Here is a 57671-nt window from a genome sequence, read left to right on the forward strand (position 1 = left end):
GCGAGCTTCATCTATTATGGCAGCAAGGGGTTCGGCGGGTTCGCCGACTATTATGGCGGGGATGCCAAGGCCGCGTTTGCAAGCGTGCAAGACCCTTCGCTGCAGACCGAATTCGCCACCGCCGCCGCCGCCGCATCGAACGCGATGCGCGAGCTCGCCAAATGGATCGACGCCAACGCCGCCACCGCGACGCAGGATTATGCGTTGGGTGCGGAGCGGTTCGCGCAGATGGTGCGCGATACCGAGGGCGTCGATGTGCCGCTCGACGAGCTGGAGCGGGTGGGTCAGGCCGATCTGAAGCGCAATCGCGACATGCTGGTCGCCGAATGCGCCAAGTATCTGCCCGGCGGCACGGTGCCCGACTGCATGGCGAAGATGAACGCCGACAAGGGCGCGGGCGGGCCGGTGGCGACGGCGACGCGGCAGATCCCCGAACTGCGCGACTTCGTCGTCAAGCACGACCTTGTCACCATTCCCGACGCCGAACAGGCGCTGGTGCGCGAGAGCCCGCCCTACAACCGGCAGAACAGCGCCTACATCGATCCGCCCGGACCGTTCGAGAAGGGCATTCCGTCGATCTACTATATCTCTCCGCCCGACCCGACATGGTCGCCGGCGGTGCAGGCGGCGTTCGTGCCGGGCGATCCGGACCTGCTGTTCACCACGGTACACGAGGTGATGCCGGGGCATTTCCTGCAATTCCGCCACGCCAACAGAGTGAAGTCGCTCGTCGGGCGGCTGTACGTCGGATACGCCTTCGCCGAGGGCTGGGCGCATTATGCGGAGGAGATGATGTGGGAAGCGGGCCTGCGCGGCACGCCTGAGACGCATATCGGCCAGCTGTCGAATGCGCTGTTGCGCGACTGCCGCTATCTCTCCGCGATCGGCCTGCACGCGCGCGGCATGACGCAGGCGCAGAGCCAGGCGATGTTCCAGGAGCAGTGCTTCCAGGACGAGGGGACGGCGAAGCAGCAGGCGGCGCGCGGCACCTACGACCCGGCGTATCTCAACTACACGATGGGCAAGCTGATGATCCGCAAGCTGCGCGCCGACTGGACCGCGCGCAACGGCGGTCGGGAGGCTTGGAAGGGATTCCACGACATGTTCCTGAGCTATGGCGGGCCGCCTATCCCGCTGCTGCGGGGAGCGATGATGGGGACGGAAACGCAGGCGGTGTTCTGAACGCCGCTGTGCGAAAGCGGAACGGAAGCGTTTCCGCTTTCGTTATTGCTGCACCGCACCATCAGGTTTAAGACGATCCGCGATGTCCGCTACCCAGACGACCGAGAAGACCGCCGCGCCCGCACTGGCGCTCCCGACGCTGTTCGAGGCGATCGTCAAGCAGCTGTGCGTGAAGGCGACGTACAATCGCGACTGGGTCGTGCTTGCGCCGCACGTGCTCTACACGCGGCACGGCGAGGTTTATGTCGACGCGATCACCGTCGCGCGCAACGGGATGCTGCCGCGCGAGGACAAGCTCGGGACGTTCAAGGTGTCCGGGTTGGGCGATCCGACGCTGACCGGGCGGGCGTTCGTACCGAATGCGATCTTCGAGCCCGACGCCGAGAAGTACGACGGCGTGGCGCTGCTGAAGGTGGAGCCGGCGGCGGTCGATTGACCGGTTCCTGAGCCCGTCGGGGTCTCGACGAGCTCAGGACGGACGGTGTCCGGTATTAGCGGCAGCGGATTTCCGACTGGCGCTGCTCGACCGAGCGGCCGACCACGGCGCCGAGCGCACCGCCCAGCAACGTGCCGACCGTACGCGAACGGCCACCGTCGATGACGTTGCCCAGCACGCCGCCCGCCGCGCCGCCGACGATCAGGCCGGTGGTGCCGTCACTGCGGCGGCAATAATAGCGGCCGTCGTTACCCGAATAGACGCGGTCGTCGGACGCCAGCACGCGCTCGCGATACTGGTTGCCCGAACGATAATAGCGCGCAGGGTCATAGCCGTTCTCGTCGCGCCAATCCTCGTAACTGGCATAGCCGTCGCCGCGATAGTCGGGCGCGGGGCGGTAATTGTTGTCGTTGTAGCCCGTCCGCGCACTGCTGTCGCGGAAGCGCGCGACCTCGTCGCGGTAAGTCTGGTATTCGCGGTCGAAGCGCTGCTGCGCGGCGTCGAAGCGCTGGCGGTCGGCTGCGCTCTGCGCGGAGGCGGGGACGGCGAGCGCCGCGCAGGCGCTGGCGGCGAGGACGGCGAGGGTCGTGAAGCGCGTCATGGCTCTGGTATCCTGTCAGGTCGGCCACCGTTCCGGGCCGCTGCCGTCGGATACGGGCAGCGGCCGTTATGGTTCCTGAACGCGGGAGTCAGGCGGCGGACAGGGTCTGCTTGCGGCGGGCGGGCAGGCGGCCGAACTCGCGGAGCAACATGGCCCCGGCGAGGACGAGGGCGATCAGATCGAGCGCGATCGGGCCCGCCGTCGCCGGCCGCAGGACGATCAGGTGGAGCAGCGCAGTGGCGACGACGCTGACCCAGGTCGCACGTCGCAGGCTCCGTTCGGCAATGACACGCGGCCAGACCGCCGCGACGAGCAGGCCGGCGGCGAGCGCGCCCCAGAAGGCGAGCGCCAGTGGCGCCTGCGGCCCGGCCAGCGCGCGCAGCCACAGGGCGGCGACGAGCAGCAGCGGCGTTCCCCACACGACAACCGCCCAGCAGGCGGAGAGCCGGTCGCTCGGCAACCCGCGGCGGCGGCGCTTCTGCAGCCACAGGGTCGTGCCGGTCGCGGTGACGACGCACAGCGCCAGGCCCATCAGCATATAGGCGATCTCGACCGGCAGGCCGGCATAGTTGCCGAAATGGAGATTGTAGGTCGACGCCGCGAACTGCTTGCCGAGCGCACCGTCGGCCAGGCCGTTGGCACCGTGCCAGCTGCCGTCGGCGCCGAACGCATAGCTCTCGCCGTAGATCAGGCGGCGGGGGTGTTCGGCGAGGATCTGGATATGGCTGCCGCGCGTGCCGGGATCGTGGACGATGACATAGGTCGGTACAGCGTCCGGCACCCGCGCGGCCAGCGTCCGCATGGCGGCGGCGGCATTGGGCAGCGGGGCGGCGGCGGGGTTGCCGGCGGGCTCTTCGCCGAAGACGGGGGCATAGGCCTTCTCAAGGTCGCCGCCGGTATAGGCCTTGGCGAGCACGGTGAAGCCGACACTGCCCAGCCCGATGAACGCGCCGGTGAGCGACAGTGCCAGCACGAACGGCAGTGTCCACACGCCCAGCCGGTTGTGCCAGTCGGCGCGCGCGACCTGTGAGTCATGACGGCTGCGCAGCGTGAAGGCGTCGCGCAGGATGCGCGGATGGGCGATGACGCCGGTCACCGCCAGCGCGGCGAGCATGACGCCCAGCGCGCCGACGACGATCAGCCCCCAGATCTGCGGCAGGTGGAGATATTCGTGCAGGCCGATCAGGAATTCGGTCCAGGCATGTTCCTCGCGCGCGACGGTCTTGCCGGCATCGTCGACATACCAGGCGCCATGATCGGTGGTGACGACCGCGCGGGGCATGTCGTCGGTCGGCATGCGGATGTAGAGATGGGTGGTCGCCGGCTTGCCGGGCGTGGCGGCGATCGCCGAGGCCATCGCGACCTGCGCCGCGGCAGGGGACAGCGCGCCGGTTTCCGCGACGTTCGGTTGTTCCCAGCGCTGCCACCGGTCGTGGATGACGATCAGCGTGCCGGTCAGCGCGATGATGTAAAGCAGGGCGCTCGCCAGCAGCCCGATGGCGGCGTGACCGCCGAGCGCGCGCTGAACCAGCGTGGCGGGCGGGCGAGGTCGGGTGGTCATGCGGCACTCCAGAGCAAGGTGCCGACCAGCGCGGCGACGGCGGGCGGCGCGATCATCCGGGCGGCGTTCGCGCGGGTCAACTGTGCGACGACGATGGCGCCCCACAGCACAGGCTGGAGCGCGAGTGTGAGCACGGTCGCATCGCTCTCTCCGACACCCGCATGCCGCGCGAAGGCCTGCGCGCCGAACACCAGCCACTGCGCCGCGGCGAAGGCGACGGGCACGGCCAGCACGAACACCGCCAGCCGCCGGAGGATGTCGGGCAGGCGATAGGGTATGGTGATCGCGGGCGCCTCCCGCGACGGACGGCGGACCTTCGCGGGCGATATCCAGGCGGCGTAGAGGACGAGGGCGAGCGCGGTGACGCTGCCCGCGACGATGCCGATCGCCAGTCCCCATGCGCCGTCGCGCCACATCAGCGCCAGCAGCGCGGCGGCCGCCACCGCCCAGCCGGTATGGGCCAACCGCACGCGCCCGGCCCAGCCGGCCCTGACGATCAGGACCGCAGCGCAACAGGCGATGAGGGCGAGCGCGACCATCGCCTCAGTATCGCACGCTGATCGTGCCGAGGATGCTGCGCGGTGCGCCGTAATAGCTCTGGTCGTAATTGAGCGCGGTCAGATATTTGGCGTTGGTCACGTTGCGCAGGTTGGCGCTGACCGCGACGCGCTCGGTCAACTCGTAGCGGGCGAGCAGATCGACCAACGCATAGCCGCCCTGCGTGATGCGGACCTGCTGACCGGTGGTCGTTGAGCGAACGTCGGTGGGCTCGAAATAGAAGCGGCTCTGATACTGGATCGAGGTGCCGAGCTTCAGTGCGGGCAGCGTCGGCGGGCGATAGGTGACATTCAGCCGCCCGGTGTTGCGGGGCACGAAGGTGCGGGCCGGATCGCCCTGCTGATCCTCCACGCGCATCAGCGTATAGCCGCCGGTCGCGTGCAGGCCGGGAAGCAGCTCGCCGCCGAAATCGAGCTCGACGCCCTGCGACTTCGCATCGGTGGGCGTGAAGACGGTGCGGCCGAGCGCCGGGTTGAACTGGCCGAACGCGGTGTTGTTCTGGCGCGCCTGGAACACCGCGATGCTGGCATTGAGGCGTCCGCCGTTCCATTCGCCCTTCAGCCCCGCCTCCAGATTGTCGCCCTCGATCGGCGGCAGGATGGCGTTGCTGGCGCTGAGTTCGGTCTGCGGATTGAAGATCGTCGCGAAGCTCGCATAGGCACTGACGTTCGCCGACAGGTCATAGGTCGCGCCGACGAAGGGCAGGAAGCGCGAGACGCGGAAATTCTGCGGCGTGCCATAGGACACGCCCTCGCTGGTCGAGCGGGTGTAGTTGCCGCCAACCATGACCTTCAGCGGATCGGCCAGGTTCAGGCGGACGAGGCCGTAAGCGGTCTCGCGACGCGAGTGGGTATCGAGGCTGTAATCATAGGGCGTCGGGAAGGTCGGGCGCGGGAAGCTGCCGTCGAACACCGTCGCCAGCGGCAGCGACACGCCGATCTGGGCGGTGTCGTAGCTGGAATACTGGTCGTACTGCTGTGCGCCGCGGTTGATACCGAACATCACGTCGTGGCTGCGGCCAAACGCCTGCACCTTGCCCTCGAGATAGGCGTCGATGGTCAGGTTCTTCGTTTCGCCGCGGAAGGCGCCGGGATAGCTGAAGATGCCCAGACCCGTCGCGCGATCGGGGTTGCCGTAAACGTAGAACAGTTCGTCGTCCTCGCTGACCACGCGGCGCAGCAGCGACACCTTCGCGGTCCAGCCGTCACCGAGACTGTGGGTGATGTCGCCGAAGATCTGGCGGTCGGTGACGTTCCAGCCCGACCATTCGGGGCCGGTGTTGGTCGAGCGATCGAGGTCGATCCGCGTGCCGTCGGTGTAGTAGATCGGCAGCGCCCCCCACATCGCGCCGCGGCTGCGATGGTCCTGATGGCCGTAGCCCGCGCTGACCACGGTGTTCGGGCCCAGATCGGCCTCGACGATGCCGTAGCCGGTCCAGCGGCGCAGCGAATAGCGGTCGAGATAGCTGTCGGTGTCGAGCAGCGCGCCGACGGCGCGCGCCCGCACGCTGCCGTCGCTGGTCAGCGGCACGCTGACGTCGCCGTCCAGGCGGATGTTGTCGAACGAGCCATATTGCGCGCTGGCCGAGATCTGAAACTCGCGGGTCGGCCGCTTGCGGATGAAGTTGATGACGGCCGAGGGATTGCCGGTCGACGACAGCAGGCCCGGCGCGCCACGCACCACTTCGACCCGGTCGTAGATCGCGGTGTCGATCGATCCCGTCTGGATACCGAAGGCGAAGGGCAGGCCGATGCCGTCGATCTGGAACGTCTGGATGTCGAAGCCGCGCGCCGAGTAATAGATGCGGTCGGTTTCCTGCGCCTGCACCGTCACGCCCGGCACCGTCGTCAGCAGCGAATTGACGTCGTTGAGCTGGAAATCCTGGATCTGCGCGCGGGTGACGACGCTGAGCGACTGCGGCGTCTCGCGCTGGCTGACGGCCAGGCGGGTCGCACTGGTCTGGGCCTTCACGGCATAGTCGTCGGTGCCCTCGGTCGCCTGGCCGACAACGACAATGTCCTCGGCGCGCTGCTGCAGCGGGTCGTTCGCCACGGGGGGATCGTTGGCGGGCGGCACGTCGCTCGGGACGGGGGCGGTGGCGGCGGCGATCAGGGCGAGAAGGGCAGTCATGACGAAACGGATCCTGCGGTCGGAAAACTCGCAGGCTCCTTAGCGCGCACTTCTGCTATTGCAAGTCATTCCTAATTGCGGATCGCTCAACCCGTCGTGACGAAACTGTCCATGACGCGCTTCCGGCCGGCCTGTTCGAACTCGACCTCCAGCTTGTTGCCCTCGATTTCGGCGATCGTGCCGTAGCCGAACTTCTGGTGGAACACGCGCTGGCCAAGCGAGAGGTCGTCGCGGCCCTTGTTGCCGATGCTGACGGCGATCCGGGTCGATTCCTTCACGCGGGCAGGCTCCCGGTTGAAGGTGCGGCTGGCGAAACCGCCGCCGGGGTTCTTCACGTCGACGGTCGCGCCGACCCCCGCCGCGCGTTGCCAGCCGGGTCCGCGCCCGGTGCCGCGCGCGACGTCGGCGAAGGGGTCGGCACGCTCGCTCCAGTTGGCGCGCCAGAGCGATTCGCCGCCGGCCATCGTCGTTTCCTCGTCGATGTGCTCCTTGGGGAGTTCGCCGACGAAGCGGCTGGGGATCGACGAATTCCATTGGCCGTAGATGCGGCGGTTGGCGGCGTGGATGATGACCGCGCGGCGGCGCGCGCGGGTGATGGCGACATAGGCGAGGCGGCGTTCCTCCTCGAGGCTCGCGACGCCGCCTTCGTCGAGCGAACGTTGCGAGGGGAACAGCCCTTCCTCCCAACCGACGAGGAAGACCGTGTCGTATTCCAGTCCCTTGGCGGCGTGGATGGTCATGATCGTGACCTTGGCGCCGGTGTCGCGCCCCTCGTTGTCCATCACGAGGCTGACGTGTTCGAGGAACGCGCCGAGGTCGTCATATTCCTCCATCGCGCGGACGAGTTCGGACAGGTTCTCCAGCCGACCCGCGGCCTCCGCCGAGCGATCGGCCTGCAGCATCGCGGTATAGCCGCTCTCGTCGAGTAACTGGCGGGCGAGTTCGGCGTGGGGCAGGTCGGCCGCCTTCTGCCGCCAGCTCGCGAAGTCGGCGACGAGGCGGCCGAGCGACTTCTTCGCCGCGCCCGACAGTTCGTCGGTGTCGAGGATGCGCGCGGCGGCCTCGCTCAGCGGTATCCGCATCGACCGCGACAGCTGGTGGATGCGCGCAACCGCCTTGTCGCCGAGGCCGCGCTTGGGCACGTTGACGATGCGTTCGAAGGCGAGGTCGTCCGCCGGCTGCGCGACGACGCGCAGATAGGCGAGCGCGTCGCGGATCTCGGCGCGTTCGTAGAAGCGGAAACCCCCGACGATCCGGTAGGGCAGGCCGGTCGCGATGAAGCGATCCTCGAACTCACGGGTCTGATGCTGCGCGCGGACGAGGATGGCGACGTCGTCGAGGCTCTTGCCCGCCTGCCGGCAGCCCTCGATCTCCTGCGCGACGCGGCGGGCCTCTTCGGGGCCGTCCCACACGCCGATCACCTTGACCTTTTCGCCGACATCGATTTCGGTCCACAGCGTCTTGCCGAGACGCCCGCCGTTGTTGGCGATGACGCCCGATGCCGCGCCGAGGATGTGCGGGGTCGAACGGTAATTCTGTTCGAGGCGAATGACGGCGGCGCCGGGGAAGTCGCGCTCGAACTTCAGGATGTTCTCCACCTGTGCGCCGCGCCACGAATAGATCGACTGGTCGTCGTCGCCGACGCAGGCGATGTTGCGCCGTTCCTGCGCCAGCAGCCGCAGCCAGAGGTACTGGACGCTGTTCGTATCCTGATACTCGTCCACCATGATGTAGCGGAAGCGGTTCTGATATTGCGACAAAATCTCCCGGTCCGTGCGCAGGATCGTCAGCATGTGGAGCAGCAGGTCGCCGAAGTCGCACGCGTTCAGCGCGCGCAACCGGTCCTGATAGGCGGCGTAGAGTTCCTGCCCGCGGCCGTTGGCGTAGAGTTCACTCTCGCCGGCATCGATGTCCTTGGGCGTCAGCCCCTTGTTCTTCCACCCGTCGATGATCGCGGCGAGGCTGCGCGCCGGGAAGCGCTTCTCGTCGATGCCGGCGTCCGAAATGAGCGTCTTCATCAGGCGCAGCTGGTCGTCGGTGTCGAGGATCGAGAAGTTCGATTTGAGCCCGACGACCTCGGCATGGCGGCGCAGCATCTTCGCGCCGATCGCGTGGAAGGTGCCGAGCCACGGCATCCCCTCCACCATGTCGCCGACCAGCCGGCCGACGCGCTCGCGCATTTCCTTCGCCGCCTTGTTGGTGAAGGTGACGCTCAGGATCTCCGAGGGATAGGCCTTGCGGGTGTAAAGCAGGTGCGCCAGCCGCGCGGTCAGCGCCGCGGTCTTGCCCGTGCCCGCACCCGCCAGCACCAGCACCGGACCATCGGTCGTCAGCACCGCCTCGCGCTGCGGCGCGTTGAGGCCGCGCAGATAGGGCGGATCCTGGTCGGACGGGGGCGGCAAGGTCATTCGCGAACAGTTAGGGAACGGGGCTTGGAAGGGCAACCGGGGGTGATAGGGTAGCTGCGCATGATTCTCGCCCGCCGATCGCTGCTCGCCGGCGCCGCCACCCTGGCCGCGCTTCCGCATCACGCCGTGGCGGGAGATGCGAGGGTGCTGCGCAACTCGATCGCGCTGGACGAGAACCGGGTGTGGATATCTGCCAAGATCGGCGACCACGGGCCCTATTATTTCATCGTCGATACCGGTGCGACGCTCAGCCTGCTGAAGGACGATCTCGCCCGGCAACTGAAGCTGCCAATCATCCGGCGGCGCAGCGTGATCGCCGGGGTGGGCGGCATCTCCGATCTGCCGCTCTACGACGGCGGGGTGGTGACCTTCGCCAGCGGGCTGAAGATTCCCGGCATGCCATTCAACGGCACGGCGACGATGGGGCTGGGCCGCGATGCGGTCGGCAGTTTCGGCGCGGGGCTCTTCACCACCTTCGACAGCGATCTGGATTTCGTGAAGGGCGAATGGCGCGGTTATCCGGACGGCCGACCCGATTTCGCCGGATTGCGCCAGCTGAAGTCGCGCTTCCTGGGTGACGTGGTGCGTGGCGACCGCATCTTTGCCGATGCGACCGTGGGAGGCTTCACGGGCAATTTCCTGATCGATACCGGCGCCCCGGGCGTCATCCGACTGGACGGTCGCGCCAGCAAGGCGAGCGGGCTGTGGGACGACAGCCGGCCCTATGCCCCGGCGCAGAGCCGCGGCATCGGGCGCGCGACGGTGCCGACGCGCGTGGTGCGCACCGATACACTGAAGCTCGGGCCGATGACGCTCCACCGCCCGCTGGTATCGCTGGCCGAGCCGGGTAGCCTCAGCCACGAGGGCGACGGGGTGATCGGCATCCGCGTGCTCGAACGGCTGCACCTGACGACACAGGTGAAGACCCGCACACTCTGGATCGCACCCAACGGGCGCCCCGCGCGGCCCGATGGCTATGCGATGTCGGGCCTGCGCGTCGAGCGGACCGGGGACGTCATGGCGATCGCCGATGTCGGCACGGGCAGTCCGGCGGCGGTGGCGGGTCTCAAGATCGGCGACCAGATTACGGGGATCGCGTGGGATGCCTTGCAGGTCGGCGTCTACGGCGCGCCCGGCAGCGTATTGCGCTTCATCGCCGAGCGGGCGGGGACGAAGCGCGACGTGACGCTGACACTCGCCGACTATCTCTGACACCGTCAACCGCGTCTCAACACTACACGGTTAGTTGAAGCGGCCCGGCGCAGGTCGTACAGGCGCCGCACATACGTCGAAAAGGATCCTCCGCTTGCGCATCACCATCATCGGATCGGGCTATGTCGGCCTGGTATCGGGCACCTGCTTCGCCGATTTCGGGCATGAAGTGGTGTGCGTCGACAAGGATGCGTCGAAGATCGAGCGTCTGCTGGCCGGGATCATGCCGATCTACGAGCCGGGCCTCGACGATCTGGTCGCGCGCAACGTGCGCGGCGGGCGGCTGAGCTTCACCACCGACCTGCCCGAGGCCGTGAGCGATGCCGACGCGGTGTTCATCGCGGTCGGCACCCCGGCGCGGCGTGGCGACGGTCATGCCGACCTGAGCTACGTCCATGGCGCGGCCGCGGAGATCGCGCGCGCGATGACGCGCTTCACGGTGGTGGTGAACAAGTCGACCGTGCCGGTGGGGACGGGCGACGAGGTCGAGCGGATCATCCGCAACGCCAATCCGGATGCCGACTTCGCGGTCGTCTCCAACCCCGAATTCCTGCGCGAGGGCGCGGCGATCGACGATTTCAAGCGGCCCGACCGCATCGTCATCGGCAGCGACGACCCGCGCGGTCTGGCCGTCATGCGGCAGGTCTACCGCCCGCTGTACCTCAACAAGTCGCCGATCGTGGAGATGAGCCGCCGCGCCGCGGAGCTGACGAAATACGCCGGCAACGCGTTCCTGGCGACCAAGATCACTTTCATCAACGAGATCGCCGACCTTTGCGAGCGCGTCGGCGCGAACGTGCAGGACGTGGCGCGCGGCATCGGCTTGGACGGCCGCATCGGCGACAAGTTCCTGCATGCCGGTCCCGGCTATGGCGGGTCGTGCTTCCCGAAGGACACGCTCGCGCTGCTGAAGACCGCGCAGGATCATGAGGCGCCGCAGCGCATCGTGGAGGCGGTGGTCGCGGTGAACGACAACCGCAAGCGCGCAATGGGCCGCAAGGTGATCGCGGCGATGGGCGGCGACGTGCGCGGCAAGACGGTCGCGGTGCTGGGCCTGACGTTCAAGCCGAACACCGACGACATGCGCGATTCGCCGGCGATCGCCGTCATCCAGACGCTGCAGGACGGCGGCGCCACCGTGCGCGCGTTCGATCCCGAGGGGCATGAGCAGGCGAAGAAGGTGCTGGACGACGTCGTCTATTGCACCGGGCCGTACGATGCGATGCAGGGTGCCGACGCGCTGGTGCTGCTGACGGAATGGGATGCGTTCCGCTCGCTCGATTTCCGGCGGGTGAAGTCGCTGCTGACGCAGCCGATCTTCGTCGACCTGCGCAATGTCTATCCGCGCGATCTCGTCGAGGCGGAAGGCTTCGAATACACCGCCGTCGGGCGGTGAGGAACGGCCCCGCGCTCCCCTTGGGCGCGCGGGCGGCTTCAGGCGACCGGTGCGTAGCGCGGCTGAAGCTCGCGCTCCGCCATCTCGCGCTCCCGGCGCTGCCGCCAGGCCCCCAGCGGCTTTTCGACGAAGCGCCACATCAACATCGCATAGCCGACCGCGAGCAGCACCGCCGCCGCCGTCGCGAGGCTTGGGCGCGCATCCAGGCTGCCCGTCATCGCGACGATCAGCCCGCGGTGGACGAGATACAACGTGTACGACCAGCGCGCGATCAGCCGGGTCGCGATATTGTCGAGCAGCCGCGCTATCATCCCCCGATCGCGGATCGCGGTGTTGAACAACACCAACAGGCCGATGCCCTGCAGCGTCTAGCGCAGGGTCTGGCGGAAGACCTCGTCCCGGATCGCGAAGCTGGGCAGCAGCAACAGGGCGGCAAGCACATAGCCCCGGGTGCCGATCGGCAAGATATTCTCGCGGTCCGACACCGGGTTGTTCCACAGCGCCAGGATCGCGCCGAACAGGATCGAATCGACGCGCGTGTGCGTCCACACCGCGATCTCGCGCAGGTTCGCGGCATCCTGCGCCTGCCAGACGCGCACCACCAGCACGACGCCGCACAGGCCGAGGCACACCGCGGCGCATCGGCGGAAGCTCATGCGCCGCGCCAGTGCCGCCAGCAGCAGCGGGAAGGCGAGGTAGAAATGCTCCTCGACCGCCAGCGACCACAGGCCGATCGGCATGCCGCTGCGCGAGACATGGTTGCTGAGGAACGCGATATCGAAGGGCAGGCCGGCGAGGCGGATCGGCCACAGCAGCCCGAGCGCCGACAGCGCGAGGAAGAACAGGATCGTCAGATACATCGGCGGCAGGATGCGTACCGTGCGGCGCAGGTAGAAGCGGCGCAGGCTGACACGGCCGGTGCGGTCGATCTCGCGCCGCAGCAGCGTAGTGATGAGATAGCCGCTCAGGAAGAAGAACAGCGTCACCCCGAACTGGCCCGGCACGACGTGCTTCAGGCCGACGTGCGAACACAGGACGACGATGATCGCGATCGTGCGAAAGCCGTCCAGCGCGGGAATGGTGACGTGCGGGTGATTACCCGTCGGCGAAGCAGCGGTCATGACGTCCGATGGCTACCCGAACAAGGTTAACGTCCTGTCGCCACCGTAACGAACGGCGGCGACAGGCGTCGATGACAGACTTACTTGGCAGCCGGCGCGCCCTTGGGCGCGGCAGGCGGTGCGTAGCCCGGCTGATACTCGATCTTCGCTTCGGCGCGCGCGGTCTTCAGGCGCTGCTGCAGCTGCTCGCCGAGCATCGTGTTGCGCGTGGCGTTGGCGGCGGCCTGGTTCGCCTGCTCGCCCGAGAAGGGGGCGGGCTTCGAACCGGTGATGAGGCTGACCGTGACGAGGTTGCCGAGCGGAATGACGAACGGCTCGCCCGCGGGCACCTTGCGGATCTGGTCCAGCGTCGGCTTCGGGATCTGCGCGGTGTCGATGTCGGTCGAACCGCGGGCATACTTCACGCCCAGCTTGTCCAGCGCGGCGACGACTTCGGTCATCGTCTTGGCCGCACCCAGCTCCTTCAGATACGCGTCGCCCTTGGGCGTCGGGAAACGGATCTGGTCGACAGTCAGGATGGCGCGCTCGGCGAACATGCCGGGGTTCGACGCTTCGAACTTGGCGATGTCGGCCGCGGCGGGCGTCTTCATCGAGCGGGCCAGCTTCTGCGACATCATTTGGACGAGCAGATTGTCCTCGAGCTGGTCGCGGCGCACGATGAAGTCCGGCGTCTGGTCGATGCCGTCCTTGCGCGCGACGTCGGCGAGCAGCTTGCGCTCGACCACCTGTTCGAGCGCCTGGCGCTGGAGCAGCTTCTTGTCGGCGTTCTCGGGCACGTTCGCCTGCGAAAGCACGGCGTTGAGCTCGGTCAGCGTGACCTCCTCGCCATTGACCTTGGCGACGACCTGGCCGGTCGGCTCTGAATTACAGCCGGCCAGCAGGAGCGCGCCGCCGGCGACGGCGAGAAGCAGACCGGCGCGACGTGCGCGGGTCGGATCGGAAGAACGAAGCATGTGCGAGTGTCCCTTCATTCGCGGAAGATAGATGGATGGGCGGGGGTCAGGCCAGCGGTCCGAACAGGACGCGGCGCAGCAGCGGCGGCGAAACCGCACGCAACTGGGAAATGAACGCGATCATCTGCGGGCGGCTGGCGGCCATATCGTCGTTGGCCATCGACACGCGCGCGAGCATGCCGTCCGGATTGATCTGCTTGAGGTTCGAGCGGAGCACCGCCAGGCGCTGCTCGGCCCACGACACCGGGAAGCGATCGCCGATTCGGGTCCAGTAGAGCACTTGTTCGCTGCGCGCGTTGCTGGTCGCGGAAAAGGCGCTGGCGGGAATCGATTCGTTCGGGCCGATCTGCAGCGTCGTCGGCAGCGTCGGCGACAGGGCGTAGCCGCCCGCGGGATAGCAGATTTCCGGGCGATGGATCTGGAGAACGCCGTTCTGGAAGTTCTTGTAAGCGACCAGGAACATCATCACCTGGCCCGCCGGATTGGTGTACACGCGCGTGCCGAGATTGTCGTATAGACGATCCGACAGCGCATCCTCCGGCGGGAGGACAAGGCCGCTGGACTGCTGGAACGTCCATTCGCCCACGCGGTTCGGCAGCAGATTGGCGAACTTGTCCTTGGGGATCGGCGGCGCGACCGGCTGCGGCAGGCGCAACACGGCGGCACCGGCCGCCGCGGCGAACACGCCGCCGACGACGAAGGCGCGCCGGTCGAGCACCGGACCCGAGCGGGCGTCGTCGGACGGGAGCGGAAGAGCGTCGGTGGTCATCAGGCGGCCCCCCCGGCCGTACGCTTCGCATCCGCACGGCGGCTGCGCCAGCGGTCGATGATCGGACCCACCGCGGAGTCGATCGCGAACAGGATGAACAGCGCGGCGGCGAACATCGTCATGCCTGCGAAATTGTGCAGGAAGCCCTGCGCGGTCGCTTCGCCGGCATGATAGGTCAGCAGGATCAGGATCAGCACGCGAACGAAGTTCGCGGCCATCGCCACCGGCACGATGAACAGCGCCAGCGTCAGCATCCGCAGCCGGTCGCCGGCATGGCGGATGTAGATGTAGAAGGTCGCCAGCACCGACAGCGAGATGATCGAGTTGAGGCCCGAACAGGCGGCGGCGACAAGCAGCTGATATTGCGCGACCTGGATCCACACGCCGCTGTAGCCGATCGGATAGCCGACGAGCGCGAGCAGGCCGACCGCCGCCTTGGTGATGACGATCTTCATCGGCAGCGTGAGCGCGTAGACGACCGTTTCGGGCGGCGGGAACACGAAGATCAGATAGCCGAGCGGGAAGGCGAGGCGGCGCAGCACGCCGCTGCCGACCACCGCATAGGCGCCGGCGAGCAGCACGCCGTACATCACGAAGCCCTCGATCTCGATGATCTGCGAGATGCGGGCCAGGACGAACAGCGCGACCATCGGCAGCAGGATCGCGACGGCGCGCCACACCGGCGGCGGCGCGACGGGGCCGGCATCCTTCCACGCGCGGCTGAGCAGCCAGATGCCGGTCAGCAGGACGAGGGGCCCGTGGGCGCCCTGTTCGGTCGACCAGCTTTCGCGCGCGACCATCATCATCGTCGGGACGGCGACGCACGCCGCACCAATCACGAAGATCGCCAGCGCCAGCCACGAGAGGCGCATGTGCGGCCTCACGCCCGGCTTCGCGCGCGCAGGCTCCTGCGTCGCGACGCGCGGTGCCGGCGGCGCGGCCGGGGCGGACTCCAGCGGCACCGGCTCGTCATGATCGGGCGTGCGGTCGCCGGGATGGGTGACGATGTCGGTCATCGCTTCAACCGGACATGCTGCGGCAGAAATATCATGCGTAGGTCTTCATGCCGTAGGTGTCGCCATAGCCATAGCCATAGGGATCGGCGAAGCCGCCCTTGTAGCGGTTTAGCACGGTGCCGATGCAGGGCACGGGATCGAGCAGGCGAACCGCCTCTTCGACCTGGCTCGCGGTCGAGATGCCGTGGTCGACGACCAGCAGATAGGCGTCGAGATACTGCATGCACAGCATCGTGTCGTCGCTGGCGAAGACGGGCGGCAGATCGCAGACGATGCGCGTGTCGGGCGCCATCGCGCGCATACCTGCCATCAGCGAACCGAAGCGCGGCGACGCGATCAGCTCGCTCGACGACTTGCCGCTGGCGATGGTCGGGATGACCACCAACTGGGTGTCGTTGACGCGCAGCGCGGTGTCGAGCGGATCGTCGATCCGCTCCTCGAGATAGTCGGTCAGACCGGGCTCAGGCACGATGTGCATCATCTCGGCAATCGACCCGCGTCGCAGGTCGAGGTCGCAGAGCACGACCGTCGACTGCGCCGTCGGCGCGATCGCTGCGGCCAAATTGACCGAGGTGAAGGTCTTGCCCGCCGCCGGCGTCGCACTGGTCACGCCGATCATCCGCCAGTTGTTGCGCGCCATGATCTTGGCGATCTGCGTGCGCAGCAGGTGATAGGGGCGGGACCGCGCGTCGCGGCTGTGAAAGCCGACGATGCGCCGCTCGTCCAGCTCGCGCTTCGACATCTCCAGGCTGCGCACTGCCGTCGACGGCGTGATGAGAGGCGGGGCGGATTGGGCCATGGAAAGGTTACCGTTCGAGGCTGGCGACGCGGGGGCGGTCTGGCGAAGGGCGGCGTGGCGATCGGTCATGCGACGGCCGCCTTGCGACGACGGAACGGGTTGCGGAAGATCCGGCGCAGCAACGACGGCTTGGCACCCGCCAGCGGCTCGATGAAGGGCACCAGCGCGAGCGTCGGCGCACCCGTGATCTGCGCTACGCGGCCCGGCGTGCGGATCGGCCGCAGGAACATCTCTACCGCCAGCGCGAGCAGGAGGCCGAGGCCGAGGCCGCCGGCGATGCCTGCGCCCATGATGAGCAGGCGATCGGGGGACGCGGGCTTGTCGGGCACGACCGGCGGATCGACGACGACCAGACGTTCGCCGAGCTGTTCGTTGGCGGCGCGCGCACCGGCCTGCGCGGTCATCAGCCGCTGCGATACGGCGTCATACTGCTTGTAGAGGCCCTCGAGCTTCTGCTGGAGTTGGCCCGCTTCCTGCTGCACGACGGGCGCCCGCGATTGCGACGCGATGGCCGCGGCCGCCTGCGACTGGTCGCGGTTCTTGGCGGCGCGCAGTTCGGCGATCTGGCGATTGTTGAACGCGATCTGCTCGGCGATGTTGTCGACGGGCACCTTGCGCACGTTCTGCGCGGCGAGCTGCTTGGCCTCGGCCAGCCGCTGGCGGGCGAGCTTCACGTCGGGGTGCGATTCCGAATAGGTCGCACGCGCCGCGGCCAGCGCGGTTTCGGCATTGACGACGACCGGATCGCGCTCGTCGGCGGTGGTCAGGTTCTGGCGCTGCATCTGCAGCATCTGGTTCGACCGCGTTAGATCGGCGATCTGCACGTCGTAACCGCCGCCGCCCGACACGATCGGTGCGCCCGAGCGCGACAGGATGCCGCCGTAGCGCGCGTTCAGACCCGACACCTGGCCCTCGAGATCGTTGATGTCGCTCTTCAGCGTGTTGCCCTGTTCGGTCAGGAACTGGACGGTCTGGCTGGCCGATGCGACGTCCGACGACGAATTCAGATCGACGATCTGTTCCATCAGCGTCTGCGCGATGGCCTGCGCCTTCACCGGCTCGCCGTAGCGGAAGTTCAGCTTGAACGCGATCGTGCGATCTTCGGGCTTCGACGTGTTCAGGTCGGCATCGATCGACGTCAGCGCGATATTGTCGCGCATCGTCTCGATAATCTGCGACAGCGGCTTGTTCGCGCGCTCCTTCGCATAGAGCTGGTTGGTCTCGATCAGCGCGAGCAGCTTGGGCCGGCTGATGACCTGCTGGCGCAGCGCCTCGATGCGACGGTTGATGACGTCGCTGTCGCTGGCCGTGCCGATCACGTCGTTGGGCAGCGTGGGCGACTGGACGAGCAGGGTGGCGGTCGAGTCGTACTGGCGCGGCAGCAGGACGACCGCGACGGCGGCGGCGATCACCCCCAGGATGGCGGGGATGATGAGGAACCATTTGCGCTGCCAGATGATCGACGGCAGCTGGGCGATGAACCCGCCGCCGCTGGCCTGCGGCTGGGCCTGATCGTCGTAATAATCGTTCACTTCAATGCTCCAAGGCCCAGCTGGATGCCGACGGCGATGCCGGCGTTCGCGCGTCGCGGCTGAGTCGAACCGAAGATTTTGGAATAGTTGGCGGAGGTGAAGAAAGTCATATTCTCGGTCAGCCGCCGGTCGTAGCGCGCGAACGCGCCGGCGAAGTCGAGTGGCGGCTGAAGGTTGGCGGCGACCACGCGACCGCGCCCGGTGCGGGCATAGTTACCGCCGACGCTGATCTGGCTGCCGGGCGACAGGCGATAGGAATAATCGGCGCCGATGGTGTCCGAAATACGCACGTCGCCGTTGGCTGCCGGCTGCGGGCTGCGCTGTGCGTTCAGGCAGAAGCGCGAGAACTCGCCCTGCGAGCAGGCCTGGATATTGGTCGTCAGCGACGAGAAGCTGATATCGGGCTGGCCCACGCCCTGCTGAAGGCTGGTGCGCGCGATGCCGGCCGATGCCGAGATGGTCCAGCGGGCGGCGACGCGCGTGTCGAGCGCCAGCAGCGCGGAAACCGTTTCCGAATCGCCGATGCGGGTGCGCAGGAAGTCGCTCTTCGCGAAGCTGCCGATGACGCCGACCGAGGTACGCTCATCCAGCACGCGGTTGACGCGCGCCTGCGTGCTCAGCGAATTGAAGTCGCTGAGGAACGGCCCGCCGAAGCGCATCGTGCGGGCGCCCGCATCGATCGACACCTGCGTGCGCTGCGACAGGCGATAGTCGATCCCGGTGTTCGCGTCGAACGAGGACACGCGGGTGCGCTGGCCCAGGATCGTCACGTCGGTCGGGATGAAGGGCACGTCGGGCAGCACGAAGTCGGGCGTGTTGACCAGCGGATCGCCCGCCGACAGCGTCGGTCGGCCGAAGCCGCCGAACCCGCCCTGGTTGTAACCGTAGCCGGCGCGTGCGCGCAGCGTGGCATTCTCCGAGATGCGCGAGATGATGTCCGACGTCGCGCCGTAATTGTCCTCCAGCCCGTAGCGGCGGAGGAACTGGCGGAACTGCGCGGAGCCGGCCAGATCGATCGTCGTGCTCTCAGTCCGATAGCGCAGCCGGGGGCGAAGCTCCGCCGTCGCCGCGACCGACACGCCGGACGTGCCCGCCTCGTTGTACGGATTCGTCTCCGCGGTCACGCCGCCGGAGACCGTCATGCCCGTCTGGACGGTTTGTGCCGTCAGGATGCCGGGGGCGGCGAAGGCGAAGACGGCGCCCGCACAGCATTCGGCAAGCCGAACCATTCGACCGCGCATATTATACTCCCCCACGGCGCAGTGCTGCGCCAAAACCTATGGTACGATGACGATGTCGCCGGGCATCAGCGTGACGATGTTCGCGCGACCGATGTCGTTGCTCGACACGCCGCCGCGGAACAGCGACCCGAGCCGCGCCTGCAAGGTCACCAGCTTGTCGCCTTGGCGACGGATGATCGAGACGTTGTCGAGATTGGCGAACTCGGCGGGTCCGCCGGCCAGGCTGATCGCGTCGAGCACGTTGATGTATCGCCCGGGCGTGAACGTGCTGGGCGCGCGCACCTTGCCCATCACCGAGAACTGCAGGCCCGACGGGCTGCGCACCGAGACGGTGACGTTGGGCACGTCGCCGCGATACTGCGCCTTCAGTCGCTCGCTGATCTGGCGCTCGACCGCCTGGGGCAGCAGGCCCTGGACACGCAGCTGGCCGACCAGCGGGAAGGCGATGGTGCCGTCGGGCAGGACGCGCAGCGTGCGCTGCAACCGCTCTTCGCCCCAGACGTAGATGTCGAGTTCGTCACCGGCGTTGATGACATAGGTCGCCTGCGCCGCGGTCGCCGGGGCGCTGGCGGCGGGCGAACTGATCGTCGGAGCGTTGGTGGCGGGGGCGGGCGCGGTCTGCGCCACGGCGACCCCGCTCGTGCCGAGCGCGAGCGTGGCGAGGATCATACGACCGAAGCGTCCATTGACGGGACGACGAAACGTCAAGCATGCGTACAAAATAATGACTCCGTAGTGCTCGACTGATTTACCAGTCGCGCTATTAGCATTCCAATGCTGTATTTCCAGTTAAAACTCTGCACCATCTCTCGTCGGCTGGGCCGCGGTGCCATCGTCGCCGCCGTGATCGCCACCACGCTGACGGGATGTTCGGACAAGACTCAGAAGGCGCTGGCCGAAGCACAGACCGCGCAGAACCTGCTCGACGCCGGCAACCTGCCCGCCGCGCGCAATGCGGTGGCGCGCGCACTGGCGCTGCGCGACGACCAGCTCGACATCATCCTGCTCGACGGCCGGATTAAATATCAGATGGGCGACGCCGGCGCCGCCTTCGACGCCTACAACCTGGCGCTCGCGATCGATCCGAACAACGCGGAGGCGTTGCAGGCGGTGTCGCAGATCGGCGCCTCGATCGGCAACGAGGCGGATTCGCGCATGGCGACCGACCGCATCCTCGCGGGCAATCCCGGCAACATTCCCGCCCTGCTGGTCCGGGGCGTGCAGGCGCTGAACCGCCGCGATTTCGCCGCCGCGGAAAAGGCGGCGGACCGCATGCGCGAGTCCGATCCGAAGAGCGAGCCCGGCTTGGTGCTGAAGGCGCGGACAATGTCGCAGACCGGCCGCGCGGCCGAGGCGCTGGCCCTTTTGCGCGAGGCGGCGAAGGAGAATGGCGCGACCCGCATGATTGCCACTGCGCTGCTGGAGAATGCGCGCGATGCCGGCGACCTGACGCTGATGCGCGAGCAATATGCCCGGTTGGCCGAACTCGTGCCGAACAACATCGACCTGACGCTGGACGAGGCCAACATCGCCTACAAGACCGGCGACCGCGATGGCGCGCGCGGGCTCGGCTGGTCGCTGCTGACCAAGAACGGCACCAGCGACGAGGCGGTCACGCGGCTGATCGACCTGTGGGAGGAATATGACCCGCGCCCGCTGGACGACACGCAGGTCACCACGCTGGTGAACGACGGCCCGCCGGCGGCGCGGCTGGCGGTCGCGCGCTATTATCTGACTGCGGGCGATGCGAGAACGGCGTCTACGCTGACCGCCGACCTTCCGGGCGAGGAAGCGAACGGCCTGCGCGCGCGGATCGCGGATGCGGGTGGCGATGCCGGGGCGTTGCCCGCCGCCGAGGCCGTGCTGGCGCGCGACCAGACCAATTGCGACGCGCTGGCCGTCCGCGCCAACGGTGCGTTGCGCCGCAACCGGCCGACCGAAGCGGTCGTCGCCGCGCAACGGATGGCGAGCGAGTGCCTGGGCGGCGACGGCTATGAACTGCTCGCGCGGTCCTATGCCGCCCGCAACGACGACATCGCGGTGCGCCGCGCGTTCCTGGAGGGCATTCGCGTGCAGCCGCTGTCGACGCCGATCGTCGCGCGCTACGCCAGCTGGCTGGCCGCGAACGGCGCGGTGGGGGAGGCGGCCGACGTCGCGCGCCGCCTGACCCAGCGCGCGCCGGCCAAGGTCAGCGGCTGGCGCCTGCTGCAGGTCGCTTGCGCCCGCGCTAGTCGCGCGTCCTGCGTCGCCGAGGCCAAGGCGGGCGAGGCGACCGCGCGTCGAACCTATGCGATCGACCTGCCGCCGGGTCAGCGCCGGGCCAACCCGCTGCTCGGCAACAGCTGGCGGTGAGCGTGTCCATAGGGGAGATCGACTTCCTCGACGTCCATTTCGCCGACGTCGGGTTGGTTGAGACGCTGGCGTGGGTGCGCCGGGCGATGGCGGGGAACCGGTTCGCCTATCTCGTCACGCCCAACGTCGATCACCTCGTCCGCTTGCACGGCGAAGGAATGCGCGGCGCCTTCGCCGATGCGGTGGCGGACGCCGACCTGCGCGTGAACGACAGCCGCATCCTCGCGAAACTGGCGTCGCTGTCGGGGCTGACCCTGCCGGTGGTGCCGGGCAGCGACCTGACCCGCCTGTTGATCGAGGGCGGGCTGCCGGCGGGGACGCGCGTGCTGCTCGTCGGGGGCAGTGCTGTTGATGCGGCCTGGCTCGCGGAGCAGTTGGCGGGTGCGGAGGTGACGCATCATCAACCGCCGATGGGCGTGGCGCGCGATCCCGCCAAGCAGCGCGCGATCGTCGAACAGGTCGAAGCGAGCGACGCCGCGCTGGTCCTGTTTGCGATCGGCGCACCGCAGAGCGAGATCGTCGCGCACCAGCTGCAACGCCGCGGGCGTGCGCGCGGCGTCGGCTTGTGCATCGGCGCGTCGATCGAATTCCTGACCGGCGCCAAGCGCCGCGCGCCGATCGCGCTACAGCGGATCGGAATGGAATGGGCGTATCGCCTGGCCAGCGAACCCCGGCGGTTGTGGCGGCGCTATCTGGTCGAGGGACCGCGTATCTTCGCGATCTGGCATCGCTGGCGGAACCGCTGAGAAACACTTTGTAAGTGTTTGTCCCGTAACGAGACTGGCAGTAACGAAACGTTAACCATTTGCCCTCATGCCCCATATGGCCAAGCAACAAGACGCCAACAGGGACAAGGGGTACGACATGAAGACCTTCGCCATCGCCGCCGCGCTGAGCATGACCGTCGCCGCCATGCCGGCCACCGCCGCCGAACTCGTCACCAACGGCGGGTTCGAAACGGGCAACTTCAACGGCTGGACCCAATTCGGCAACTTCGGCGGCACCGGTGTAACCGGCACGATCAGCGGGACGGTGCCGCATGCCGGTCAGTCGCAGGCCGCCTTTGGACCGGTCACGACGACGGGCGGGATCTTCCAGACGCTCAACACCGTCGTCGGCCAGACCTACCAGATCAGCATCTGGCTGGCGAACATCGGCGGTGGCAACGGTTCCACCCTGCCGAACCAAGCGAGCATCAGCTTCGGCGGCGAGGAACTGGCCGCGCTGTATGATTTTGAGGCGTTCCCCTACACCAACATCCTCTTCGATCTGACCGCGAAGAGCGCGCAGAGCGAGCTGCGCTTCACCTTCCGCAACGATCCGGGTTATTTCCTGCTCGACGACGTGTCGGTCCGCGACACCGCGGTTGCCGGCGTGCCCGAGCCGTCGAGCTGGGCGATGCTGACGATCGGCTTCGGTGCCCTGGGCGGTGCGCTGCGCCGCCGCCGCAAGGTGTCTGTCAGCTTCGGCTGATCCCAAGCACTAGGTATCGGGAAGGGGCCGTCGTCCGACATCGGACGGCGGCCCCTTCGCACGTCAGCTGCCCGCCGCCTTGAATATGATCGCGCCGCGCGGGTGCGATCCGAAGGCGAAGTCGAACGTCGCCGCACCGCTATCGGTCCGCGTGCCGAGGCAGATGCCCTGCGCCTCGCCCTGGAAGATGCCGCGGGCCTCGTCGATGAAGGTCGTGCCGGATCGGACCGAGGCGGGCGCGACCGACGCGCCGCCATATTCGCCGAAGACCGCGACCGCGATGCCGCGGGCGGGCACGACCAGCGCGCCGGTCGCGTGCGGCGCCGACTGGTGCAGCGGTGCCGAGGCGTCGATCTGGGTCGGCACCGCGTCGGCATCGCGGACCACGCCCCAGGACAAGGTCGTCTGCGCCCGATAGCCCTCGTGGCGTACCTCGACATCGTGGATGCCGGCCGCGCTCAGCTCCGTCGTCCAGAGGTCGAGATAACCATCGGTCGATAGCGTGAACCGCCGCGTGGCCGCGACGCCGCCGATGGTGACGCTGTTGGGCGGATTGCCGCTGCCTTTGACCGCGAGCACCGCCGTCCCCGCACCGGCGAAGGCCAGAGCCGGGAACAGATGGTCGGCGGCCGCGGGCTGGACGTTGGCGATGCCGCCATGCGCGTAGCTGGCCGGCGTCACCGACGCGACGGTGCGCAGCGTGATGTGCCGCGTCTCCGATCCGATGCGCAGGTCGTAAGAAGTCAAATCGCCCGCCCCCGTTGCGGCGGTCACGCGGACGTCGACCGTATCACCATTGTAGACATGGCCGAGCGTCGTCGCCCAGGCGCCGCCATTCAGCCGCGCCTGTGCGCCGCCGCCGGTCACCGCCACGCCGCTCGCGACGCCGGCGTCGCCCAGACCCGACAGCGTCAGCCGGCGCAGGACGGAGCTGCCCGCGGCCAGATTCGTCTCGTCCTGCGGCCAGACGTCGGAATAGGGCGCGGTCGCGGTACGGCGCGCCGGATCGATCAGCGACCGCATTGCTGCGGCGAACACCGCATACAGCAGCGCCTTGCCGGTGCCGCCCGCCGACACCGGGCCGTTCGGATGGACGGTATCGCTGTAGCGCGTCGGATCAGCGAAATCGGGGTGCTCGCCCATCGGGATATAGGCGTCGGCAAACCGGCCCCAGCCCACGGGATCGCGCAGCGCGGCGATATAGGCCGCCCGCCGTTCGGTATAGATCGCGTAATTGGGGTGGCGCGGCGCTGCGTCGCGATAGGGCGTCGGCGGCGAGATCGCGATGCGGATGCCCGCCGCCCGGATCGGCGCCGCCCACGCCTCCAGCTTGGCCAGCGTGTCCTCGGCGGTGAAGGTGCCGAGGTCGTTCGCGCCGATCATCACCGTCAGCAGTTGCGCACCCGTCGCCATGTCGGCAGCGCGCGCGTCGAGCAGCGTGTTGCCGGTTGGCGAGCCGGGATCGCCGGCGCCACCGACCGTGCGGCTCGCCTGCCCGGCGACCGATACGGTGAGGGTGGCATGCGCCGCGTTCCACACATAGCCGTAGAAGTCGACGTGGTTGTCCGCCTGATTCGGCGTGGTCGACGTGATGCTGTCGCCCTCGATCACGATCCGCTCGATCGCCACCGGTGCCGCCACGCCGACCGGACCCACCGCCGCAGCCGTCGCCGGCGCGACCCCGCCCGGACCGCCGGCCGTCACGACGACGTCGATCATCGCGTCCTGATCCGCGGACACGACGACATAGGTCGCGGCGGACGCACCGGCGATGGCCACCCCGTCGCGCCGCCATGCCCGCGCCTTCACCGCGCCGTTGGCGATCGTACCGTCACCAACCGTCAGTGTCGCGCCGACCGATGGTGTCCCCGTAATGACGGGCGGGACGGACCAGCTCGGCGGTGGCGGGGGCGGGGTGGGCGGTGCGCCGGTCTGGCCGGTCACCCGCATCAGCACGGGCGAGGCCGCGTGCAGCTTCAGGCCCAGCATCAGCCCAGCGCCACGATCGTCGTCGCGGTCGTGCCACTGGCGCGGACGTGGCTGGCGCGAATCGGCAGGATCTGGCCCGCCGTCACCGGCACGGCGATATCGTTGGGGCTGTCCACCGCACGCAGGACGATCGTCCCGCTGCCGCCGATCAGCAATGCTTTGGGCAGTGAGGGCAGCGCCGCCGAATCATGCGGCACGACCGCGAACGCGCGGCGGACCGGATCGGCGGGGCCGTCGGCAAAGGTCTGGAAAATATCGAGCATCAGCTGGTCTCCCGTCACGACGTCGGGAGTCCGCATGCCTGTCGCCTGCCTCCCGAACCGGGGCGGCATGAACCAGATCAAATCATGTAGGACAGCGAAATATAACCGTTAAGGTTAGACGATCGCGGCAATGGCCCCGGCGAGCGCGGCCCATAGCATGACGCTCGACCCGATGATGATCGTCAGGCGGACCGGCATCGACCACTTGTCCATAGCGACCGACGTCTGCGCGACATATTCGCCCTGCGGAGTCGTCGGGCGTTCGAAGTGGCGAACCAGGTCGTGGTGCAGCCGGCGGGCGGGCGATGCGGCGATGGCATCGTCCCACGGTGCGAAGTCGATCTCGGTCGGGCGCGGCGTGGCGGGTGCCGCCGTCGGCTCGACCGTGACGCTCTCGTACTTGCGCTGTGCCTGCATCGTCGCATCCTCCCGCGCGGCGCGAGTGCCGGCGAAGGCTTGCCATAGCGCGGCAAGCGTTAAGGCTTGGCCATATGCATGTGGTTAACACCGCCCGGCCGCGGCGGTGCGGCCACGAGGCGCGGATCGGCGACCAGCGCATAGCCGCGCGGACGCCGCATGATCGTGCCGTCGCCCAGCGCACCGGCCGAACAGCTGAGGATGCGATCGATGCAGTTCGCCGTCCACGTCTTCAGCGTCCGATCATCCCACGCCCCATACCAGTCGGCATGGAAGGTGCTGCACGGCGGCATCTCCGGCATCCCGGCCATGCGGTCGCTGGCGAGGTACCAGTCCTGGATCCGCTCTCCCGGCATCACCGTATAGATGGCGCCGATCGTGAATTGGGGTAGCAGGATGCGGTGGGTGAACGGGCAATAGGTGCCGCCCGTAGCCTGGCTGCGCTGCTGGTGGATGATGTGGCTGCGGTGACTGTTGCTGTCCAGATGCTTGCCGTCCCAGCATTCGGGGGAACTGAGCGTCACCATCAGGCTGTTGCCCGCCGGACAATTTAGCCGGTCGAAGCGCAACTCCTGTCCGCCGCGCTCGGTGTTCTGCGGCGTGATGCACTTCCAGTGGAAGATCAGATTCTCGGGCTGCCGTTCGCCCATGCGCTGCATGTCGTACCCAAAGATATAGCGCAGGCCGCGCGGCAGTTCCGCACACAGGTCGCCGATGGGCCCGCATTCCTTCGCCGTCTTCGGTACGCGCTTGTAGTAGATCGATATCCAGTCCGGTCGCACGACCTGCCCGCGACCGTTCATCATCGCCGGCATCCAGTAGGCGGACCGGTTGAGCGGACCCATGCAGGTGCTTTCGCCGCTGGTGCGCAGGGATCGGTAGGTCGACTCCCCGTTGCCGAGCGTGTTGCCGAACCACTGATGCAGATGCGGACTGCCGCCGGTCTGGCCGGGATAGGCGATCGGATCGTCCCAGTTCAGGTGACTAGGCTGCAGATGAAGCGAAAGGCACCGATGACCTTGTCCACTGCCGGATAGGTGGGGCTCGTATCCCGTTCGATCTGCGACGTTCGCGGAAAATTGGTCGGGATATCGGCCAGGCCATCCGGCGTCGGCGCGTCCACCGGATCGCGACCGGGGTAGGGCGATACCACCTGCGCCGCGGCGGGCGTCGCCAGCATCAGTACCATCGCGAGTCTGGCGAGCAGCCCGATCATTCGCCGGCCCGCTTCGTCCGCTGCCAGACGGTCTCCGGTCCTTTCAGGAAGCGAAGGTAGATCGGCAGCTTCCACAACACATAGAGCGGCGCCCGCAACAGCGCGCCACCGCTCAGCCAGCGCCGCCCGCCGTGCAGCCAGGCGACGAAGGTCACGATCAGCGCGGCGAGCAGCATCGCGCCCAGCAGCAGCGACGGCGCACCGTCGGCACCGATCGCGAACAGCAGTGCGGTGACGCCGAGCCCCGCACCCGCCATCACCAGCAGGAGCGCCAGCGGCGGCACCAGCAGATGCAGTGCCAGCAGCACTTCGGCGCGTTTCCCGCGTCGCAGACCGGCAGCGAGCAGCGGCAGCGCCTGGCCGCGCACGGTGTCGAGAAAACCATGCTCCCACCGCGTCTTCTGCACAAGCGCCACCTCGGGCGGGGCAGGCGCGCTCGACACGGCGGCCCCCTCAATGAGACGAGGCGGATGGCCGGCGCGTGTCAATTCGATGCCGAGGCCGAGATCCTCCGCCAGCGCGCCCGATGCCAGTGCGGCGCGCTCGAACAACGCCCACGGAAAAGCCATGCCGGTGCCGGTCAGCAACGCCGCACCGCCCATCCGCTGCATGCCGCGCGAGCGGTAGAGGTTCTTCACCACCATCGCGAACCCGCCGATCTGCGTCATCGGTGGCGCGTCGAGCGCGGGGGCGATCAGGTTGACCGCCTGCGCCGGTCGTGGTGGCTGCGCCAGGCAGGCGGTGCGCAACGCGGCGATGCTGCCGGGCGCCAGACGGCAATCGGCGTCGAGCACGACGACGACGGCGGGTGGCGTCGCGGACTGCGCGAGGTGATCGCGTCCGAAAGCGAGCGCGAAGCCCTTGCCGCGGTCCACCGTGTCCTGCCGCTCGATCACATCGGCGCCGCAGGCGCGGGCGATGGTGGCGGTCGCGTCGCTGCAATTGTCGGCGACGACCAGGGTCGACACGCTGGGCCCGGCGACCGCCTGCAACGCCGCCAGCGTCTCGGCGATGCCGCCCGCCTCGTCATGCGCGGGGATCAGCACGGCGACATTGCCGCTGGTGTCCGCCGCATCGCGCCTGGCGGAGGTCTTCAGCCCCACCGCGATCTCGGTCGTGAACACCGCCAGCGGCAGCGCGAGCGCCAAAGCGACAATCCAGGCGAGGACGGTCAGCATCATGCGGCCTTACGCTTCGACAGAAGCTTGTCGATGAACGTCCGATACTTCGCCGCGATCGACGGCCAGCCGAAGTCGGCCGCGCAGCGGTCGGCGGCACCGCGCCCGGTCGCCAGCGCGCGGGCGATGGCATCGCTCGTCGCGGCGCGATCCTCGGTATCGCATAGCGTATCGCGATCGCCGACGATCCAGCGCAGGCGCGGCGTGTCATGGCCGACGATCGGCAGGCCGCTCGCCATCGCCTCGACGTAGACGTTGCCGAAGGATTCGAGCAGCGACATGTGCAAAAACGCATCCGCCGACGCATAGAGCGCGGGCATGTCCGGCGCCTTCAGCGTCAGCCGCGTGAACCGTCCGGGCAACGTCGCCGCCGCCAGCGCATCGACCTCGGCGCGCAACGGGCCATCGCCCGCTACCACCAGATGCGCGCCCGGCACGCCCGCCACCGCTTCGATCCCCGCGGCCACGCGTTTCGTCTCGATAAAGGCGCTGACCATCAGCACGATCGGAACCCCGTCGGGCAGGCCGAGCCGCGCGCGATCCGGCGCCACAGTCTCGTACCGGGCGGGGTCGATACCGTTGGGGATCAGCGCGGTCGGCCAGCGACCCGCATTCGCCGCCTCGTAATCGGGATTGGTGCAGACCAGTCCGTCGCAGCGAAACAGTCGGAACTCGCTCTTGTCGCTGCGCGCCGGCCAGTCGCCGTTCTGGGTCACGAAGATCTGCAGCGGCGATCGCCCCGCCGTCACCCGCCGCAACGCGAAATGGGTGAAGGGAAAGCTGCAGGTCACCACCGCATCGTAATCGCCCGGCCGGTAATGCGTCAGCAGCGCGGCGGAGAAGGTGGCATCCTCCCACGCCGTCTCCGACCGGAACAGCGGCAGCTTCGGAAAGCGTTCGAACCGCCGCCGGTCGACCAGCGATACCTGCTCGTAGCGATAGGGCTCGTCCGGTCGCGCCGGACCGCCGCCCATCACCGTCACGTCGTCGCCCCCGCGCGCCAGTTCGCGCGCGACGGCCAGCAGCGCGACCTCCGCGCCGCGGTCTTCGGCATGAAATCCTGGGAGTGCGAACAGCAAGCGCATGGTCGTGACGTAATCCGAGTGACGGGCCGGTGCGGGTCGGCAAAGCTCTTGGCATCGAAATCGTGACCCAAGCAATAACGCTAGGGGAAAGCGTGTCGTTTTGTAACGGCGCGATCACCCAGATTGACTTTGGCGGATGCTGCGCTAGCGGGTTGGGCGGGGCGCGTTGACGGGGGGTCGATGCCGCGATCATCGATTTATAGCCTCTGAAGGAGGGCGCACCGCGATGGAAACGATTTGGGATTGGATCACCGTCATCTGCTTCGGCGGGCTGGTCGTCCTGATGCTGCAGCGCTCGGTCGAGGAGGAAACCCGCGACAATCTGATGGAATATCTCTTCCCCGCGCTCGGCTGCGGAATCGCGAACTACATCGGCAATCATTATTCGGACGCGGGCGCGGCGGTGACGCTGCTCGTGGTCGGCGCCTATGTGTTCAAGGTGCTGAAGTTCCCCGCGATCGGTCCAAACCGGATCGACCGCGACGACCAGCGCTGATATTTCCGCGCGCCGGGTGATCGGCCGGCACGCAGCGCGATAATCCTCACGGTCGGTTTACCATTTGCCCGTATCGGTCGCCGCGATGACGTGGTCGGCCAATCTTGTTTCCGGTACTTCGCCGGCGGCGGCTGGACAGCCGGACGGGGCGGCGATAGCGCCGGCCTCCGCAACCGGGGGGATTCGGGCGTCGGCGGATCGGTCGCCGCGCTCGGATAGGGGAGGGGCATGCTTTTCAATTCGCTGACGTACGCCGTCTTCCTGCCCATCGTGTACATTCTCTACCGGGTGCTGTCCTTCCGCGGACAGAACCTGATGCTGCTTGCCGCCAGCTATCTGTTCTACGGATGGTGGGACTGGCGCTTCCTGTTCCTGATGATCGTGTCGACCGTCCTCGATTTCTGGACGGGCCTGATCCTCGATCGCGCGAAGCTGACGAAGACGCAGATCTGGGCGCCGATCAGCTTCCTCGCCATCGGCGGCATTCTGCTCGTCGGCTGCGACTTCGGTGCGCTGGTCCATGCCGCGGTCGGCGACGACGTCGGGCGCTCGATCGTCACCGCCAACATGCCCTGGGTGCTGGCGCTGGTGCCGGGCGGGCTCGTCGTCGTCGCGGCGATCTTCCGCTGGCTCGTCAGCCTGCCCGAAGACAAGCGCCGCAGATATTCGATGATCCTCAGCATGATCGTGAACCTCGCGATCCTGGGTTTCTTCAAATATTTTAACTTCTTCATCGATAGCGCCGTCGAGGCGTTTCAGAGCATCGGCATCGACGCGGCGCCGCGCCATTTCTCGATCGTGCTGCCGGTCGGCATCTCCTTCTACACCTTCCAGTCGATGAGCTACGCGATCGACATCTATCGGCGCGAGTTGAAGCCGGTGGAGCGTTTCCTCGACTTCGGCCTGTTCGTCGCCTTCTTCCCGCAGCTGGTGGCGGGGCCGATCGAGCGTGCGCATCACCTGCTGCCGCAGATCATCAACCCGCGCATCATCCGTCCGTCGGAAACGACGCGCGGCCTGTTCCTGATCGTGTTCGGCCTTTTCAAGAAGATCGCGATCGCCGACGGCGCGGGCCAGACGGTCGACCAGATCTTCAACAGTTCGGGCAGCGCCAGCTGGGCGGAAGTGGCGATCGGATCGCTGCTGTTCGCGGTGCAGATCTACGCCGATTTCTCGGGCTATTCGGATGTCGCGCGCGGCACGGCGAAGCTGTTCGGCGTCGATATCATGGTCAATTTCCGCCTGCCCTATTTCGCGCGCAGCCCGCGCGATTTTTGGGACCGGTGGCATATCAGCCTGTCGACCTGGCTGCGCGACTATCTCTACATTCCGCTGGGCGGCAGCCGGGGGAGCATGCTCTTCACCTGCCGCAACCTGATGCTGACGATGCTGCTCGGCGGCCTGTGGCACGGTGCGGCGTGGAACTACGTGCTGTGGGGAGTCTATCACGGCTCGGCGCTCAGCATCCACCGCGTGATGACGGGTGGGACCGGCCGTCCCCGCGTGCCCGACAACGTCGTGAAGGCGGTGCTGAAGACGGGCGGGTTCTTCCTCTTCACCCTCTACGGCTGGATGCTCTTCCGCGCGCATAGCTTCGCGCAGATCGCCGATTTCACCCACGTGCTGGCGACCGGCGCGGGCGGCCTGCGCTTTGCCGCCAGCGTGCCCCCGCTCTCGACCGTGATCGGCGTCGCCTTCATGATCGTGTGGGAGGTCAGCCAGTACCGCGCCGCCGGCGGCGGACGCTTCTACCAGCGGTTGCCGGCCGCCGTCCTCGGCTTCGCCATCGCGCTGATGGTCTTCCTCATCGTCATGGGTACCAGCAATGCACCCGCACAGTTCATCTACTTCCAGTTCTGACGCCGCTGGCAACGACGGTCTGCCCGGCGCTCGCAAGCGCTGGCGGCCGCTCGCCTGGGCGGTGCTGTGGCTGATCGTCCTGGACGTGGCGGTAAACCTGGTCTTCGCCTTCCCCAGCGATCCGAAGAACGTCAATCCGGGGCGGCTGCAGCTGTTCTTCGACTATGGCCGTTCGATGGAGGGTCGCCTGCGTCGGATGACGCGCACCGACCCCGCGCAGACCGCGCCGATCACGCTGGCCGGCTGGTATCGCCCGCTCGTCTCCACGCAGCGTCCCGCGAAGCCCGGTGGCGGCGTCGTCACCGTCTACGGCATGTCGCACGCGATGCGGCTGGGTGAGGCGTTGCAGCGCGTCTCCCCGACCTGGACCGTCCGCACGGTCGGCGCGCCCGGCGCCACCACCAACTGGTCGTTCGGCGCCTACCGCCGCGATTCCGGCAAATCGGGCAGCAAGGTCGCGGTGCTGGCGATCATGTCGTCGACGCTGCCCAACATCACCTCGCTGTCGCCGATGACGTGGAACGAGAGCTTCCCGCTGCCCTATACGCAGGACCGCTACGTCCTGCAGGGCGGCAAGCTGGGCGTCGTCACGCCGCCGTACGAGAGCTTCAAGGACTTCGTCGCGACGTTGAACGATCCGGCGAAGTGGCGTGCGGCGATGGCGGTGTTCGCCGCGAACGATCCGTTCTACGACGCGCGCCTGCTGCGGGCCTCGGTCCTCGATCATTCGACGCTGGTGCGCATGGCGCGCCGGGCGATCGGCAACTACCGCGACCGCGATGCCGAAGGCGATGTGCTGACCGCGCGGCGCTTCAATCCGGATAGCGAAGCGGTGCGCGTCGCCAACGCGATCATCGCCGAATTCGCGCGGATGGCGCGCAGCAACGGACAGCTGCCGGTGATCTACGTCGTCAACAACTACGGCTATGCCGACCAGCTGCGCCGCGCGTTGCAGGACACGCTGGACCGCGATCACATCCCCTATCTCAGTTCGGACAGCGTGGTCGATCCGAGCAATCCAGCCAACTATCTGCCCGATACGCACTTCACCGACGCGAACGACGAAAAGCTCGCGGCCGCGCTGGACGAGGTCATCGCCGCCAATCTGGGCACGCCCGCTACCGCCGCCGCAGCCCGCTGACCGATCCCATGTCCCCCGTATCCGGTGTGTCGAAGCCGCGAGCGTCCTGGCGACGTTCGCTGGCGGTGGCGCTCTCCATCCTGCTGGTCGTCGTGATCGCGGCGGTGCTGGGCGGCGATCGCTACCGGATCGGCGGCCCGGTCGAACGCCCCAAGCCGGTCGCCGTCACTCGCGGACCCGCCCCGACGACGGCGCCGACACCGACCGCCGAGGAAGTTGCCGTCCTGCTCGACACGACGGCGAAGGCGATCCCGCCGCAGGACGCGGTTGCGATCAACGCCGCCCGTCCGCTCGACCGACGCAGCCTGATCCCCGCGCGGCTGTTCGCGCTGCCCCAGCTGCCGGAGACGGCGACGGGCAACGCGGCGGCGCTCGATTGCATGACCAAGGCGGTCTATTACGAGGCGGCAAGCGAGAGCGATCGCGGCGAGCGCGCGGTGGCGCAGGTCGTGCTGAACCGCATGCGCAGCCCGATCTTTCCCCACACCGTCTGCGGCGTCGTTTTCCAGGGATCGGAGCGCGTCACCGGCTGCCAGTTCAGCTTCACTTGCGACGGCAGCCTGCGCCGCCGCCCGAGCGAAGCCGGCTGGCTGCGCGCACGGCGCATCGCGGCGGCGGCGCTGGCGGGCTGGGTCGAGCCGTCGGTCGGGCTGGCGACGCACTATCACGCCAATTACGTCGTGCCCTATTGGGCGGACTCGCTCGACAAGGCCGCGACCATCGGCGCGCATATCTTCTACGTGATGCGCGGGGGGCTGGGCCGTCCGGCGGGGTTCCGCGAACCCTATGCGGCGATGCTGGAGGGCGGCGTCACCACCGGGCTCGGAGACGCGGCGCTCGAGACGCTGACCGGTGACGAGGTGCTCGCCACCGCCGCGGAGACGACGGAGCCGAAAGAGCGCACCGTGGTCCGCGAGGATAATCTCGGCGCACCGACGCATGCGCCCGTGCTGGTCGATAAGCCGGCACCACGCCTGCGGGCGGACGAGGGGGCTAGTGGTTTGGTCATCGATGGAAGCAAGGGCGTTCTGCGGCCCGACAAATAGCGGCGCTGCCTGCGCTCAAGTGAAATCTCGGACGAAGTCCACGATCAGATCGGTCCAGCGCGACCGGTCATAGCGGTCTTCTGCTACGCGTCGAACCGCGTCGCTATCGACAGCGCGGTTCATGTAACGCGCGACGGCCGTACGGACGGCCTGGGCCAGGGCGGATGGATCCGATGGCTCCACGGTGATGGTGTCGGGCACCCCCGCGAGATACTCGATCGTGGCGTCGGACCGCGTGGTCACCAAGGGCAGCCCGAGCAATTGCGCGCTCGCGATCGTGATGTGGCCGCAGCATGTCTGGTCGGACACGAGCGGAACCACGACGGCGGCCGCCCGTGCAGCGATGCCCCAAGTCAGCGGCGCGGGCAGGTTGAAATGCACCGTCATGTTGGCTGGAACCGCGTCGAAGACAGAATTCGGCCGGGCGACGACGATCCATCGCACGGCAGGATCGGTGCGCGCCGCGGCGATCATGCTCGCATAATCACGCCCTTCGCCACCGATCGCCACGACATATGGCGCATCGGGAGCGGCCATCGAAAGATCGATCGACGGTGCCGACTGGCCCCACATGACGTGTCGAAAACGATCCGGCGGCAAATCGAAAAGACGCGGATACAGCTCCGTCTCATATTTGGAGTAGACGCAGAAACGTTCCACTCCGGCGAGCGCTTTGGTCATCCGCGCCAACGTTCGCCCTTCCGGCAGGTCGGTGAAGTTGAACGAGAACGCCAGATGTGGAAGGCGGTGGCCGCGCAGTCGGGCGAACTGCTCGACCGCCGTCGTCATGCGCGGCAGATGCGAAATCAGGATGTCGGCGCGGCCATACTCGCCCGCCGCCTGCCAAGCCGCACGGTATCGCGAGAGCCGTGGTCTGCGGACGCGCCGCTCGATCACATTCTGCGGTAGGCCCGAATGCGCGAGCCACTCGACATCGCGTCCTTCGATGGGAGGCAGGTCCACGAAAGCATCGCCCGGAGAGACGTCGGGCACGTTCGCGATTCGGATCGGGAGCAGCAGCGCCACGATGCTTACGTCCGATCCGGGAGGTCGCGCGTCGATGATTTGATCGCCGCGACACCCTCCGCCAGCGAAACGCGCGGCGTCCAGTTCAGCGCGGCGCGGGCGTGCGCATTCGGATAGCGAAGCGGACGCCACCGCACGCGCTGCCGCGGCGGATCGAGCAGCTCGGGCAGGCGCGCGCGCGCGCGGAAGAACAGGCGGCTGGCGATCTTCGCGGCCAGACCGAGCGCGCCGACCGCCAGATAGGGAATGGGCAGGGCGGGGCGGGGCGCGATACCCGCGCGGCGCGCCAGCGCGTGATAGCGCCAGTGCGACGGCTGCTCGCCATCGATCAGATTGACGGTCAGCGGCGCGTCGAGCGGGACCGTCAGCGCAGCGACGATCGCGTCCGCGCAATTGTCGACATGCACCAGTCGCATCCGCGCGCTGGGCGCGAAGACCAGGTCGAACCGCCCGGCGCCGATCGCGCGCCCGAACTCCCAGTCCTTGCCGGGACCGTAGATCGCGCCCGGCCGCACGACGACCAGATCGCAGCCGGTCCGCGCCGCATGTTCGCGCACCAGTCGCTCCTGCAGCAGTTTGGTCTGGGTATAGGCGTCGCGGCGCAGCGGCTCGCGTTCCAGCGGAGTGTTCTCGTCGAGCGTGCCCGAGAACCGCGGGGCATCAAAGTCGTACACCGACAGGCTGCTGACATGCACGATCCGCGCGGTCGCGGGGATGGCGCCGAGCAGATTTTCGGTGGCGAGCACCGTGCCGGCCAGCTGCGACGCGAGGTCACCGAAAGCCGCAGCGCAGTGGACGACCGCATCGACATCCGTGACGGCATCGCGCCACGCGCCGCGCTGCCGCAGATCGCCCGCGACTTGGCGGATGCCGCCAACAGCGCCATCGTCGCGCCCTGCCGACGCGGGCCGGACCATGGCAATCACGTCGTGCCCAGCCCGTGCCGCAGCCGCGGCGACCGCGCGGCCGAGAAAGCCGCCGGCGCCCGTCACCAACACCTTCATCGTCCATCCCCCAGCGCGACGATCCGGTCGCACAGCCGCGCGGTCGCGATCATGTCCGCGCGGGCGAACGGCTGTGGCGTTCCATCGATGACCGAGCGGTACGCGGCCTCCAGCATGCGGGGCAGGCCGTGCATCGTGCCATGCTGCATGATCTTGTTGCGCAGGTTGGCGAAGCCCGCGCCGATCATGCGCCGGCCGTTCTTCACCTGACCGAACGGCGACTTCTTGCCGACGTTGGGCGGCGCGTCGAATCGGATGTACGGATTATAGAGGTCGGTCTCCACCGCGGCCCCGGTGCCGCGCACGATTACGCGGAAGGCTTCCGGGTAGGCGTCGGTGGCGACGCGCAGGCGGCCGCGGACGGCGCCGGTGTCGACCAGCGCGTCGAGGAAGTCGTAGCCGGCGCGCGGATTAGCGCTGCGGTTCTGCAGGAAGCCGCGCACGTCCACCGCATCCGCATCGCTGCCCAGTACCTGAAAGAGATAGACGAGGTGCGGCAGGAAATCGTGCACCGCCCCGCCGGGCAGGTCGACGCCCGGCCCCGACAGGTTGCGATCCCCGAACGGCCCGCCGAGGAAATCGAGCGACAGCATGACGTCGCATTCGACAACACGGCCCAACGCGCCATCGGCGATCATCCGCTGCAACGTCAGCACCGAATCGTTGAACAGCAGGTTGCGGCTCTCGATCAGCACGCGGCCAGCCGCCGACGCGGCATCGAGCAGGGCGGTCGTCTCGCTCTCGGTCCCCGTCATCGGCTTCTCGCAGATCACGTGGACGCCCGCCGCCAGCGCTTGGCGGACGATCACGTCGTGCGTCTGCGGCGGGGTGAGAACGTGGACGATATCGGGCCGCGCGCTGTCGAACATCGCGGCGCTGTCGGTGTGGATGCTCTCGGCACCGAAGCGCTCGCCCGCCGCCGTCGCCAGAGCCGCCGACGTGTCGCAGACCGCCACCAGATGCGCGAGCGGTGATTCTTGCGTGAACGGCAAATGCTCGTACGCGATGGCGCCGCAGCCGACGACGGCGGTGCGCAGGGGCGCCCTCATGCTGCCAGCTTTCGCAGCAGATCGGCCATCGAGCGACCGTTGATATCCTGCGAATGGTTCGCCTCGACGCGCGCACGGGCGGCGAGCGCCAGCGTGGCGGCGCGGTCGGGCGACTCCACCAGAGCGCGCAACGCATCGGCAAGCGCGTCGGCGCGGGCCGGCGGCACGGTCATTGCGGTCACGCCGTTTTCGGCGAGTTCGGGGATCCCGGCGATCCAGGTCGATACGGTAGGCACGCCCGCGGCCATCGCCTCCATGATCGACACTGGCAAGCCCTCGCTGAACGACGGCAAGCAGAAGACGTCCGCAGCCTTGAGCGCGGCACGCACGCCCTCTGGCGGCAATTCGCCCGCCAGCGTCACCCGGTTGCCCAGCGACAGCCGCGCGATCGCCGCCTCGATCGTCGCGCGCTCCGGCCCGTCGCCGACGAGGGTCAGCCGTGCCTCGACGCCGACATCGCGCAGCAGTCCGATCGCCTCGATCAGGATCGTGAAGCCTTTCTCGGCGGACAGCCGCCCGATCGCAACGATGCCCGGCACGCCGTCGCGCACCGGCGGCGTGAACTGCCAGCGCGCCAGATCGATGCCGCAGCGGATGACATGCGCTTGGGGCCAGACGGCGGGGTTCGTGTTCAGGAACAGCTGCGACCGGGTGAAGTCGCTGACGCAGACGACCGCATCGGCCCGTGGCGCCTTGACGTCGAGCCGGGTTTCGGCCGGATCGGCGAAGTCGTGGAAGCCGTGGATGGTGAAGCTGAACCCTACGCGCGCACCGCCCAGCGACATCAGCGCACTGCCCAGCCACGCGATCGTCGCCGGCGCCAGACCGAAGTGGGCGTGCAGATGGTGCAGCCCAGCCTCGCGCCCGATCCGCGCGACCCGTGCCGCCTGCGCCAGATGCGCGAGCCGGCGGGCGATCCGGCGCGGGCTGCCCCCGGCGCTGCGGATCGCGTCGCGCGCGATCTTTATGGTGCCAAGCGGGTGCCGCAGTGCGAACCGCATTAGGTCGGCAACCGCGCCGAGCGGGCCGTCCTTCAGATAGCGGGTACGCGCGGCACGCTCCGTGGCACCGGCGATCGCCAGTTCGGCGGCGTCCGGGCGGTTCATCGCGAACGGCAGCACGGTGACGCCGTTACGTTCGACCGCGTCGATCTCGCCCGCGATGAACGTCTGCGCGTTGCGCGGGTAGTGCGTCATAACGTACCCGACGGGGAGGGGGGCAGGCTCGCTCATTTGTACACCAACGTCCCGCCGGTGCGCCCGCGCGACAGGCGCCAAGCATAGCGTGTCGCGCCGATCAGCACGGCATAATGCGCAATCGCCGCCAGGCCGCCATGACGCCAGCCGACGCTGCGGTTCAACCGCCACAGCTGCACCGCGATCAGGCCCGGCCAGACGAGGAGGAAGATCGGATGGATCAGCAGGGCGGCGGCGATGCTGAGCAGCGGCATGACGATCGCCCAGACGATCATGCGGGTCAGGTCGCTGGCATAAAGCGCGCCATCCGTCGCCCGCCATGCCTGCGCATAGCCGAAGCCGCCGCGCACCGCGCGCTTCCACCATTGGCCGAAATGCAGGATCGCGGCGTCGTGGATCGTCATCGGCGCATCGAGCCGCATGATCCGCCAGCCCGCCGCACGCAGGCGGCTGCACAGCTCGGGCTCCTCGCCGGCGATCATCTTCGGGTCGAACCCGCCGACCGCATCATAGGCGTCGAGCCGCATCATCGCGTCGCCACCGCACGACGCCGCTTCACCGGCGGGCGTATCCCATTCCCAGTCGGCGACGTGGTTGTAGAAGGACGCCTCCGGAAACCGTTCGCGACGGCGTCCGCAGACGGCGGCCATCGCGGGGTTTGCGGCGAGATAGGCGGTCGCGGTATCGAGCCAGCCGGCCTCCAGCTCGCAGTCGCCATCGACGAACATTACATGGCGGGTCGCCGGAAAACGCTGTTGCAGCAGGGCGACGCCTTCGGCTCGCGCCCGGGCGGCGGTAAAGGGGCGCGCAAGATCGAGCGGCAGGACGATCGCGCCCGCGGCGGTGGCTGCCGCGACGCTGCCGTCGGTCGAATCGCTGTCGACGTAGACGACCGGGATGCCGGCCGGAATCGAAGCCAGGCAGCGCTTCAGCCGCCCGCCCTCGTTGCGGCCGATCGCGACGATGCCGAGCGGATCAGCCATGCACCGCGGCCCCCAGCGCCCACCAGCCCGTCAGGGTCGGCACCAACCCGATCGCGCCCAGCACGGTCTTTAGCCCGACCGCGAAGACCCCGGTCGCCACCGTCATCGCCACATCGTCGCCGACCGACGTCAGCCGCTCGCGCAGCAACGCGATCGACAGTGCGACCCAGCGACCGAACTCGGCCGCCAGCAGGGTCAACAGGCCGGCGAGGATGCCGTAGGTCGGCACCAGCAGCGGCAGGCCGACGATCAGGATCGCGAACTTGGCGGCGTTGCCGTATGCGCTGGCCCGCGGCCGATCGAGTCCGAACAGAGTCGCCTCCCCGAACGCCGCCAGCACCGAGAACCAGACGCCGGCCAGCAGGATCGGCAGCATGAACGCGGCGGCGTGATAGCGCTGGTCGTAGAGGACGAGGATCAGCCGGTCCGAGACGGCGAGCGACACCGCCATCGCGACCGCAATCGCGATCAGCGCCAGCCGCCGCTTGCGCCGGAAACCCGCGCCGCTGTCGCCGTCGCGCTGGCGCAGCTCGACCACTTTGGGAAAGACGAGGAACGACCCGAAGCGCTGCGCGAGCGATCCCAGCATATCGGAAAACGTACGCGCGACGCCGTAGATGCCGACGACCGCGAGCGGCAGCACCGCGCTGAAGTAAATCTTGTCCGTGCTGATCGACGCGAAATAGATCGCGGTCGACAAGAACACCCATTTGCCGAAGTGGAAGATTTCGGACACGAACCGCTTTTCCCACACCAGCCGCGGCATGCGGAATGGCGTGAAGGCATAGGTCATCGCCGTCGAGAAGACCGTGCCGATCACCAGGCTCCACACCAGCGCCCAGACGTCGCGCCATAACAGCGCGAGGCCGATCGCGAAGACCATGTGGCCGATGCCGCAGGCGAGGTCGTAGATACCGCGCTGCGCCACGAGCATGTTCCGCTGCATCACGAACAGGTCGGGCGATTGCAGCCCGACCAGCAGGAACGCGGGGCTAACGACGAAGATGATCGTCGCCAGCTGCGGATCGCCATAGGCGTGTGTGAGCGGCATGGCCGACGCAAAGCCTAGCAGCATCAGCACCAGGCCGCGGATGAACTGGATGGTGAAGGCGGTGTCGAGGAAACGCCGGTCACCGGCATTGGCGCTGCGCACGATGCTCTGGCCGATGCCGACGTCGGACAACAGTTCGGTGCCGGTACGCAGCGTGTTGATCAGCACCATGATGCCGAACATTTCGGGCGCGAGCAGGCGGGCAAGCACGATACTCGTCGCCAGCCGCATGACCTGTTGTCCACCGAATGGCACGGTCAGCCACAAGGCCTGACTCGCGAGCTGACCCTGCCACAGGGCGCGCGCCTTTTGCGCGATACTGGTCGGAAACGCCGCCACCGCCGTCATATGATACCCGTTCTGCAAGAGAGGAAGCCGGTCCGATCCGTCGAACCGGCGCCCGAACCTCATTTATACGCCTTGATATAGGCGTAGGTGCTGAACACGGTCCAGTTCTTGCGCGCGGCGAGATCCGAGAAGCGCTTGTGCAGGTCGCGAAGGACGGGGATTTTCTCGTAATAGAAATGGCCGTAGAAGTTGCGAATCTCGACCCGGCTGTAGCCGATGTTCTTCAACAGACGCGTCATCTTTTCCGGATTGCCATAGCACGCCGAATAATGTGCCGGGAACTTCGGATTGATCGCGCGGCGCGGCGACAGCACTTTCAGCACATAGCTCGTAAGTCGCTCGGGCATGTACTTGTTGATGATGAACGGCACCGCATAGAGCGTCGGGATGAGGTGGAACGAGATCCCGCCGTCGCGCAGCACCTGGTGGACGTTGCGGTGCATGGCCTCGCCGTCCGGGACATGTTCGGCCAGGAAGCGCGAGAAGACGATGTCGTAGTTGTCGCGGAAGTTGCTGGCGTCGCCGCTGACGTTGAAGCACGCCTTGTCATAGCCTTCGGGCAGCAGCGCGAGCTCTTCCTCGCTGATGTCATTTACCGTGTAGGACTGGACCGTCGCCGGCATCTCCTCCAGCGTGAAGGACGGCCGGCGACCGGCGCCGAGCTCTAGGATATCGGCCTTGGGACAGCCGGCGACGATCGCCTTCAGCTCGTCCCCGTAGCGGAGCATGCCCGTTTCCCAGCTCTGTTCGACCTTCATAATGTCTATTTCCGTCCTCAATCGATTTGTCGCAGATAGCGATCAAATCCGAACAAATTATCAAACGCCTAGGCGCCGGCCATACCGCTTAAATCACCGGTCAATATGCGTTTTCATGACTGATGACCTTCACCGTGGCGAAGAGGATCGTCAGATCGCGCCAGAAACTCCAGTGCTGCACATACTCCAGGTCGCTGCGCAGGCGCGCTTCCAGGTCTTCGGGTTTTTCGGTATTGCCGCGGTAGCCGCGGACCTGCGCCAGGCCGGTGATGCCGGGCTTCGATGCATGCCGCATCCAGTAGCGTTGGGAGACTTCCCAGAACAGCTGGTCGCCCGCCGTCGATCCGCGCGCATGGGGGCGGGGGCCGACCAGGCTCATGTTGCCGATCAGGACGTTGAAGAGCTGCGGTAGTTCGTCGATGCTCGACGTGCGGATGAAGCGGCCGACGCGGGTTACGCGCTGGTCGTCGCGCTGGGCGGAGACGACGCCGTGGGCATCGGCCTGCGCGACCTTCATTGACCGAAACTTGTAGATGCGGAACGGTTTGTTGCCGCGGCCGATGCGGGACTGGGCGAACAGCACCGGCCCGCGCGAATCGATCTTAATCGCCAGCGCGACCGCGATCAGCAGCGGCGCGATCAGCACCAGCATCGGGATCGTGAGCGCCAGGTCGAAGATGCGCTTCTTGATCTGGCTCGACAGGCTGAGCGGCCCGCGCGAAAGGATCAGCGTATCCTCCTGCCCGAACCGACCTAGCCCGACCGCGCCGTGAATGTCGTCGATCGGGATGATCAGCTCTAGGCTGGTGCCGGTCGCCTTCAGCGCGGTGATCCACGCCTCGCGCCGGTCGTCCTGCGCGCTCAGGTAGATTTTGTCATAAGGCGTGACCAGCGCGCTGATCCGCGCGACGCCGTCCGGATCGGACAGGTCGGGCCGCAGCCCCAGCCGGTCCATGTGGAATATATCGCAGTCGCTCGGCGCGTCGACCGGTGCACCGTCGACGATCAGCACGCATTTGACGACCACGCCGCCGAATGCCCAGCGCACGATCGCGGCGACGCCGATGCGCCCGGCGAGGATCAGTGCGCCCGAGATCAGGATCGCATAGGCGAAGGCCAGGCGTGACAGGACCGACCCAACCTGTGCAAAGAAGGCGGCCGCGACGATGATGAACGACATCGCCCCCAGCGCCGCCATTGCGCGCCTGGTGGATTCGGAGAATTGCTGCAGGCACTCGACCGTATAGGCTTCGCACATAATGGCGAGGGCAATGAACAGCGGCACCGCACCGATGACGAGCGGAAAGCCCTCCACCGCCAGACCGCGCGCATCGCGCAGTGTACCGGCGAGCAGGAAGCCGATGATGATCGAGGCGCAGTCGAGCACCAGGCAACACCAGTAGAGGACCAGCCTCCACTGTTCCATCGACCAGCGACGGCTGGCGATCGCCGTATCGGATGTGGCCATGTCCAAAGGGTTAGCGCCTCGCTGGCATGATTGCCTGTTCCGGGCGGCGACATGCCGCAAATCTCTACACCGCGCAAACGCAATACCGGCGCGTTCACCACCCTATGCGGCGGATTCGCTAAACTTGCGTGAACGCGATCGGTGCTTGTGGACCGTGTTGCGCCGTCGCTAGCGGAAGATCGACCTCCTTAGCGTCGCATCGATGGCGGTGGTCACCGCAGCGAAGCGCGGGTCGTCGATGCTGCCGTATCGGCGCACGAAGACATCGGCCGGCAGACCTTCGTCCAGCGCCATCAGGTTACGCGGCAGCAGGTCGGACGCCGGAATGGTGGCAAGCCGCATCGCCGTCGACGCGGCCGTCGTCTCGTCCAGCGCCGCGGTCGCGATAAGGAACCCCGAACGGTCCGCCGACAGGTCGATGAAGGAGAAGCCACTCGGGTCGCCGACCGCGAACTCGGATAGCTTCGAAACGCTGTCGGCCAGTTCCTTCCACTCGCCCATCGCCTTGCTGAGCTGCGTGCCGGTGCCGACGGCAAGCGCGGCGGACAGCGCCCAGTGCATGGGCAGGTCGGCGCGACCGTTCAGATGCGCGCGGACCGCGGGGATGCGGCAGCGGGAGATGTCGGCAGACTTCACCCCCGCCAGCTCCCCCACCTTCGAATCGACCACCAGCATCGCGAGCGCCATGAAAGCCGCCCGGTTCGCACCCACTGAGCCCGCACCCTCGCGCTGCGGTTCGAAGGCGCGGTGGATATGGTCGATCAGCTTGTCGCTGGGCTTCGCTTTCTGCCGCCGCGCCAGCTCGCAGTAGGCGGCCAGCGTGGCGGGGGCGTCATTGGTCGACCGGCCGCTCAGCTGCTCCAGCACATTGCTGTCTCGCGGCACGCGCAGGCGCGCGGAGAGCGACCCGTTCGCAACCTGCGTGCTGACGAAGATATGGTCGAGCGGAGGGATGCGCGCGCCGCGCAGGTTGGCGACGAAGCGTACCACGGCAAAAGCCGCGTGGCTGAGCGCCGGGGGCAGGGTGACCCCGCCGACAGTCAGGTACGTGGGCGGGAAGCCGGTGCTGCGCCCCGTCGTCACCGCACCGGCGTTCAGCCAGCGGCCGAGCGGCAGGCGGTGACTGCCGCTGATCTCGATCCGGTCGCCGCGCGCCTCGATCAACAGGCGGTCGGGGCGAAAGCCGTTGCTGGCGAGCGCACCGATCGCGTCGAACTGCGCGCCCGAAAAGCGGATCGTGCTGACGCCCGCCGGGTCGCGCTGTCCGGCGCGCAGCTGCACAACCGCGGCACGGGCGGCGGCGACCTGCTGCGCATCGGGCGGGGGCGGGGCGTCGACCAGCGGCCGGGGATCGGTCAGCAGCAGGAACAGCGCCACGACCAGCACGACGCCGATGCTCAGCGCGACCGCCAGGCGGCGAAGCCAACGGCGGCGCGGTTTCGGCCCGCTGCGATCCGTAGAGGCGATGTTAGTGTTCGTCACGGTATGGCGGCCCTATTCGGGCGCGGCGGCATGTTCAACCGTGCCCGGCCAGGGCGCTTGCGTGGGGTCGGTCTCATGCTACACCGCGCCCCGACATTGGGGGATTACATGACAGGCAGCTTCGAACGACGCGTCCTCGTGACGGGTGGGGCAGGCTTCATCGGTTCGCACCTGTGCGATCGGCTGATCGAGCAGGGCGCGGAGGTGCTGTGCGTCGACAATTTCTACACCGGCCGGCTGCGCAACATCGCGCACCTGCAATCGCACCCGAATTTCGAGGTGCTGCGGCACGACGTCACCTTTCCGCTGTCGGTGGAGGTGGACGAGATTTACAATCTCGCCTGTCCGGCGTCACCCGTGCACTATCAGTTTGATCCGGTGCAGACGACGAAGACCAGCGTGATGGGCGCGATCAACGTGCTCGGCCTCGCCAAGCGGTTGAAGGTCCGCGTGCTCCAGGCGTCGACCAGCGAGGTCTACGGCGATCCGGCGATGCATCCGCAGCGCGAGGAATATTGGGGCAACGTTAATCCGATCGGCCCGCGCTCCTGCTACGACGAGGGCAAGCGCTGCGCGGAGACGCTGTTCTTCGACTACCACCGCCAGCACGGGACCGAGATCAAGGTCGCGCGCATCTTCAACACCTATGGTCCGCGCATGCACCCGAACGACGGGCGCGTCGTGTCGAACTTCATCGTCCAGGCGCTGAGCGGCAAGCCGATCACGTTGTACGGCGACGGCAACCAGACGCGCTCCTTCTGCTATGTCGACGACCTCGTCGCCGGGCTGATGGCGCTGATGGGGACGGGGAAGGACGTCACCGGCCCGATCAACATCGGCAACCCGGTCGAATTCACGATGCGCGAGCTGGCCGAGTTGGTGCGCGAACTGGTCGGCAACGACGTGACCTTCGAACACCGCCCCCTGCCCCAGGACGACCCCCGCCAGCGGCAGCCGAACATCAGCCTGGCGAAAGCGAGTCTGGGCTGGCAGCCGACCGTCCCGTTGCGCGACGGGCTCGGTAGAACGATCACATATTTCGACGAACTGCTGAGGGGCAAAAGTGCGACAAATGAATAGTGATTGCTTTGTCTAGGTGGACTGCAATCTGGTGCAGCGGCGTCGATGATACACATGACGTCACCGTTCCCGTCACGCGAGGCCGATATTTGTTAAGATTGACCTCTGCGCTCGGATCCCAACCCAAGGCGACCGTATCAGCGACTTGTCTAATTACGGACGAGTAGAGTGCTCAGCAGGTCGCCACCATAGGTCGATGGCCGCCGCCGCGCGACGCCCGCCGCTCTACCTGCGAGTTTTGGACCGGTTGAGACGCGGCACGGCGGCTCAGCACCGGCCGTCGCCAATCTTAGTCTGCTTCGTACGATTGCTAACTGCAGAGCGGATCGATTGTCCGTAACTGTACCAACGGGCATTTGCCAGCACCCGTCCGACAATTAGCGACAATAGACAAAAAGCTACCCTGTATAGGGGAGGCGCCGAGGGTGCCGCGACGTCTTGAACCCGTGTGCGAAGTCTGGTCAACCGTAGTTAGCCTCTAGAAAATTACGTCTCGATATGAGACGGATAAGGTTAAGCCGAATTCGCTTAGTGACATGAACGAGAAATTAACATAGGGCTCGAATCAGCCCACTCGCGGGGCTCCGAGCATCAACGAGCCCATTCCGGCCAACTCATTTTAGGGGGTTATTTTCATGAAGAAGCTAGTACTCGGCATTCTGGCAGCAGGCACGGCGCTTGCCGCTGCTGCTCCGGCGAATGCGGCAATTTTCATTGGCGTCTCGGTCAACGGCGGCGCGATCACGCAGGTTGCCTCCAGCACCTCCGGCTCGGCAAACTACAACACGACCGATGCCAATGGCATCTTCTACAACGTGAGCGCGACCGGCGCGCCGCTGCTGCCCGTTGGCACGCTGTTGACCCAGTCGGTCAACATCGCAGGAACGAACGGCACGGTTGATTTGTACATCACCCAGACCGACGTCGCTGGCATTACGGGCATCGCGAGCTCGTTCACGTCGAACACCCTCCAGGGTGTGAATGCTGTCATTCGCTCGTATTACGATGCGAACAACGGCGTGTTCACTGGTACGCTGCTGCAGTCGGCAACGTTCAGCGGCCCGGGCACCTTCATGGGCGGGAATGTGATTTCCTCGCGCATCGGTTCGGAAACGGTCCGTTACACGCTGAACTTCACCGGCGGCGCCGGCTCGAACTTCAACGGCACGGCCAACCTGACTGCGGTTCCGGAGCCGGCCACTTGGGGCTTGATGATGCTCGGCTTCGGCGCGATGGGCTTCGCCCTGCGTCGTCGTCGCAACGTCGAGACCCGTATCCGCTTCGCCTGATCTTATCAGTCGAATAGGTAGATCGAGCCGTCGGCCGAAGGGCCGGCGGCTTTTTCGTGTCGGCTAAAGCCGACCGGCCTGAGATACGAGATCTCGATACTTGCCGCTAAATCTCGCGCCTGTAACGGGCGTCGCGCACGTCACGGCAGCGCCCTCCAGCATGTGGAGCCTTTGGCGATTTCGAGTGCACCGTCGGACAATTTCGAGTAGCCGACTTCGTGGCTTCTTGGTCCGGAAGGTCATTCGTTTACACCCCGCGCGCTAGGGCGGCGCGCTACCGAACCTAGGGACCTGAAGCGAGTATACATGCGCTACCTTGCTATAGCCGCCGTATTCCTAGCGATCCCGGTGCTCAACAGTGTGTTGGGTCAGTCGAACGCGTATCGTCGGTGGGGATTTGCTGCGCTTGGCCTGCTGCTTTTTTTCGGAGATATCCTACGCATCGGCGGCGCACTGATTAGCTGGCCGATGTGGACTGGGATTTCGAAGGGCGTCGAAATCTCGATGACTGATGCCCTTGCGATCGCCTTGCTTTTGTCCCGGCCGCGTCGTGCTACCGGAACGCCCTTTTGGGGCTTTATCGCTTTCTACATGGTCGTTTTGGCGTTTTCGCTGATCACGTCAGCGGTTCCGATGGCGACGTTTTTCGTAATCTGGCAGTTTGGTCGAGCGCTGTTGATTTTCGCGGTCGTTGCTGGCGAATGTCATCAGACCGATAAACGCGACAGCCTTATGACGGGCCTTGCACTGGGATTGATACTACAACTCGGGTACGTGGTTCAGCAGAAGGCGGTCGGCGTCGTGCAGGCGACGGGAACCATGTACCATCAAAATGCCCTGGGTATGATGGTCGAGCTGGCCCTAATTGTGCTCGTGGCGGCGCTTCTGGCCGGTGACAGGCGCAAGATATCGTGGGCGGGCGTGGTTGCGGGCTTGGTGGTCGTCGCGGGCGGGGGATCGCGGGGCACGCTGGCGTTCGCCAGCGCAGGTGTAGCGATCGTGATCCTGATATCCTTGGTACGCGGTATCACTCCCGCGAAAAGCAAGGTTCTGGGCTTCGCCGTGCTGGGCGCATTAATAGCCGCGCCGATCTCCGTCGCAACGTTGAAAAGCCGGTTCGGCAAAAATTCGATGACCACGCAGGACGACCAACGTCCTGCGTTTGAGCGGGCGGCTCGGGCGATGTCGGCCGATCATCCGTTCGGTATCGGCGCAAACCTTTACGTGACGACCGCTAATACGCAAGGATATGCGGACCGCGCTGGCGTGGCTTGGAACTTCGCAAACCGATCGGCGCCTGTACATAATGCCTATCTTCTCGCGCGGGCGGAAACCGGTTGGCTGGGTGAGATTGCGCTTATCCTGCTGCTCGTGTTCCCCGTGCTGTCAGCGTTGAAGCTCGCCTTCAAAAAGCGAAAGACGGCCAGCGGCGAATTCGCTCTTGGCGCAGCGGTCGGGCTGTCGGTGAACATCGTGCATAATAATTATGAATATGCGTTCTTCATCTATCACGTCCTCTCGATCGTTTTCTTGAACATCGGAATAATTGCGGCACAGGTTTCTCTGGAAAGGATGCCCGGAAAGTCCAGGCGCGTACGGGCCGCCGTCGCGATCCGTGAGGCTATCACCGCTTAGATCATCCTCAATGATCGACGAGGCCGATCTGCGGGACGATGCGCGTTGGATGCCGACAATAGTGTCGACGCGCAACTAACGAATAGCACGCAGTCGAAAAGTCTACAATTTGTGACGGTCGGCCCTAGCCAAGTGACTTGTCAACAGCAGGAAACATGGCGTCGGTTGAGGCGAGTTTGAAGCGTAACCAGTGCATCGCAAAAGTCAGGCCCTCCGCTCCGTTTTGGAGCGAAGGGCCTGGACGAAGCGCCTTTGCCGGTGTCACGATATTCTGGCCAGCGGCCTCAAGCTTTCAGGAACCCGAGATTGATGGAAGAGGCGTCGTAGTTGCCGAGGTTCGGCAACACTGTCGTCAGTTCGCCGCCAGACAGGCCGAACCAAGACGCTAAGGTCGCTGCGTACTGGTCCACCGAAGTCGTCGGCAGCAGTCGGCCCTGACCGACATCGCTCGGCGTGTCCGTTCCGATTTCGGGCGGTGTGCCATAATGACGGCCGCCGTTCACGGCGCCGCCGAGCACGAAATGCATCGATCCCCATCCGTGATCGGATCCGTCCTCGTTCGCGGTAAGCGTGCGGCCAAAGTCCGATGCGGTGAAGGTGGTGACCTTGTCCGCCACGCCCATATCGATGGTCGTGTCGTAAAACTCCCGCATGGCGGTCGCCAACATTCCCACCAATGCCGGATGGACGCCGGGAAGGCTGTCGTGGTGGTCGAACCCGCCCATCCCAACCATGAAGACCTGGCGCTTCAGTCCAAGCTCGCGGGAGGATGCGATCATACGTGCGACCATCCGTAACTGTTCGGAAAAGCCGTTCCGCGTGAACTTCGGGAAAGATTCAGCCGGCGACTGCGCCAGAGCACCTGAAAGCTGCGAATAAGTATCGAGCGCGCGTTTGCTGATCCGCGCATGCTCGTCAGCGAAGACGTGCTGGTTCGACGAGGTTAGGAGCGCCCGGAGTGCGGAAGCGCTTTGCGACGACCCGAAAACGGCCGGGCTGTTACCGATAAGCGGCACTGGACCGTTCGACCCGATCGAATATTGCACGGCTTGGCGACCAGAAAGGAACACCGCGTTGCCGGCTAGATTGATGCACGTGAGGGCAGCACTTCCATTTCCGGACTGAACAAGATCGGCAATGCGTCCACCCCAGCCAGCTGGCGCACCTTCTGGGCTCGACGCCTGGAAGAAGCTCTGCTGATCATTATGGCTGAACAGCTTCGGCGGCAGGCGGACGGAACCGCGCTCATATTGTGCCTTCGTCGTCGGCTCGACCAGTGTGCCGACGTTCAGGATCGGTGCCAGCTTGCCGCCGTGGAACAGTGGAACCAGCGGCGCCATCGTCGGGGCCAGGGCGTATTGCCTGCCGCCGTCCAGCCCGACCGAAGCATTCAGCACCGTGGCGGCCAACGCATCGCGACGATGCGCGATTGTCGTGCGGGCGGCCTGGTACTTCGTATAGCTTGGCAGGTCGTACGGCGTCAGCGTGTTCGCGTAGTCGTTGCCGCCGTACATAAAGATGCAGACGAGCGCCTTGTAGTCGCTGGCGGTTGCCGCGGCGGCCTCACCGATAGCGGCAAGCGATCCGACCATCGGCGCCGCTGCGCCGGCCATCCCGATCATTGCGGACCGGCTGAGGAAAGCGCGGCGCGACTGGAAGTTCAAGCTGTCCATTGCAGTTACCTTGTGACCAAGAATTCGGGAGCGGCGAGCGTCAGCAGTACCGCGGTCCAGATGCGGTTGTCAGTGCCGCTGGCGCTGTCGACAGCCGACCGGATCGTCGACACGGTGGTCGCCGTCAGCTGGCCCGCACAAAGAACGAGGTTGAGTTCATCGACCAGGGCCTGAGAGTTACCGACTTTCGAGCTCAGCGAGCTGTAATCGGCCTTCACATCACCCACGCCGGTCGACACCAGACGGTGCATGAAGTTCACGTAGCTGATGATCGACTGCTCGTTGGCGATCTGAAACTCCGGCGCGACCAGACCAAGCGTGGCGATGGCGCTTCCCGGCGGCGTGTAGCCCGGCCGGAAGAAGTTGAAGACGCTGGGGGCATGGCCGATCGAATGCCCGATCCCATTCGCCGCGCTCGACGTATCGCCAATCGCCCAGGCGTTCGACGGCGAGTTGGCCTTGAAGGCTCGTGCCCAGGCGGTCAGCCGCTGGGCGGGAACCCGCAAACGCCCGAACGTGGTCGACGTCAAAGCCGTGTCGCTGCGTGCTTCCTTGTCGAGCAGGATCGCGCGTACCACGGCCCTCAGGTCACCGCGAACGCCCTTCCCGTTGTCCGCGAATACGGTCGCCACGCGTTCGACATAGCCTGGCGTGGGGTTCGACGTGACGAGGCGCTGTATCAGCTGCTTGGAAATGAACGGCGCGACGTTTGAATGGGCGAAAATATGATCGAGCGCGGCGTTTACTGCGGCCATGCCACCGCCGCTGATGGTCTTGCCGAGGAATGTGGACGATCCAGTCTCGTTCATGGATGGCTCCATGATGAGCGGGGTGCGCGCGATCGGGTATTTCCGCCAGTCCCAGTCCTTATACGCCAGCCCCGTGAAGATGCGGGCGAGCTGAGACACGTCCTTCTGGGTGTAGGTCTCCAGCTCGACGCCGCCCGACGTCTTGACGGTGCCGTCCATGTTCAACTGGTGCAGGCCGATCGAGAAGAGCTGCATGACCTCGCGGGCATAATTCTCGTCCGGCGCAGCGCCCGTGACGGGATTGGCCTTCTTGTTATGGATAGACGACAGGTAAACGGCCATTGCCGGGTTCAGCGTGACCTGCTCAAGGATCGTCCGGTAGTTCCCGAACGCGTTGTCCATCAGGATATCGAGGAAGCCCGCGCAAGAGAACTGGATCCAGTTGCTGGTAAGGCCGCCCATGCCCACGACCAGGAAGTCGAGCAGGGCGGTGCCGACCCGCTGGCGAAGCTGATCGGGGTCCTGAATCAGCGCGCGCCACACCGACGCGTCGTACCCGTCGATGCTGTTGACCTTGTCGGCCGCGCTTTCGCCGCGATTGATCACGGCGTCCCACAGTGAGCCGGTTCGGGACATAGCGAATTGCGTGTCTAGCCAGCGCTCGAAGCCCATCGTCACGACATCGGTGATGCTGTCGCGGGTCGCGCCCATGGTTGCCTGGGTGAGAAACCGGCTGGCCTGGGCTTCGGTCGGCTTCGCTCCGGTGTCGGTCGGAGCGGCTGGGGTCGGAGTACTCACGGTGACGACACCCGCTGTCGAAGTCTTGCTACCCTTGCACGCTGCAAGGGCCGCCGTCGACAACAAACCGAGGTTGCTCTTAGAGGCCCAGCGCCGCCACGCCGGTGCCGGCAGAGGCGTCGTCTGGTCCACCGGCGCATGGCTGACAGCCGGCGCTATAGCGTCGTTAACCGCGATCTCGTGCATATTAACCCCAATCGCCGTCCGCTTGCTGGGTGCGGATCGTTACGTCGGGGTGCATCGTACGGTCACGGACATTAACAGTTCGTAATCGCAGCAACGCTTAGAGACTTAAGTCGAACGGAACGCGCACGAGCCGTGCTCAGAAGTCGATGAGTTGCTTAACCATACGAAACGTCGATTTGTCCCGGGGCGGGCCGCAGGGGGCCCCTTGACAGGCAAGCCTCACCGCGATGTAGCTGCGGCCGGGCGGGGCGGCGGTCCTAACGCCGCAAACGGGGTTTCAAGACATGTGGAAGCGCAGACTCGCCGGAACACGGATCGGCAGTGCGGCGATCGAGCTTCGTGACCGTATCAATCTGGTGCGCCAGGCGGTGGGAAATTCCATCGAGCTGGGCGATATGCGTAATAATGCGCTCGCCGGATGGCTCGTCCCACGCCTGTGCCGCCCCGGACATATCTTCGTCGATGTCGGCGCCCATATCGGATCGGTGGTGGGCGAGGCGCTACGCCACGGTCCGGGCGAGGTGATCGCGTTTGAGGCCATTCCGTCTAAGGCAGACTATCTGCGCTCGCGCTATCCCCAGATAACGCTGCACAATGTGGCACTGCTGGACCGTGACGACGAAACCAGCTTCTTCGTCGACAACGTCGAAAGCGGATACAGCTCGCTTGCCAAGCATGAGGGCGATACGACCGAGATCCTCGTCCCGCTTCGCCGGATGGATTCACTGATCGACACCGACAAGATCGATGTCATCAAAATCGACGTGGAGGGCGCGGAACTGGGGGTTTTGCTTGGAGCGGAGCAGACGGTGGCGCGCAGCCGACCCGTCATCATGTTCGAAAGCGGCCCACAGGAGGAAATGGGGTACACCAAGGAAGCAATGTGGCAGTGGTTCGCCGATCGAAACTATTATCTGTATTTTCCTGACCGGATTACCCGGGCCGCCCGCCCGATGCCGTTGGAGGTTTTTATCGACAGCCATGAATATCCCCGCCGGACGATGAACTATTTCGGCATCCCGGCGGAACGGATGGCCGAAGTCAGCCTGCGCGCGCGCAGGCTGCTTCAGGACCCGCCTAACTGGAAGGATGAGCCGGACGGTTCGGTACTTCGCGCATAGGGCGGCGCTTATCGGGTTCCGTTGACATCGGCTTCGACGCGCCATGCGGAAAGAAGCTGTTTAAGCTTCTACCGTCAAACTGGCTGGTGACCCCTACCGACATCTCGGAATTTTTACTAAGAAATTGATATGAAAAGATAAACTGTGTAGTCGTGGCCTCTGTACCATCAGAAGTACCATTATCAGACGAAGATCAAAATGAAGTTGAAGATCGAATTCTAACGGCGAGAAAGGCGGTTTACGGACGGTCAGGTTCTAGGGTCAGGACTCGTTGATCACAGCCAGAAGATGACGGTGGCAGCGAGGGCGACGGCGGAGAAGAAGGCGGTCGGGCAGCGGTCGTAGCGGGTGGCGACGCGCCGCCAATCCTTGAGACGGCCGAACATGATCTCGATGCGGCTACGGCGAAGGTAGCGGCGCTTGTCGTATCTGACCGGCTCGTTGCGCGATCGCCGGCCGAAGATGCATGGCTGGATGCCCTTTGCCTGGAGAGCGTCCCTGAACCAATTGGCGTCGTAGCCCCGGTCGCCGAGGAGCCACTGCGCTTTCGGCAGGTCGTCCAGCAACGCTGCCGCACCGGTGTAATCGCTGACCTGCCTGGCGGTCATGAAGAAGCTCAATGGGCGGCCGTTCGCGTCGGCGACGGCATGGAGCTTGGTGTTCATGCCGCCTTTGGTGCGCCCGATAAGGCGGCCGATCCCCTTTTTAACCCGCAGGCTCGAGGCCGTGCGGTGCGCCTTCAGGTAGGTCGCATTGATCATGACTGTCTGCGGCTGGGCACCGACCGCAGCCAGACCCTCCATCATGCGCGTGACCACGCCCGCCTCGCCCCAACGCGTCCAGCGGTTGTAGAGCGTCTTGTGGGGCCCATAGGCGCTGGGTGCATCGCGCCAGCGCGGCCGTTGCGGTTGACGAACACGATGCCGCTCAGCACGCGCCGGTCATCCACCCGAGGCTTGCCGTGGCTCCTGGGGAAGAACGGCCGCAGCCGCTCCATCTGCTCATCCGTCAGCCAAAACAGGTCGCTCATTCCGGTCTCCTTGCGGAGCCTGAATCAGATCGTGACGTTCACATCAATGGGTCCTGACCCTAGGGCGAAGCTCGGACGGATGCGAGCGTTCACACTACTTGCTCAGTCTGTTCCCTGCTGGTTCACCCTGTGTCAGCATCCTTATGCCCCATCCATTACCCAAGTGACTTGGGCAACGACGGATTTCGACCGCTAAGTATTTGATTTCCGCTGGTGACCCACGCACTCCGTAGCTAACCCGTCTCCCGTTTTCCCTGTTTTCAGGGAAATAACAGGGAATTTCGTAAAAATCGGGCAAAAAAACAGGCTGATCTTGATGCGAATTGGCGGGGTCCGTGTCAGATATCGGCGGATTTCCGGGCCTTTTGACGCAGGAAATGCGCTTACCTGTTAACGAGCTGAACAGGGAATTTAATCGCGCGGAACAGGGATACTAACTCGCCGTATCAGGCGGCTAGATGATGTGTAACACTCAGCCGTTGTAAAGTGCGTCTAGTCGTAGGGCGGGGCCGGGATGTGGCCGTCAGTTCAGTAAACACAACTGCCACCAGGTCCCTTTACGTTCTTTCTATGATCCGCTATGTTCCAGTCAATGGCCAGCTCTCAAGCTTTCGTTGCCGAGTCCGGCAACCGCCCTCTCGCGATCCACTATCGCGCTCCTGCAACGCTCACGCCTGACCCGCGTAATGCGAGGACACATCCGAGACGGCAGATCGATCAGATCATCTCGTCGATCAGCGCGTTCGGGTTCACCAACCCGATCCTGGTAGACGAAGCTGGCGGGCTGATTGCAGGCCACGGCCGTTTGCTCGCGGCGAAAGAACTCGGGCTCGCGGAAGTACCCACCATCGAGCTGGCGGGTCTGACGGACCCACAGAAGCGTGCGCTGCGCTTGGCAGATAACAAGATAGCGCTTGGGGCAGGGTGGGATCTCGAAGTGCTGAAGCTTGAGCTCGGCGAACTCGCGGTGATCGACATGGATATCGATCTCGCGCTGACCGGCTTTTCGACCGGCGAAATCGACGTGATGTTGAATGGCAAGGTGGATCCCGAGGAAGAGGTCATCCCGGCGGTCCGGGCATCCCCGCGCACCCGCAGCGGCGATATCTGGGTGCTTGGCGATCACCGCATCGGCTGTGGCGATGGGCGAGACCCGGCTTTCCTGCGCGCCGTCGTTGGGGATGTGGCCGTCGACACGGCGTTCCTCGACCCGCCGTACAATGTGAAGATCAACGGTCACGCCAATGCCAAAGGACGCCACCGTGAGTTCGCGATGGCGTCAGGCGAGATGAGTGAGGCGCAATTCCGCACCTTCCTCGCAGACACGCTTGGCGCTTGCGCTGCGGTATCGCGCGACGGGGCGGTACATTTCGTGTGCATGGACTGGAGACACATGGACGATGTCGCAGCGGTCGCTTCCGATATCTACGGCGAGCGGCTCAACTTGTGCGTCTGGAACAAGAGCAATGCCGGGATGGGATCGCTATATCGCTCGCGGCATGAACTGGTGTTCGTGTACCGGGTCGGCAAAGCTGCCCACTTCAATGCAGTCGAGCTCGGGCGTCACGGTCGGAACCGCACCAACGTGTGGGATTATCCGTCGGTCAACTCGTTCTCGGGCAGCAGGCGCGCCGACCTCGATTTGCATCCGACCGTCAAGCCCGTTGCGATGGTCGCCGATGCGATCTGCGACGTCACAAGACGCGGCGAACTCGTGCTCGACATCTTCCTCGGCTCGGGCACGAGCCTGATTGCGACCGACCGGGTCGGACGCCGGTTCCGCGGGATCGACATCGATCCCGCCTATATCGATGTGTCGATTGACCGCTGGGTGGCAATGACCGGCGGCACGCCCGAACTCGCTAACGGTGAGGCTCGCTGAGCATGGGGCGCGCCGTGCCGCCTAAGCAAAGCCGATTCAAGAAGGGGCAGAGCGGCAACCCAAAGGGTCGGCCGAAAAAGCAAATTGCTCCGCTATCGGTTTCGGCGTTCGACATCGTCATCGAGCGCACGCTGACCGTGATGCAGGCGGGCACGGCCCGCGAGATGACAGTCGATGAGGCGCTTGAGCAGCGCACCTACCAGTCTGCCCTGGGCGGCAACAGGATGGCGCAGCGTGAAGTTTTCAAGATGATCGCGCGTTATGAAAAGGCAAAGCGTCAGCGCCACCCGACAACGACGCGCGCGATCGAGATGTTGGTTGAGGAAAGCGATCCACGAAGTGCCGATCTGGCGCTCCAAATCATCGGTATCGCCGCCATCAACCCCGCGCGTAACGATTGGAAAAACCCGGAGGATCATCTGCTGCTGGAGCCCTGGGCTATTCAGGCTGCCCTGTCACGTCGCAGCGCTCGTCGCCTGAGGACAAACGACATCGCTGAAGCAAGGCGCTGTACAAGAGATCCCGATAGCATCGCCTGGCCGGAGCCTACCGACCAATGAACAGCGAACTGCCTGCCGACGCGATCGACAAGGCGGTGGGCTATGGCAAGCCGCCGGCTTCTAACCGTTTCGGCAAAGGGCAGAGCGGTAATCCGAAAGGCCGCCCGCGCGGTAAGCGCAGTTCACTGCCGCACGACGCTGTCCTTGGCCAGGCGGTGATTATCCGCGAGGAGGGAGTTGAACGAACAGTAACGGCTGCGGAAGCGTTCCTGTTGCAGATGTCTAAACGTGGCCTCGAAGGCGATAGCGCCGCCGCGCGCCAAGCGCTCGCAGCGATAACCGAGGCTCGCAGTCTGCGCGGTCCGATCGGCGGTGAGGGCGTGCACCGCATCGTAATACAGCCAGTCTCTGCAGGGAGCGTCGACCCGGCAATGCGCTTGCTCGGCATGGCGAGCCGCCTCGACGCGTTCCGGCCGACCGCCCGCACCGTCATCGAGCCTTGGCTGGTCCAGCTCGCGCTCGACAGGCTGGGTAAGCGCCGGTTGACGGCTGCCGAACAGCGCGAAGTCTTGATGGCGACGCAGACGCCTCGCAAGGTCATTTGGCCAAGCTGGTGGATCGAGTTGCCTTGAGAGCCCGAAGCCCCCTATCGCTGTGACTACACCTGTCTTGTTGGACGTGTACTCAACCTGCGAGACCTGCCGTAGCCTGAGACGAACGTCCGCGAACCACCGCGATCCAACGGCGCATGCGACCGAGCCGCGAATGACCGCAATCGCCCAAAAGCGGACACACGGCGTTGACGAGCAGAGTTGCATGACAACTACGCCCATAATGGTTGAAACTTTGGTGCGGCCGTAACGGCTCCCTTCAAAGTAGGCGGCGCGATGGTGCGCTCGCTAAAGCCACCGCCGAACTCATAGCAGACGTAGCGGCTGGAGCCGTCGCGTCCCGAGGAAAGCTTTTTCTGCTTTACCAACAGCTCAGCGTCCAGCGCACGATTATACGCTTGTTATTAACTTATGTGAAGATTCTCAAGATATTCCAATGACATAGGCTTAGTCGAATTTGACGTTCGCGACCAGCCGAGAAACTTCGACCGGATGCGCGATCTGGTGCTGGACGGAGATTTGCATGCAGATCAAGATCAGATTGCTCGCTGTTGTGACCGCTGCACTGGTGACATCGCTGGCGCTGGGCTTGCCCTTCTCGGTGCATGCCGTCCGGCGACCGGATACTGCGTGGCTGGGTATCTGGTGGCTGGAACTGGCCGGTCGCCTCGTCAACTTAAGCCTTCTGGCCGCCACAGCATTGCTGGCGATCACCGTCTGGCGTCGGCAGGTCTCCCAGCTTAGGTTGTCGCTCGAGGTTCTCCGCGATCTCGAGCAAACGTCCAGCGACCTGATTTGGCAGACGGATGCCGCAGGTGTCCTGACTGTCCTGAGCGATAGCAGCGATTTTGGCAGCCGCGTCTGTACTCTCAGATCGGGGTCGTCGATCGGCTCGCTGCGGGAGCGCGACCCGCTGACCCCTGCTGACAAGTGGGAAAAGAACTACGAGCAGATCAGTGCCGGGCATCCGTTCCGGGACTTCCGCTATTTTGCTCCAACGACCGCCGGCGGGCTCGCCTGTCTGTCCGTCTCCGGGGTAGCGATCAGGGATGCGCGCGGCGGGATTCTCGGCTACCGCGGCATGACGCGAGACAAGACAACGGAATGGGAGGCGATGACGGCTCTTAGCCGCCAGGCGTTCCAGGACGAGTTGACCGAGTTACCAAACCGCCGCGCGCTGAAGGACGCGCTCCAGAACGTACTTGCCAATACCGACGAGCAGGCGGTCGTACTGCTCATCGTCGATCTCGACGGTTTCAAGCACATCAATGACCTGCACGGCCACTTGATGGGCGATATGCTACTTCGGGCGGTGGCTCAG

The 57671-nt window shown here is 66.1% G+C and carries 52 protein-coding genes (2 of these 52 cut by a window edge); 19 read left to right on the top strand and 33 right to left on the bottom strand.

What is annotated here, in order from left to right; genetic code table 11:
• Together ACX40P_RS12145 and ACX40P_RS12150 are read left to right on the top strand one after the other, a co-directional pair.
• Positions 1-1182, top strand: the 3' portion of a protein-coding gene (locus tag ACX40P_RS12145; protein ID WP_459126666.1) for a DUF885 domain-containing protein. It extends 534 nt beyond the left edge of the window; only the last 1182 of its 1716 coding nucleotides appear in the window; the start codon falls outside the window, past its left edge; the stop codon is at positions 1180-1182.
• Between the two features lie 82 nt (positions 1183-1264).
• Positions 1265-1618, top strand: coding sequence for a WYL domain-containing protein (locus tag ACX40P_RS12150; RefSeq protein ID WP_459126592.1), 354 nt, complete (start codon positions 1265-1267; stop codon positions 1616-1618).
• Between the two features lie 55 nt (positions 1619-1673).
• Here ACX40P_RS12150 and ACX40P_RS12155 read toward each other — a convergent pair whose 3' ends face one another.
• From ACX40P_RS12155 to ACX40P_RS12175, 5 genes are all read right to left on the bottom strand, one after another.
• Entirely contained in the window at positions 1674-2219 is a 546-nt protein-coding gene (locus ACX40P_RS12155) for a glycine zipper 2TM domain-containing protein (protein WP_459126593.1), read from the bottom strand.
• Between the two features lie 88 nt (positions 2220-2307).
• Positions 2308-3780, bottom strand: a complete 1473-nt coding sequence (locus ACX40P_RS12160; protein ID WP_459126594.1) for a PepSY-associated TM helix domain-containing protein — start codon at positions 3778-3780, stop codon at positions 2308-2310.
• Positions 3777-4319, bottom strand: a complete 543-nt coding sequence (locus tag ACX40P_RS12165; RefSeq protein WP_459126595.1) for a hypothetical protein — start codon at positions 4317-4319, stop codon at positions 3777-3779. The genes ACX40P_RS12160 and ACX40P_RS12165 overlap by 4 nt, the downstream gene beginning before the upstream one ends.
• A 4-nt stretch (positions 4320-4323) precedes the next feature.
• Positions 4324-6468 (bottom strand): TonB-dependent siderophore receptor, encoded by a 2145-nt coding sequence (locus ACX40P_RS12170; protein WP_459126596.1) that lies wholly within the window; start codon positions 6466-6468, stop codon positions 4324-4326.
• An 86-nt stretch (positions 6469-6554) separates the two neighbouring features.
• Positions 6555-8876, bottom strand: a complete 2322-nt coding sequence (locus ACX40P_RS12175; protein WP_459126597.1) for an ATP-dependent helicase — start codon at positions 8874-8876, stop codon at positions 6555-6557.
• Positions 8877-8936: 60 nt separating this feature from the next.
• Here ACX40P_RS12175 and ACX40P_RS12180 point away from each other — a divergent pair, with 60 nt between their 5' ends.
• Both ACX40P_RS12180 and ACX40P_RS12185 read left to right on the top strand, forming a co-directional pair.
• Positions 8937-10088, top strand: a complete 1152-nt coding sequence (locus ACX40P_RS12180; protein ID WP_459126598.1) for an aspartyl protease family protein — start codon at positions 8937-8939, stop codon at positions 10086-10088.
• A gap of 94 nt (positions 10089-10182) precedes the next feature.
• Positions 10183-11484, top strand: a complete 1302-nt coding sequence (locus ACX40P_RS12185) for a UDP-glucose dehydrogenase family protein (RefSeq protein WP_459126599.1) — start codon at positions 10183-10185, stop codon at positions 11482-11484.
• A gap of 38 nt (positions 11485-11522) precedes the next feature.
• Here the strand turns inward: ACX40P_RS12185 and ACX40P_RS12190 are convergent, their stop codons facing one another.
• The 9 genes from ACX40P_RS12190 to ACX40P_RS12230 form a co-directional block, all read right to left on the bottom strand.
• Positions 11523-11828 carry a hypothetical protein gene (locus ACX40P_RS12190; RefSeq protein ID WP_459126600.1) on the bottom strand — a complete coding sequence of 102 codons (306 nt, stop codon included), beginning with the start codon at positions 11826-11828 and terminating at the stop codon, positions 11523-11525.
• A 24-nt stretch (positions 11829-11852) separates the two neighbouring features.
• Positions 11853-12605, bottom strand: coding sequence for an acyltransferase family protein (locus tag ACX40P_RS12195; RefSeq protein ID WP_459126601.1), 753 nt, complete (start codon positions 12603-12605; stop codon positions 11853-11855).
• An 80-nt stretch (positions 12606-12685) separates the two neighbouring features.
• On the bottom strand, positions 12686-13558 hold the full coding sequence (locus ACX40P_RS12200; RefSeq protein ID WP_459126602.1) for a SurA N-terminal domain-containing protein: 873 nt from the start codon (positions 13556-13558) through the stop codon (positions 12686-12688).
• Positions 13559-13604: 46 nt separating this feature from the next.
• Complete coding sequence (gene epsI / locus ACX40P_RS12205) at positions 13605-14327, bottom strand: exosortase-associated protein EpsI, V-type (RefSeq protein WP_459126603.1); 723 nt, start codon at positions 14325-14327, stop codon at positions 13605-13607.
• Positions 14327-15343 carry an exosortase V gene (gene xrtV / locus ACX40P_RS12210; RefSeq protein ID WP_459126604.1) on the bottom strand — a complete coding sequence of 339 codons (1017 nt, stop codon included), beginning with the start codon at positions 15341-15343 and terminating at the stop codon, positions 14327-14329. Before xrtV ends, epsI begins: the two co-directional genes overlap by 1 nt.
• Positions 15344-15374: 31 nt before the next feature.
• The gene (locus ACX40P_RS12215) at positions 15375-16211 is read right to left on the bottom strand and encodes a CpsD/CapB family tyrosine-protein kinase (protein WP_459126605.1); all 837 of its coding nucleotides are present in this window, start codon (positions 16209-16211) and stop codon (positions 15375-15377) included.
• Positions 16208-17674 carry a Wzz/FepE/Etk N-terminal domain-containing protein gene (locus tag ACX40P_RS12220; RefSeq protein WP_459126606.1) on the bottom strand — a complete coding sequence of 489 codons (1467 nt, stop codon included), beginning with the start codon at positions 17672-17674 and terminating at the stop codon, positions 16208-16210. Before ACX40P_RS12220 ends, ACX40P_RS12215 begins: the two co-directional genes overlap by 4 nt.
• Positions 17671-18903 carry a hypothetical protein gene (locus ACX40P_RS12225; RefSeq protein WP_459126607.1) on the bottom strand — a complete coding sequence of 411 codons (1233 nt, stop codon included), beginning with the start codon at positions 18901-18903 and terminating at the stop codon, positions 17671-17673. The genes ACX40P_RS12220 and ACX40P_RS12225 overlap by 4 nt, the downstream gene beginning before the upstream one ends.
• Before the next feature lie 48 nt (positions 18904-18951).
• Positions 18952-19584: a polysaccharide biosynthesis/export family protein gene (locus ACX40P_RS12230; RefSeq protein ID WP_459126608.1), complete on the bottom strand. Its 633-nt coding sequence runs from the start codon at positions 19582-19584 to the stop codon at positions 18952-18954.
• A 105-nt stretch (positions 19585-19689) separates the two neighbouring features.
• Here ACX40P_RS12230 and ACX40P_RS12235 point away from each other — a divergent pair, with 105 nt between their 5' ends.
• The 3 genes from ACX40P_RS12235 to ACX40P_RS12245 all read left to right on the top strand — a co-directional run bounded on the left by ACX40P_RS12235 (position 19690) and on the right by ACX40P_RS12245 (position 22740).
• Positions 19690-21267 carry a tetratricopeptide repeat protein gene (locus tag ACX40P_RS12235; protein ID WP_459126609.1) on the top strand — a complete coding sequence of 526 codons (1578 nt, stop codon included), beginning with the start codon at positions 19690-19692 and terminating at the stop codon, positions 21265-21267.
• Positions 21264-22013: a WecB/TagA/CpsF family glycosyltransferase gene (locus ACX40P_RS12240; protein WP_459126610.1), complete on the top strand. Its 750-nt coding sequence runs from the start codon at positions 21264-21266 to the stop codon at positions 22011-22013. Before ACX40P_RS12235 ends, ACX40P_RS12240 begins: the two co-directional genes overlap by 4 nt.
• Positions 22014-22131: 118 nt before the next feature.
• A complete protein-coding gene (locus tag ACX40P_RS12245) occupies positions 22132-22740 on the top strand; it encodes a PEPxxWA-CTERM sorting domain-containing protein (RefSeq protein ID WP_459126611.1) in 609 nt (202 codons plus the stop codon).
• Positions 22741-22803: 63 nt separating this feature from the next.
• Here the strand turns inward: ACX40P_RS12245 and ACX40P_RS12250 are convergent, their stop codons facing one another.
• From ACX40P_RS12250 to ACX40P_RS12280, 7 genes are all read right to left on the bottom strand, one after another.
• Positions 22804-24729 carry an SGNH/GDSL hydrolase family protein gene (locus ACX40P_RS12250; protein ID WP_459126612.1) on the bottom strand — a complete coding sequence of 642 codons (1926 nt, stop codon included), beginning with the start codon at positions 24727-24729 and terminating at the stop codon, positions 22804-22806.
• Complete coding sequence (locus ACX40P_RS12255; protein WP_459126613.1) at positions 24729-25028, bottom strand: spike base protein, RCAP_Rcc01079 family; 300 nt, start codon at positions 25026-25028, stop codon at positions 24729-24731. Before ACX40P_RS12255 ends, ACX40P_RS12250 begins: the two co-directional genes overlap by 1 nt.
• A 78-nt stretch (positions 25029-25106) precedes the next feature.
• Positions 25107-25409 (bottom strand): hypothetical protein, encoded by a 303-nt coding sequence (locus ACX40P_RS12260; RefSeq protein ID WP_459126614.1) that lies wholly within the window; start codon positions 25407-25409, stop codon positions 25107-25109.
• A 59-nt stretch (positions 25410-25468) separates the two neighbouring features.
• Positions 25469-26404 carry a DUF1996 domain-containing protein gene (locus ACX40P_RS12265; RefSeq protein WP_459126667.1) on the bottom strand — a complete coding sequence of 312 codons (936 nt, stop codon included), beginning with the start codon at positions 26402-26404 and terminating at the stop codon, positions 25469-25471.
• Positions 26386-26625 (bottom strand): hypothetical protein, encoded by a 240-nt coding sequence (locus ACX40P_RS12270; protein WP_459126615.1) that lies wholly within the window; start codon positions 26623-26625, stop codon positions 26386-26388. The genes ACX40P_RS12265 and ACX40P_RS12270 overlap by 19 nt, the downstream gene beginning before the upstream one ends.
• Positions 26622-27806 carry a glycosyltransferase family 2 protein gene (locus ACX40P_RS12275; protein WP_459126616.1) on the bottom strand — a complete coding sequence of 395 codons (1185 nt, stop codon included), beginning with the start codon at positions 27804-27806 and terminating at the stop codon, positions 26622-26624. The genes ACX40P_RS12270 and ACX40P_RS12275 overlap by 4 nt, the downstream gene beginning before the upstream one ends.
• On the bottom strand, positions 27803-28888 hold the full coding sequence (locus ACX40P_RS12280; RefSeq protein WP_459126617.1) for a glycosyltransferase family 4 protein: 1086 nt from the start codon (positions 28886-28888) through the stop codon (positions 27803-27805). The genes ACX40P_RS12275 and ACX40P_RS12280 overlap by 4 nt, the downstream gene beginning before the upstream one ends.
• Positions 28889-29114: 226 nt before the next feature.
• On the opposite strand from ACX40P_RS12280, the gene ACX40P_RS12285 reads away from it, so the two are divergent.
• The 4 genes from ACX40P_RS12285 to ACX40P_RS12300 all read left to right on the top strand — a co-directional run bounded on the left by ACX40P_RS12285 (position 29115) and on the right by ACX40P_RS12300 (position 33431).
• Positions 29115-29384, top strand: coding sequence for an XrtV sorting system accessory protein (locus tag ACX40P_RS12285; RefSeq protein WP_459126618.1), 270 nt, complete (start codon positions 29115-29117; stop codon positions 29382-29384).
• 228 nt (positions 29385-29612) lie between these two features.
• Complete coding sequence (locus ACX40P_RS12290) at positions 29613-31244, top strand: MBOAT family O-acyltransferase (protein WP_459126619.1); 1632 nt, start codon at positions 29613-29615, stop codon at positions 31242-31244.
• Complete coding sequence (locus ACX40P_RS12295) at positions 31210-32385, top strand: hypothetical protein (RefSeq protein ID WP_459126620.1); 1176 nt, start codon at positions 31210-31212, stop codon at positions 32383-32385. The genes ACX40P_RS12290 and ACX40P_RS12295 overlap by 35 nt, the downstream gene beginning before the upstream one ends.
• Positions 32386-32450: 65 nt before the next feature.
• Positions 32451-33431: a cell wall hydrolase gene (locus ACX40P_RS12300; RefSeq protein WP_459126621.1), complete on the top strand. Its 981-nt coding sequence runs from the start codon at positions 32451-32453 to the stop codon at positions 33429-33431.
• Positions 33432-33446: 15 nt separating this feature from the next.
• Here ACX40P_RS12300 and ACX40P_RS12305 read toward each other — a convergent pair whose 3' ends face one another.
• From ACX40P_RS12305 to ACX40P_RS12345, 9 genes are all read right to left on the bottom strand, one after another.
• Positions 33447-34457 carry a glycosyltransferase gene (locus ACX40P_RS12305; RefSeq protein ID WP_459126622.1) on the bottom strand — a complete coding sequence of 337 codons (1011 nt, stop codon included), beginning with the start codon at positions 34455-34457 and terminating at the stop codon, positions 33447-33449.
• A 5-nt stretch (positions 34458-34462) separates the two neighbouring features.
• The gene (locus tag ACX40P_RS12310; RefSeq protein WP_459126623.1) at positions 34463-35461 is read right to left on the bottom strand and encodes an NAD-dependent epimerase/dehydratase family protein; all 999 of its coding nucleotides are present in this window, start codon (positions 35459-35461) and stop codon (positions 34463-34465) included.
• Positions 35458-36510: a Gfo/Idh/MocA family protein gene (locus tag ACX40P_RS12315; protein ID WP_459126624.1), complete on the bottom strand. Its 1053-nt coding sequence runs from the start codon at positions 36508-36510 to the stop codon at positions 35458-35460. Before ACX40P_RS12315 ends, ACX40P_RS12310 begins: the two co-directional genes overlap by 4 nt.
• Entirely contained in the window at positions 36507-37742 is a 1236-nt protein-coding gene (locus tag ACX40P_RS12320) for a glycosyltransferase (RefSeq protein ID WP_459126625.1), read from the bottom strand. The genes ACX40P_RS12315 and ACX40P_RS12320 overlap by 4 nt, the downstream gene beginning before the upstream one ends.
• The gene (locus tag ACX40P_RS12325; protein ID WP_459126626.1) at positions 37739-38689 is read right to left on the bottom strand and encodes a glycosyltransferase; all 951 of its coding nucleotides are present in this window, start codon (positions 38687-38689) and stop codon (positions 37739-37741) included. Before ACX40P_RS12325 ends, ACX40P_RS12320 begins: the two co-directional genes overlap by 4 nt.
• A complete protein-coding gene (locus tag ACX40P_RS12330) occupies positions 38682-40151 on the bottom strand; it encodes an oligosaccharide flippase family protein (protein ID WP_459126627.1) in 1470 nt (489 codons plus the stop codon). The genes ACX40P_RS12325 and ACX40P_RS12330 overlap by 8 nt, the downstream gene beginning before the upstream one ends.
• Positions 40148-40816 carry a class I SAM-dependent methyltransferase gene (locus ACX40P_RS12335; RefSeq protein ID WP_459126628.1) on the bottom strand — a complete coding sequence of 223 codons (669 nt, stop codon included), beginning with the start codon at positions 40814-40816 and terminating at the stop codon, positions 40148-40150. The genes ACX40P_RS12330 and ACX40P_RS12335 overlap by 4 nt, the downstream gene beginning before the upstream one ends.
• A 130-nt stretch (positions 40817-40946) precedes the next feature.
• Positions 40947-42314: a sugar transferase gene (locus ACX40P_RS12340; RefSeq protein ID WP_459126629.1), complete on the bottom strand. Its 1368-nt coding sequence runs from the start codon at positions 42312-42314 to the stop codon at positions 40947-40949.
• Between the two features lie 168 nt (positions 42315-42482).
• Positions 42483-43796: a hypothetical protein gene (locus ACX40P_RS12345; protein ID WP_459126630.1), complete on the bottom strand. Its 1314-nt coding sequence runs from the start codon at positions 43794-43796 to the stop codon at positions 42483-42485.
• Between the two features lie 108 nt (positions 43797-43904).
• Between ACX40P_RS12345 and ACX40P_RS12350 the strand changes: the two genes are divergently transcribed.
• The 3 genes from ACX40P_RS12350 (at position 43905) to ACX40P_RS12360 (ending at position 47800) form a co-directional block, all read left to right on the top strand.
• Entirely contained in the window at positions 43905-44876 is a 972-nt protein-coding gene (locus ACX40P_RS12350) for a UDP-glucuronic acid decarboxylase family protein (RefSeq protein ID WP_459126631.1), read from the top strand.
• Positions 44877-45511: 635 nt separating this feature from the next.
• Positions 45512-46165, top strand: coding sequence for a PEPxxWA-CTERM sorting domain-containing protein (locus ACX40P_RS12355; RefSeq protein ID WP_459126632.1), 654 nt, complete (start codon positions 45512-45514; stop codon positions 46163-46165).
• Between the two features lie 306 nt (positions 46166-46471).
• A complete protein-coding gene (locus ACX40P_RS12360) occupies positions 46472-47800 on the top strand; it encodes an O-antigen ligase family protein (RefSeq protein WP_459126633.1) in 1329 nt (442 codons plus the stop codon).
• Positions 47801-48084: 284 nt separating this feature from the next.
• Here the strand turns inward: ACX40P_RS12360 and ACX40P_RS12365 are convergent, their stop codons facing one another.
• Positions 48085-49473, bottom strand: coding sequence for a DUF1501 domain-containing protein (locus ACX40P_RS12365; RefSeq protein ID WP_459126634.1), 1389 nt, complete (start codon positions 49471-49473; stop codon positions 48085-48087).
• 5 nt (positions 49474-49478) lie between these two features.
• Positions 49479-51206 carry a DUF1800 domain-containing protein gene (locus tag ACX40P_RS12370; RefSeq protein WP_459126635.1) on the bottom strand — a complete coding sequence of 576 codons (1728 nt, stop codon included), beginning with the start codon at positions 51204-51206 and terminating at the stop codon, positions 49479-49481.
• Positions 51207-51490: 284 nt separating this feature from the next.
• Between ACX40P_RS12370 and ACX40P_RS12375 the strand changes: the two genes are divergently transcribed.
• On the top strand, positions 51491-52327 hold the full coding sequence (locus ACX40P_RS12375) for an FkbM family methyltransferase (RefSeq protein ID WP_459126636.1): 837 nt from the start codon (positions 51491-51493) through the stop codon (positions 52325-52327).
• 275 nt (positions 52328-52602) lie between these two features.
• Here the strand turns inward: ACX40P_RS12375 and ACX40P_RS12380 are convergent.
• Positions 52603-53357, bottom strand: a protein-coding gene (locus ACX40P_RS12380; protein WP_459126637.1) for an IS5 family transposase whose coding sequence is annotated in 2 segments (ribosomal slippage) — positions 52603-53225 and positions 53225-53357 — 756 coding nt in all. Because the reading frame shifts where the segments join, the coding sequence is not laid out codon by codon here.
• A 592-nt stretch (positions 53358-53949) separates the two neighbouring features.
• Here ACX40P_RS12380 and ACX40P_RS12385 point away from each other — a divergent pair.
• The 4 genes from ACX40P_RS12385 to ACX40P_RS12400 all read left to right on the top strand — a co-directional run.
• Positions 53950-55239, top strand: coding sequence for a site-specific DNA-methyltransferase (locus ACX40P_RS12385; protein ID WP_459126638.1), 1290 nt, complete (start codon positions 53950-53952; stop codon positions 55237-55239).
• A 2-nt stretch (positions 55240-55241) separates the two neighbouring features.
• Positions 55242-55799 carry a DUF5681 domain-containing protein gene (locus ACX40P_RS12390; protein ID WP_459126639.1) on the top strand — a complete coding sequence of 186 codons (558 nt, stop codon included), beginning with the start codon at positions 55242-55244 and terminating at the stop codon, positions 55797-55799.
• Positions 55796-56371: a DUF5681 domain-containing protein gene (locus ACX40P_RS12395; RefSeq protein ID WP_459126640.1), complete on the top strand. Its 576-nt coding sequence runs from the start codon at positions 55796-55798 to the stop codon at positions 56369-56371. The genes ACX40P_RS12390 and ACX40P_RS12395 overlap by 4 nt, the downstream gene beginning before the upstream one ends.
• Positions 56372-56873: 502 nt before the next feature.
• On the top strand, positions 56874-57671 hold the 5' end (the start) of the coding sequence (locus ACX40P_RS12400) for a putative bifunctional diguanylate cyclase/phosphodiesterase (protein WP_459126641.1). The gene runs 1248 nt beyond the window's last position; 798 of the gene's 2046 nt are visible here — the first part of the coding sequence; the start codon lies at positions 56874-56876; its stop codon lies beyond the right edge, outside the window.

The sequence above is a fragment of the Sphingomonas sp. RS2018 genome, from assembly GCF_054489605.1.

Coding starts and splice junctions, on each gene's coding strand:
- ACX40P_RS12390 (WP_459126639.1), top strand. CDS start 55,242: ATGGGGCGCGCCGTGCCGCCTAAGCAAAGCCGATTCAAGAAGGGGCAG.
- ACX40P_RS12275 (WP_459126616.1), bottom strand. CDS start 27,806: ATGATGCTGACCGTCCTCGCCTGGATTGTCGCTTTGGCGCTCGCGCTG.
- ACX40P_RS12315 (WP_459126624.1), bottom strand. CDS start 36,510: ATGAGGGCGCCCCTGCGCACCGCCGTCGTCGGCTGCGGCGCCATCGCG.
- ACX40P_RS12395 (WP_459126640.1), top strand. CDS start 55,796: ATGAACAGCGAACTGCCTGCCGACGCGATCGACAAGGCGGTGGGCTAT.
- ACX40P_RS12260 (WP_459126614.1), bottom strand. CDS start 25,409: ATGCAGGCACAGCGCAAGTACGAGAGCGTCACGGTCGAGCCGACGGCG.
- ACX40P_RS12360 (WP_459126633.1), top strand. CDS start 46,472: ATGCGCTACCTTGCTATAGCCGCCGTATTCCTAGCGATCCCGGTGCTC.
- ACX40P_RS12355 (WP_459126632.1), top strand. CDS start 45,512: ATGAAGAAGCTAGTACTCGGCATTCTGGCAGCAGGCACGGCGCTTGCC.
- ACX40P_RS12325 (WP_459126626.1), bottom strand. CDS start 38,689: ATGGCTGATCCGCTCGGCATCGTCGCGATCGGCCGCAACGAGGGCGGG.
- ACX40P_RS12280 (WP_459126617.1), bottom strand. CDS start 28,888: ATGCGCTTGCTGTTCGCACTCCCAGGATTTCATGCCGAAGACCGCGGC.
- ACX40P_RS12335 (WP_459126628.1), bottom strand. CDS start 40,816: ATGCTCCGCTACGGGGACGAGCTGAAGGCGATCGTCGCCGGCTGTCCC.
- ACX40P_RS12250 (WP_459126612.1), bottom strand. CDS start 24,729: ATGCTGGGCCTGAAGCTGCACGCGGCCTCGCCCGTGCTGATGCGGGTG.
- ACX40P_RS12330 (WP_459126627.1), bottom strand. CDS start 40,151: ATGAGGTTCGGGCGCCGGTTCGACGGATCGGACCGGCTTCCTCTCTTG.
- ACX40P_RS12175 (WP_459126597.1), bottom strand. CDS start 8,876: ATGACCTTGCCGCCCCCGTCCGACCAGGATCCGCCCTATCTGCGCGGC.
- ACX40P_RS12150 (WP_459126592.1), top strand. CDS start 1,265: ATGTCCGCTACCCAGACGACCGAGAAGACCGCCGCGCCCGCACTGGCG.
- ACX40P_RS12255 (WP_459126613.1), bottom strand. CDS start 25,028: ATGCGGACTCCCGACGTCGTGACGGGAGACCAGCTGATGCTCGATATT.
- ACX40P_RS12245 (WP_459126611.1), top strand. CDS start 22,132: ATGAAGACCTTCGCCATCGCCGCCGCGCTGAGCATGACCGTCGCCGCC.
- epsI (WP_459126603.1), bottom strand. CDS start 14,327: ATGACCACCGACGCTCTTCCGCTCCCGTCCGACGACGCCCGCTCGGGT.
- xrtV (WP_459126604.1), bottom strand. CDS start 15,343: ATGACCGACATCGTCACCCATCCCGGCGACCGCACGCCCGATCATGAC.
- ACX40P_RS12320 (WP_459126625.1), bottom strand. CDS start 37,742: ATGAGCGAGCCTGCCCCCCTCCCCGTCGGGTACGTTATGACGCACTAC.
- ACX40P_RS12350 (WP_459126631.1), top strand. CDS start 43,905: ATGACAGGCAGCTTCGAACGACGCGTCCTCGTGACGGGTGGGGCAGGC.
- ACX40P_RS12285 (WP_459126618.1), top strand. CDS start 29,115: ATGGAAACGATTTGGGATTGGATCACCGTCATCTGCTTCGGCGGGCTG.
- ACX40P_RS12160 (WP_459126594.1), bottom strand. CDS start 3,780: ATGACCACCCGACCTCGCCCGCCCGCCACGCTGGTTCAGCGCGCGCTC.
- ACX40P_RS12375 (WP_459126636.1), top strand. CDS start 51,491: ATGTGGAAGCGCAGACTCGCCGGAACACGGATCGGCAGTGCGGCGATC.
- ACX40P_RS12225 (WP_459126607.1), bottom strand. CDS start 18,903: ATGGTTCGGCTTGCCGAATGCTGTGCGGGCGCCGTCTTCGCCTTCGCC.
- ACX40P_RS12215 (WP_459126605.1), bottom strand. CDS start 16,211: ATGACCGATCGCCACGCCGCCCTTCGCCAGACCGCCCCCGCGTCGCCA.
- ACX40P_RS12170 (WP_459126596.1), bottom strand. CDS start 6,468: ATGACTGCCCTTCTCGCCCTGATCGCCGCCGCCACCGCCCCCGTCCCG.
- ACX40P_RS12200 (WP_459126602.1), bottom strand. CDS start 13,558: ATGCTTCGTTCTTCCGATCCGACCCGCGCACGTCGCGCCGGTCTGCTT.
- ACX40P_RS12235 (WP_459126609.1), top strand. CDS start 19,690: ATGCTGTATTTCCAGTTAAAACTCTGCACCATCTCTCGTCGGCTGGGC.
- ACX40P_RS12165 (WP_459126595.1), bottom strand. CDS start 4,319: ATGGTCGCGCTCGCCCTCATCGCCTGTTGCGCTGCGGTCCTGATCGTC.
- ACX40P_RS12370 (WP_459126635.1), bottom strand. CDS start 51,206: ATGCACGAGATCGCGGTTAACGACGCTATAGCGCCGGCTGTCAGCCAT.
- ACX40P_RS12270 (WP_459126615.1), bottom strand. CDS start 26,625: ATGATCGGGCTGCTCGCCAGACTCGCGATGGTACTGATGCTGGCGACG.
- ACX40P_RS12365 (WP_459126634.1), bottom strand. CDS start 49,473: ATGGACAGCTTGAACTTCCAGTCGCGCCGCGCTTTCCTCAGCCGGTCC.
- ACX40P_RS12385 (WP_459126638.1), top strand. CDS start 53,950: ATGGCCAGCTCTCAAGCTTTCGTTGCCGAGTCCGGCAACCGCCCTCTC.
- ACX40P_RS12295 (WP_459126620.1), top strand. CDS start 31,210: ATGCACCCGCACAGTTCATCTACTTCCAGTTCTGACGCCGCTGGCAAC.
- ACX40P_RS12180 (WP_459126598.1), top strand. CDS start 8,937: ATGATTCTCGCCCGCCGATCGCTGCTCGCCGGCGCCGCCACCCTGGCC.
- ACX40P_RS12310 (WP_459126623.1), bottom strand. CDS start 35,461: ATGAAGGTGTTGGTGACGGGCGCCGGCGGCTTTCTCGGCCGCGCGGTC.
- ACX40P_RS12340 (WP_459126629.1), bottom strand. CDS start 42,314: ATGGCCACATCCGATACGGCGATCGCCAGCCGTCGCTGGTCGATGGAA.
- ACX40P_RS12290 (WP_459126619.1), top strand. CDS start 29,613: ATGCTTTTCAATTCGCTGACGTACGCCGTCTTCCTGCCCATCGTGTAC.
- ACX40P_RS12230 (WP_459126608.1), bottom strand. CDS start 19,584: ATGATCCTCGCCACGCTCGCGCTCGGCACGAGCGGGGTCGCCGTGGCG.
- ACX40P_RS12155 (WP_459126593.1), bottom strand. CDS start 2,219: ATGACGCGCTTCACGACCCTCGCCGTCCTCGCCGCCAGCGCCTGCGCG.
- ACX40P_RS12195 (WP_459126601.1), bottom strand. CDS start 12,605: ATGACCGCTGCTTCGCCGACGGGTAATCACCCGCACGTCACCATTCCC.